Origin of the sequence: Pseudomonas sp. Pseusp11 (assembly GCF_047304405.1) — a bacterium.
GTDB lineage: Bacteria > Pseudomonadota > Gammaproteobacteria > Pseudomonadales > Pseudomonadaceae > Aquipseudomonas.
The window spans coordinates 56944-113354 of sequence record NZ_JBGLZF010000015.1 but is presented as its reverse complement, the minus strand read 5'-3'; the positions used below and the strand labels follow the sequence as shown (position 1 = coordinate 113354).

Genomic DNA, 56411 nt, shown 5'->3' with positions numbered 1-56411 from the left:
TTGTGCGAAAGGGCGCCATTGGTTTTGTAGGAACATCCATTGAAGTGAAGGCGGGCTGGTTGTGGCGAGGGAGCTTGCGCCCGCCGGGTCGCGAAGCGGCCCCAAAATCTTTGCAGTCAATGAAGATTTTGTGAGTGCTGCGCACTGGTGCGCCAGCCCGGTCAAGCGGGAGCAAGCTCCCTCGCCACAGGGGATTGAGTCGCCTGCTTACAACAGCGGCTCATCCGCCTTCTTGTGCTTCCAGCTGTCATTGCCCGGCAGCAACAGGTTCAGTGCAATCGCCACCACCGCGCACAGCGCGATGCCTTTGAGGCCGAAATCGTTCTGGCCGGTACCGGTGCCGACCAGCATGCCGCCAATCCCGAACACCAGCGTCACCGAGACAATCACCAGGTTGCGCGCTTCGCCCAGGTCGATCTTGTGGCGGATCATGGTGTTCATCCCCACCGCGGCAATCGAACCGAACAACAGGCAGAGAATCCCGCCCATCACCGGCACCGGGATGCTTTGCAGCAGCGCGCCGAACTTGCCGATGAACGCCAGGCTGATGGCGAAGATCGCCGCCCAGGTCATGATTTTCGGGTTGTAGTTCTTGGTCAGCATCACCGCGCCAGTCACTTCGGCGTAAGTGGTATTGGGTGGGCCGCCGAACAGACCGGCCGCGGTGGTGGCGATGCCGTCACCGAGCAGGGTGCGGTGCAGGCCGGGCTTTTTCAGGTAGTCGCGACCGGTCACGCTACCCACGGCAATCACGCCACCGATGTGCTCGATGGCCGGGGCCAGGGCCACCGGAACGATGAACAGAATCGCCTGCCAGTTGAATTCCGGCGCGGTGAAATGTGGAATCGCGAACCACGGTGCCACGGCAATCTTCGCGGTGTCGACCACGCCGAAATAAAACGCCATGGCAAAACCCACCAGCACACCGGAGATAATCGGCACCAGGCGGAAAATACCTCTGCCGAACACCGCGACGATCAGGGTGGTCAACAGCGCGGGCATCGAAATCATCATCGCCGTCTGGTAATGAATCAGCTCAGTGCCGTCGCCCGCCTTGCCCATCGCCATGTTGGCGGCAATCGGCGCCATGGCCAGGCCGATGGAGATGATCACCGGGCCAATCACCACCGGAGGCAGCAAACGGTCGATAAACCCGGTGCCTTTGATCTTCACCGCGAGGCCGAGGAAGGTGTAGACGAACCCGGCCGCCATCACACCGCCCATGGTCGCCGCCAGGCCAAACTGGCCCTTGGCGAGAATGATCGGGGTGATGAAAGCGAAGCTCGACGCCAGGAACACCGGCACCTGACGCCCGGTGACGATCTGGAACAGGATCGTCCCTAAACCTGCGGTGAACAGCGCCACGTTCGGGTCGAGGCCGGTAATCAGCGGCATCAACACCAGGGCGCCGAAGGCCACGAACAGCATCTGCGCGCCGGACAATACCGTGCGCCAGAGCGGATCGTTGAACTCTTGCTGCATGGTCACGCGTCCTTCTGCTTGGTGCCGAAGATCTTGTCACCGGCATCGCCCAAGCCTGGGATGATGTAACCGTGTTCGTTCAGTTTCTGGTCAATGGAAGCGGTGTAGATGGTCACGTCCGGGTGAGCCTTCTCCACAGCGGCGATACCTTCGGGAGCTGCCACCAGGACCATCGCGCGGATGTCCTTGCAGCCGGCCTTCTTCAGCAAATCGATGGTGGCGACCATCGAGCCGCCGGTGGCGAGCATCGGGTCGATGATCATCGCAAGGCGCTCGTCGATTTCCGGCACCAGTTTTTCCAGGTAGGTGTGGGCTTCGAGGGTTTCCTCGTTACGGGCCACGCCCACGGCGCTGACTTTGGCGCCCGGGATCAGGCTCAGCACGCCTTCGAGCATGCCGATACCGGCACGCAGGATCGGCACCACGGTAATTTTCTTGCCGGCGATTTTCTCCACCGACACCGTGCCGCACCAGCCTTCGATGTCGTAGCTTTCCAGCGGCAGGTCTTTGGTGGCTTCATAGGTCAGCAGGGCGCCGACTTCCTGAGCGAGCTCACGGAAATTCTTCGTGCTGATGTCGGCGCGGCGCATAAGGCCAAGTTTATGACGGATCAGCGGATGGCGGATCTCACGGATGGGCATGGGGGAAGGCTCCGGCGGCGGGCAAAAAAACCGGCCTAGATTAATCTATCCGAGGGTGTTGTCCTATAGACATACAGTACGTTAGTCCACAAACGCTTGATCTGGCCGTGCGGGATGCGTACCTTTGCCCGCTTTTCCGAATCCGTCCCTCCCCCTCAAACCCCTTGGAGAGCGCCATGTCCGCTGATCTCGAGCATATCCGTCAAATCATGCGAGAGGCTGACTGCCTGTACACCGAAGCTGAAGTCGAGGCGGCCATCGCCCGCGTCGGTGCACATATCAACGAACAACTGGCTGAAAGCAATCCGGTGGTGTTCTGTGTGATGAACGGCGGCCTGATTTTCGCCGGCAAGCTGCTTACCCATCTGCAATTCCCGCTGGAAGCGTCGTACCTGCACGCCACCCGCTATCGCAACGAAACCAGCGGCGGCGAGCTGTTCTGGAAAGCCAAGCCGGAAGTTTCGTTCATCGACCGTGACGTGCTGATCATCGACGACATCCTCGATGAAGGTCACACCCTGGGCGCGATCATCGATTTCTGCAAACACGCCGGTGCCCGCAAAGTGCACACCGCCGTGCTGATCGACAAGGACCACGACCGCAAGGCTCGCCCGGACCTGAAGGCCGATTTCGTCGGCCTGCCGTGCATTGACCGTTACATCTTCGGTTATGGCATGGACTACAAAGGCTACTGGCGTAACGCGAACGGGATTTTTGCCGTTAAAGGCCTGTAAGCAGGGTGACTGTCTGGGGGCGGTTTTAGCCGCCAGGCACGTTGATGCTTGAAGGCAGGTCTCCCACCTGAATGCGTGCGCAATTCGCTTGAACTGCGTGCTCAGTCCTGCCCGACGAGCCAGCGTTCGCTTTTGCGTCGAGCCTGTTCCAGGTTGTTCACGTAAGCCAACTGACGCTGTTCCCGATGGATGCCCGCGCGCCTGAGTTTCAGGCGCACGCGCGCAGCCGTCCCGACCAGAATCAGGCCGATGCCGTCGGTGCGGTAATCCCTGAGGATATTGTCGAAGGCTGCCAACGCCGTCATGTCCAGCATGGACACGGCACTCATCTCGACAATCACCACTTTGACCTCCGGGCTGAATTTGCGGAGCACGCCCAGGGCTTTTTCCGCCGCACCGAAAAACAACGGCCCGCGTATCGCATAGCAACGAACATGCTCCGGCAAATCCTGTAAGGCTTGATGGAACTCTCGAGGCAGTTCGGCGGTGTCCGTGAGGTCGCTCATGCGCTTGACGAACAACCCGGCGGCCAGCAACAGCCCAACGGCAACGGCCAGCACCATGTCGAACAGCACTGTCAGGCTCAGGCAGGTCAGCAAGACCAGCACATCGCTGCGTGGTGCAATGCGCAAGGTGTGCACGACATGCCGGGCCTCGCTCATGTTCCACGCCACCATCACAAGCAATGCCGCCAGCGCGGCCATTGGCAAGTAGCTGAACAGCGGGGCGAGGACGAGTATCGCCAGCAGCACCACCGCGCTGTGGATAATTGCCGCCAATGGCGAAAACGCCCCGCTGCGTACGTTGGTGGCGCTGCGGGCAATCGCCGCGGTGGCGGTAATACCGCCGAACAACGGTGCGACCAGGTTACCAATGCCCTGACCCAGGAGTTCGGCGTTGGGGTCATGTTTGCTGCCCGTCATGCCATCGGCCACCACCGCGCACAACAGCGATTCGATGGCACCAAGCATGGCAATGGCGAACGCTGGCGCCATTAATTGGCGGATCAGGTCATAAGACAAATGCAGCGGCTGACCATTGGGCCCCGGCAAATTCCACGGCCAGTCGAAGCTCGGCAGAAACGGCGGAATGCCGGGGTGGCTGACGCCGTCGACGATATAGCTGAAGCGCTCGCCCAGCGTCGCAATCGGTAACCCGCCGCTTTCCAGCGCCAGCCCCAACATTGCGCCGACGGCCAGCGCCACCAGATGCCCCGGAACCCTTGGCACAAACCGCGGCCAGACGATCAGAACCGCCAGGCACATGACACCGATGATCCCGTCCCCCAGACGGGCGCTGGGCAATGCCTGGAGCAGCGCACCTAATTGCTCGATGTAATGTTCGGCATGCCCGGTGGTACTCAGGCCCAGCAAATCCTTTAGTTGGAGTGTGGCGATGACAATGCCGATCCCGGCGGTAAAGCCCAGGGTCACCGGATAAGGAATGTACTGAATCAGCCGCCCGGCCCGAATCAGCCCCAAGGCAATCAGGATTGCCCCTGCGAGCATGGTGCAAAGCAGCAGGCCACCCAGGCCATATTGTTGGGTGATCGGCAGCAGTATCACCACGAACGCGGCTGTCGGCCCGCTGACATTGAAACGCGAGCCTCCCGTCAGGGCGATCAGCGGGGCCGCGATCAGCACCGTATACAAACCTTGCTGGGGCGCTACTCCCACCGCAATCGCCAGGGCCATGGCCAGGGGAATGGCGATAATCCCTACCGTCACCCCGGCACTGATGTCGCCGCGCAATCGTCTGAGGCTATAACCTGCACGCAGGGTTTGACGCCAGGCGGCGAATAACGGGGGGATGGAGAATGGCATAGGAACTCCACAGTAGACGGCACGCCGTCGAGATAGGGCTGAAGGCTCTTTCAGTATGCCCAGCGTTGTCTTTGAGAGTATTGATCTGGATCGGTTATTCGCCCGATTGATCATCATGCTAGAGTGCTCGGCCTCGTCCCTGGAGCCTGTCATGAGTCTTTTGATCCGTAGCTGCGCCGCCCTGATGTTGGTCTTCAGCCTACCCCTGGCCGCTGCCCCGGCACCGATGCATGTGCAGTTTTTGCCCCCGGACGACTTGACTCTGCGTGAAGCGGAACCCGAGCAGCAACAACTGTTGCAGGTCACCGAGTATTCGGTGGTCCTCGGCAGCCAGCGTCAGTCCAACCAACAACCGATCCCGGTCACCTCACCGTTGCTGATCCGCCTCAAGGGCAAACCCTTGAACAAGGGTGCGACCATCAGCCAGGTGCTGGTCAACTTCGATGGCGAAAGCAAAAGCCTGAAAAAGCCGATCTACGACAACAAAAGCAAAACGCTAACGCTCTATTACCCGTTGGCCCAGTACCGGGTGGTGATCGACTTGTTGCGCAACGAAACGGTGTATTGCCAGTTTCTGAGTTACGCCAATGGCCATATCTGGGCCGATCTGCACACCGGCAGCGTTCGTCCGCGTTGAGCCCGGCATCAAGGCAGGGGTAAACTGCCCGCCCTGTGAAATGTCTGCGAGCTGGAGTCGGCAATGCGTAAAGATAAGAAGCAAGTGATTGGTGACGAGATCGGCGATGCGCAGATCAAACTGTTCCTCGATTTCGAGCCGGTCGACGCCACTTCACCGTCGTTGCACAAACTGATCAAGGCGTACCGCGGCCTGCGCATCGATGACTTCGAGCGTTTTCTGACGTTCTTTGTCGAAGCCGGCTACGATCTGGACGGCAAGGATGAGCACGGCAATAACTTCGTGGCCCTGATCCAGGATCAGCGCAACGCGGCCGAGTACATCGAGCTGATCGAAAAAGCTCGCGGTTAAGATCAGGCACACCGGCATCTGTGGCGAGGGAGCTTGCTCCCGCTTGAGTGCGCAGCACTCACGAAATCTCCGGAGTTCCCAGAGTTTTGGGGCCGCTTCGCAGCCCAGCGGGAGCAAGCTCCCTCGCCACAGAGATTGTTTCACCGCACACAAAAAAACGCCCCGCCCTCAATGAGGACGGGGCGTTTTTTATGCGGCTGAATCAAGCGTAGCTTTGGGTTTCGCTGCTTGCTTCAACCAGTTCCAGTGCGACGTTGTTCTGCGCATTGATCTTGCGATACAGCGCAGCGTCGGTTTCCAGGACTTTCTCCCGAGCCGGGAAGATTTCCGCCAATTTGGCAGCCCACTCGCCCTTGGCCTTGTTCGGGAAGCACTTCTCGATCAACTCCAGCATGATCGACACGGTCACCGAGGCGCCTGGCGAGGCGCCGAGCAGAGCGGCAAGGGAACCGTCCTTGGCCGCGACCAGTTCGGTACCGAACTGCAGAACGCCGCCTTTCTTCGGGTCTTTCTTGATGATCTGCACCCGTTGGCCGGCCACTTCCAGGCGCCAGTCTTCGGCTTTCGCTTCAGGGTAGAAGCGACGCAGGGATTCCAGGCGCTGCTCCATCGACTGCATCACTTCGCTGACCAGATACTTGGTCAGGTCCATGTTGTTTTTGGCCACGGCCAGCATTGGACCGATGTTGCCGGCGCGGACCGACATCGGCAGGTCCATGAACGAACCGTGCTTGAGGAACTTGGTGGTGAAACCGGCATAAGGTCCGAACAGCAGGGACTTTTTGCCATCGACCACACGGGTGTCCAGGTGCGGCACGGACATTGGTGGCGAACCGACCGCGGCCTGGCTGTAGACCTTGGCCTGGTGGTGCTTGACCACTTCCGGGTTGTCGCAACGCAGCCACTGGCCGCTGATCGGGAAGCCGCCGAAGCCTTTGCTTTCTTCGATGCCCGACGCTTGCAGCAGCGGCAGTGCCGCGCCGCCGGCGCCAAGGAAGACGAATTTGGCGTCGACTTCGCGGGTATTGCCGCTGTTGACGTCCTTGATGCTGACGGTCCAGCCGCCGTTGTTACGCTTCAGGCCGGTGACGCGCTTGCAGTACTTGACCTGGGCATCGGGCGCGCTGGTCAGGTGCTTGAGCAGTTGGTTGGTCAGGGCGCCGAAGTTGACGTCGGTGCCGTTCATCACGCGGGTGGCGGCGAGGACCTCGTCAGCCGGACGGCCCGGCATCATCAGCGGCATCCACTCGGCCATCTTGGCTTTGTCTTCGGTGTATTCCATGTCCGAGAAGGCATGGTGCTTGCTCAGGGTCTTGAAGCGTTCCTTGAGGAAGGACACGCCATTCTCACCCTGCACGAAGCTCAGGTGCGGCACCGGGCTGATGAACGATTTGCACGAACCGAAGGTGCCTTTCTTGGTCAGGTAGGACCAGAACTGCTTCGACACCTCGAACTGGGTGTTGATGTGCACGGCTTTCTTGATGTCGACGGTGCCGTCAGCGGCCTGCGGCGTGTAGTTCAGCTCACACAGCCCGGCGTGACCGGTACCGGCGTTGTTCCACGGATTGGAACTCTCCGCGGCACCGGAATCCATCAGCTCGACGACTTCCAGCTTGATCGCGGGGTCGAGCTCTTTAAGCAGTACCGCAAGGGTGGCACTCATGATGCCGGCCCCAACCAGTACTACGTCGACTGCTTCGTTATGCGCCATTTAACGCGTCTCCAAAATCTGCAGCACCAAATTGTCGGCATAGCTGCCAGGAGTGACGGGGCGTGTCAGTGATGCCCCAGGTACCCATGGCCAGGATCGCCATGTCCGAATCTTCGCAATTTTTCGCAACTTCGACGGATGCATGCGGCCTGGCTTCAAGAGTCACATGAACTCATTTCGGCGCGCGGCTGGCAATTCGACTTATGGTCGAGACATCCGTTTGTGCAACCAAATCCGTAGCGGACAGGCTTCAGGCTCCGGTGTTCGAGGAGTACTCGGTCCTGTGTCGTTGGGCTGTTGTAGACGCTAATGGTGCATGTTCAGACGCAAAACTATTCATTTGCTCGCCACACTCTTGTGAAGTTGTGAAAACCCGTTTTTTTCACGCTCTTTTGAAGACGTGAACCTCAAAAAAGGGCTGTCCCAGCCTGGCACCGCGCCCGGATGGATTGCCGCCATGGGGTGCATGGGCGGCAAAAACGGGCAAACAGCTCAGTGACCGAGCGTTATGACAGCTCTGCAGATTCGCGAAAAGTGGGGGTTTTGCTTGAGAAACAGCAAGCGCGCCAGCTTCACTCGATCTGTGTGGGCGGCTCTCTGTGGGCGGTTCGGGGTGTCAATACCGAGGCATTGAACGATGCTGCGAGGCCCGATCAGGAGACGTCCTTATAATCGGGGGGAGATTGTAACGAAGAAACGCAGGGAAATGGTCGTGTTTAATGACTTTTATTAGGCGTCCGGTCAGGTGGTCAGCAGTTGCTGCGCACGTGCACGTGGTTGGTGCTGGCTGACAAGGGCGCTGGCGGGCAGGGGATGGTGCAGCCAGTTGAGGCGAATTTCTTCGATTTCGACCCAGCCATCGCCCATAGGCTGGAGGCTGCACTGCTTGAAGGCCTGGCAGTGGCCATTGCGGTCGAGCAGGGCGAAGCTGCGGTGCAGCGGGCGTGGCGCGAACAGCGAGATGAGAAAACGCATGGCAACGTACCTACTGGGATGACTGCCATAAAGGTTGCCAGCGGGCGGTGACAAAGGTGTGACAGGAACCGCGCTGCGCCGGGTTTGTCAGAGATTTCAGTAATCGTTGCGCGAAGCTAGTTCGCCGCAGTGGCGCACCGCTATACTGCGGGCATTGTTAGTTGCCTGATTCTGGAGAGAAGAGCATGTTGCAACGCCTGTTGTTCGGTTTGATCACTGTGACCAGTTTGACCCTCGTCGGCTGCGCCCACAGCCCGCAACAACTGAACCCGGAACCCAAGCTGACGGCTCAGCTGGCGCCGATCGGCCACGGTCAGCCGGTGGTGGTGCGTGTGGTGGATGGTCGTCCATCGCCAACCCTGGGGACCCGTGGCGGTCTGTACCCGGAGACCAGTGCGATCACGGTGCAGGGCGCGCAGATTCTGCCGAAGCTGCAGGCTCAGGCTGAAGCAGCCGTGCGGTTGCTGGGCTTCACGCCGACGGCCAATGCGCTGAATGCGCCGCAATTGACGGTGACCCTGGCCGAGCTGAAGTATCAGTCGCCCAAAGAAGGTTTGTATGTGACTGAAGCAACAATTGGCGCGACGTTCCGTTCCGATGTGCAGAATGCCAACCGTCGTTACAGCGGTCGCTACGGCGCGTCGCTGGATCAGCGTTTTGGCATGGCGCCGAATCAGGAAACCAATACCAAGCTGGTCAGTGATGTGTTGAGCGATGCGTTGACCCGCTTGTTCAAGGATCCGACGATTGGTCAGGTGCTTGGCGAGTAACGGTTTGCAGCTAGTCTAAAGAACCCGGTGTCAGTGATGGCGCCGGGTTTTTTTGTGCCTGCCGTTCCAGCAAGGGAAATCAAGCCGCTTGCGAATAGAAGTCCAGAACACTCACCCCGGTCAGCAAATCCGTCTCCGGCAAATCCGCATGTTGATGCCCGCCCAACGCGCAATACACCAGCCAATGCCGGTCCTGTACATTGAAGGCGAGGCTGCCGACTAAGGTTTGTTGTTCGTCGCTTTGGGCAATGAGGTAAAGACGATCCTGGTTTTCGGCGTGGAGCATGACGCGGTCCGTGTCGGTTTCGAGGGGCGACAGACTGGCGGATTCAGATGACAGCGCCGTGACACAGGACAGCTATCGGTCAAATGGTTTCGTTATTTGTCGGAAAGCCGGGGCAGGCCGGAGCGCTTTCGGTAGAATTCGCGCCGCGGTCGTCGGTTGGGCGTCTGCCACACTGGTTCTGCCTGAGGTTTGTGATGTCGCTGCAATTGATTTCGCTCTTTACCGCTCATCCCGCCAAACTGATCAACCTGCTGGCCTTGCTGTTCGCCTGCCCGGGCGGCTGGTTGCTGCACGCCACCCGTCGTCGTGAACAGCGCGCGATGGCCAGTATCGAAGCCCAGCGCCAGAGCCGACCCAGCGAAGAGCCGACGCTCGATTGGGCGACCTTGCGCATGAACCGGTTTTTCTATCGCTTCGGTTTTGCCTGCCTTGGGATGGCGCTGCTGGTGTCGTGGGTCAGTACTCGGGTCTGAAGTCCTGACACAAGACCCTGTGGCGAGGGAGCTTGCTCCCGCTCGGCTGCGCAGCAGTCGTAAAGCCTATGCTCGCAGTGTGTCTGATACAGTGGGGATGGCTGCATTTGGGGCCGCTTCGCAGCCCAGCGGGAGCAAGCTCCCTCGCCACAGTTACAGTGACTGACTGACCTGCTGCATCAAGACAAAAAAACGGCGCCCGAAGGCGCCGTTGTCGTATCCAGCCATTACCCTAAAGAGGTAACCCGGCCTTGACCCGATACTGATTACGCACCGGCATCGCATATTGCAGCACCAGGAACGGGCGATGTTCCTCAGGGCAAGCTTCCAGCCGACGCTGCCATTCTTCCTGAGCCTTGGCCAGTTCATCTGCCGCAAACAGCTCGGCCGCTTTCGGCGCCTGCAATTGCGGGTCGGCGTCTTTCCACTGCGCATACGCCAGGTAATGCACCGGGAATAACCGGTAACCGCCCAGAATCTGCCTGTCCATTTCGATCGCCAATTGCTTGGTGTCTTCGAACAGTTCGGTGATCGGCGCGGCGAAGTTCACGTGGACCCGGCCTTTGTAACCGGTGATGCCCTTGGCGATGCTCACGTCATCCTCGCCCGGCGCCTTGGTGTAGGTGCCGGTAGTGGCGCGAATGTACAGCTCGCGGGCCTTGGCCTGGTCGCAGGGGTCGTATTCGTAGCTGATCGACACCGGGGTGAGATTCAGCGAGCGGATGACTTCGCCGAACGGCTCGTCCTTGCGGCTCATGTGGAACATCTTGAGGATCGCCGACTCGGTGCGGTCGTCGCCGTCCTTGGCCCGGCCTTCAGCCTGAGCAATCCAGATCGAGGCGCAATCGTTGCGGATCGAGTGATTGATGTAGGCCGACAACAATTGATACGCCGCCATTTTCTCGCGTCGACCGGTGATCGAACGGTGCACGATGAAGCTCTTGTTCAGGCGCATCAGGTCGCTGACAAAAGGCTTCTGCAGCAGGTTATCGCCAATGGCGATGCGTGGGGTCGGCAGGCCGGCGTGGTACACGGCGTAGTTGACGAAGGCCGGGTCCATCACGATATCGCGGTGGTTGGCGATGAACAGGTAGGCGCTGCCGGACTTGAATTGCTCCACGCCGGTGTAGGTCACCCCGTCCGTGGCGCGCTCGATGGTGTGGTCGACGTAAAACTCGACTTTGTCCTGCAACGTGGCCACCGACGTGACGCCGGCGAACTCACGGCGCAGCCGATGCGCTATAAGAGGTTTGAGCATCCAGCCGAAGGCACCGGCAAAGCGCGGGAAGCGGAAGTGGGTGAGGATATCTAGAAACGCCTTGTCGCCGAGCAGCCGTGCCAGCACCGCTGGGACTTCGCTGTCGTCGTAAGGTCGGATGGCATCGAATTCGCCCATCATGCTCTCTTGTTAGAAACGGCTAGGGTAAGTAAAGGTATTGATCGAAAACCAACGGGGCACGGTCTGAAAGGTAGTCAGACAAAAATAGCCCTGCAAATAGACCGGCGATTATACGCACAAGTCACCTGGGAGACCGCGATGCTGGAAACTGCGCAGTATGAATGTCCGTATTGCGGTGAAGAAGTCGAGGCTGTTCTGGATTTGTCTGGCGGTGATCAGACCTATATCGAGGATTGTCCGGTGTGTTGTCGTCCCATTACCTTTGTCTTGCAGGTTCACGGCGAGGAATGGCACCTCGACGTCTACAGCGAAAACGAATGAAGGGGGTCACCCATGCAGCGTATCTATGAGCCGGAAAATCTGATGGAAGGCGAATTGCTGCTAAGCATGCTGGCCAGTGAAGGCATCGAGGCGCATCTGGTGGGCCGGGATTTGATCGGCGGTACCGGGGAATTGCCGATATTCGGCCTGCTGGGTGTATCGGTTGATAACGACCAGGCGCAATACGCGCGGGAACTGATCGCCGCGTACAATGCCGCGCTGCCGCTGTCCGGCGATGAACCGGACAGCTTTCCCGGCACGCTGGTCTGTTAGGCTGACGTTCGTTTGATCAAGAGTCGTATTGCCCCATGTGTGGACGTTATGCCCTGTTTCGCTGGAACCCCGCCTTCGCAGCCCTGCCCGGATTTCCCGCCGATCAGCAGGCCCAGTGGAATATTTCTCCCAACGATTCGGTGTTGATGCTGCGTGCCGGTGCAGACGGGCAGCGTGAGTTGGCCCGCGCCCGTTGGGGCCTGACGCCGCCGTGGCTGACCGACCTGTCCCGCACCCCGGCCCATGCCCGTGCCGAAACCGTTGCCGAACAGCCGATGTTTCGCGAAGCCTTGCGCCTGCGCCGTTGTCTGCTGCCGGCCAATGGTTTTTACGAGTGGCGCGGCACTACGCGCAAACGTCCGTACTGGCTGACGCCGGGGGAGGGCTCGACGCTGTACTTCGCGGCGATCTGGGAGGCGTATCCAGTACAAGAGCAGGTATGGCTGAGTACGGCGGTGATTACCCAACCTGCTTCGAGTCAGCGTCGGCCGTTGATTCTCGATGCGGCGGGGCAGGAAGCCTGGCTCAACCCCCAAACCCCGCTGCATGCCTTGCAGGCGCTGCTGGCCAGCGAACCCGCGGCGCTGCGCGAGCGGGTGCTGGCGAACATGGTGAATGATCCGAAACTCAATGGGCCGGAGTGTTTGACCCCGGGTTAAATGGGCGTTTGCGCGGACCTTCCGGCGATAGTTAAACCTTGAACTGATTGATCAACCGCCGCTGCTGTTCCGCCAACTTGGTCAAATCCGCACTCGCTGCGCTCGATTCATCCGCGCCACCAGCCACTTCATTGGCTACTTGCCCGATGTTGATCACGTTGCGGTTGATGTCGTCGGCCACCGCGCTCTGTTCCTCGGCGGCGCTGGCGATCTGGGTGTTCATGTCGTTGATCACCGACACTGCTTGGGTAATGGTTTCCAGCGCTTCGGCCGCTTTCGCCGCGTGCTGCACGCTTTCGTCGGTACGGCTCTGACTGTCTTCCATGACCCGCACCACATCGCGGGTGCCTTGTTGCAATTGCTGGATCATGGTCTGGATTTCTTCCGTGGCCTTCTGGGTTTTCTGCGCCAGGTTGCGCACTTCATCGGCCACCACCGCAAAACCCCGACCCTGTTCACCGGCGCGCGCCGCTTCGATGGCCGCATTCAAGGCCAGCAGGTTGGTCTGCTCGGCGATGCCGCGAATGGCGGTCAGGATCGCGTTGATGTTTTCGCTGTCCTTGGCCAGGGTCTGCACCACGCCGACGGCTTTGCCGATTTCGATGGCCAGCACACCAATCGAATTCGACGTATCCCGGACGATTTGCATGCCTTGCGCCGCCGCCTGATCCGCATGGCTGGCAGCTTGCGCGGCCTGGGTGGCGTTGCGCGCCACGTCCTGGGCGGTGGCGGTCATTTCGTGTACGGCGGTGGCGACCTGATCGATCTCGGCCATTTGTTTGTGCACGCCGATGTTGGTGCGAATGGCGATGTCGGCGGTATGTTCCGACGAGTCGCTGACGCTCTGCACCGATGTCACCACTTGAGTAATCATCGCCTGCAACTTGGCCAGGAAGGTGTTGAAGCCCTTGGCGATCGAGCCCAGTTCGTCGCTGCGGTCGCTGGTCAGGCGGCGGGTCAGGTCGCCTTCGCCCTGGGCGATGTCATCGAGCATGGTCACCATCTGCTTCAGCGGCCGGGCAATGCCGTGGCCCACCAGCCAGATCACCAACAAACCAATGCCGGCGATCAGCAGGCCGACCATGGCCATGCCAAAGGTGTCGGACTTGCGCTGTGCGTCCAGGTCACCCTGAAGTTTTTGCAGGTCGGCCATCACCGCGTTCAGCGGCAGTTGCAGCATCAAGGTCCAGCGGGCGTCGGTCTGGCCAATGCCGAACGGCAGGTACAACTCGATCCGGCCCTGGGCCTTGTCGACGGTGTAGGTGACTTCGCCGCGCTTGAGATTGGCCATGTTGGCAATCTGTTTGCTGTCGAGGATGTCGCTGACTTTTTCGCCGAATTTGCTCGGGTCTTTGGTGTAGGCGACGATCCGGCCATTACCGCCGATCAGGGCCATTTCCCCGGCGCCGCTGTACAGTTTCTGATTCGCCCCCAGGAGCATTTCCTGGATGAAGTTCACTGACAGGTCGGCGCCGACGATGCCCTGGAAGGCGCCGTTGAGCATGATCGGTTCAATGAAGGAAGCGAGCATGACGATTTTGTCGCCGACCTTGTAGGGTGCCGGATCGATCACGCAGGCTTTTTTGGTTTCCTTGGAGCACAGGTAGTACTCGCTGGCGCGCACACCGGTGGACAGGGTTTTCTGGTCGTCGACGTCCACCAGTTTGTCCAGGCCCAGGCTGCCGTCTTCGTTACGGAACCACCATGGCAGGAAGCGCCCGTTGCTGGCGTCGATGCCGACCACTTTGGTGTCGACGTAGGCCGCATCGTTGTGGTCGAGGGCGTTTTTTTCCCACCCAATGTAGGTGCCGAGAATTTTCGGGTTCCGGGCGACGTTTTCCTTGATCAGACTGATCAGTTGCTCACGGCTCAGGCTCAGTTGCGGCTGGCCGTCGGCGCCCGGTGTGCCGATCAATGCGTTGACCCGCACCAGACCGCCGGCAATCAGCAGCGGCGCTTCGAGTTCGCGCTGGATCTGGCTGACCTGGGTTTGCGCCAGCGACGTCAGGCGCTGTTCGATGACTTGCTCGAACTGCGCCTGAGTCCGTTGCTGGACCATGTCTTGGGTCCGGGCGCCGGAAAACAGCGCGTACAGCACCAGGGCTGCGACAACGCTGAGCACAATGGCGCCGGCCAGGGCGGCAACGGAAAACTGGATCGACTTGAATTTCATGGGTGCTCCGCACGCAAGAGGACGTCTGCAGAGCTGTATCGGCACTGGGGCGGTGGGGCATGAGCCAGGTGTAACGAATTGGCTGTTTTAGAGTGCTGGATGTCGTAAATGAATCATTGCTGGCCGTGATCAGCCGCGGCGGACGCTGTTGTGTGAATTTTTTCCTACGGTGACCGGGGCTTTGTCTGAAATGTACGTGCTACACGTCCGTTGTATCTAGCGCCGATACAAATCCCCACCTAGGATACGCGGCATGTTTCCAGGGAGCTTCTTGATGAGTAAGACATTGGTTTTGTGTGCACTGAGTGCAAGTTTGCTGCTTGCCGGTTGTCAGTCGGTCAACACCACCAGCGGTGGCGCCGTGGGCGTTGAGCGCACGCAATACATGTTCAGTATGTTGTCGACCTCCGAGGTCAACCAGATGTACGCCCAGTCTTATCAACAGACCATCGGGGAGGCGAGCACCAAAGGCGTGCTGGATAAATCCAGTAATAATGCGAAGCGAGTCCAGGCCATCTCCAATCGCCTGATTGCCCAGGCACCGGTGTTCCGTCCGGATTCGGCCCAGTGGCAATGGGAAGTGAACCTGATCAAGAGCGACGAGCTGAATGCCTCCTGCGGGCCTGGCGGCAAGATCATTTTCTACAGCGGGCTGATCGACACCCTGCAACTCACTGATGACGAAATCGCCGCCATCATTGGCCATGAAATCGCTCACGCCTTGCGCGAGCACAGTCGTGAAGCGATGTCCAGGGCTTACGGTCTCGAAATGGCCAAGCAGGGCGCCGGTGCGTTGCTCGGTCTGGGGCAGGACAGCCTGGCTCTGGCGGACACCGTGGCCAAATACGGCATGACCTTGCCCAACAGTCGCGAGAACGAAAACGAAGCTGACTTGATCGGTCTCGAACTGGCCGCCCGCGCCGGTTACAACCCGAACTCTGCGATCACCCTGTGGAACAAAATGAGCAAGGCCTCGGAAGGCGCACCGCCAGAGTTCTTGAGCACTCACCCGGCGTCGGCCAGTCGGATTGCGTCGTTGCAGGCGGCGATTCCTAAAGTCATGCCGCTGTACGAGAAAGCCAGGAAATCCTGATCGTCAAGCGCTGAGGCTTGTGGCGAGGGGGCTTGCCCCCGTTGGGCTGCGAAGCAGCCCTCTTGAACTCTCCCACCACAATGCTTCAGCTACACCGTAGTCTGCTGCTTTGCGACTGCTGCGCAGTCGAACGGGGCGATGCGGCGTTCCGACAAGCCCCCTCGCCACAATTTTCTCCCACTGGAGCCAGGGTCAAACCCAGCCACTGCTCTGCATCGCCTTGTACACCGCGACAATCGCCAAAATGAAGAACGCCGACGCTGCCAAGCGACGGATCAGGGTCAGTGGCAGTTTTTCCGCTGCAAAATTACCCGCCAGTACCACCGGCACGTTGGCAATCAACATCCCGGCGGTGGTGCCGAGGATCACCAGCCACAGATCCGGGTATTGCGCGGCGAGCATCACGGTCGCGACCTGAGTCTTGTCGCCCATCTCCGCGAGGAAGAACGCAATCAGCGTGGTCAGGAACGGTCCGAACTTGCGGGCGGTGCTGGCTTCGTCTTCGTCCATCTTGTCCGGCACCAGGGTCCACAGCGCGGTGGCGGCGAAGCTCGCGGCGAGGATCCAGTGCAGCGTCGCATTCGAGAAGAAACTGCCGAACCAGGCGCCTACCGCACCGGCCGCCGCGTGGTTGGCCAGGGTCGCGGCGACGATGCCGGCGATGATCGGCCAGGGTTTGCGAAAGCGGGCAGCGAGAATGAGCGCGAGCAGTTGCGTCTTGTCGCCGATTTCGGCCAAGGCAACGATTGCGGTGGGAACGAGTAGAGAGTCCAGCATCATCAGGGTTTTCCTAAGGGGCGGGTCGACACGGCTATGACACGTACAGCCTTCCCGCCCCGGGTAAGGTGTTCGTGTCATAGGTCTTGTCAAACCCGGCGATCCGTCTGGTGCGGACGCTTGGGTCGCATACGCCATGGTCTGAGGACCAAGTATGTTGACGTATGCCGGACGAGCATGGCGCTCGTGGGAGACTACTCCCCTAGGACGGAGCGGATTCTGCCTAGGCAAATCCGATTGGGCAAGCCCTCTTTTGCAAAAGCTTTTTTAGCCGCGCTTGGCCCGGTAGATTCGGAAACCCTGGCCTTCAGCCTTGATTGCACACACGCCCAAGTGCTCTTCGATCAGTGGCTGATACTTCAGGAAACTATTCGCTACCAAACGCAGTTCGCCGCCGTTTTTCAGATGTTTAGCCGCTTTTCGCAGCAAGTTCTCTGTGGCGAAGTAGTCGGTGTGTACGCCGACATGGAACGGTGGATTGCTCAGAATCGCACTCAAACCCATGGGCGCGGCATCGATGCCGTCACCGGTCATCACCTCCGCTTCCAAACCGTTGGCGGCCAGGGTCAGGCGACTGCTGGCGGCGGCAAACGCGTCGACATCGAGCAGAGTGACCTGGTTGTGCGGGTAACGCCGCTTGACCGCCGCCCCCAACACGCCTGCGCCGCAACCGAAGTCCAGCAGGTGGCCGCTGGGCAGTTTGTCCAGATGTTCCAGCAGCAGGGCGCTGCCACGATCCAGTCGACCGTGGCTGAACACGCCTGGCAGGCTGATGACTTTCAACGGCCCTTCGGCCAATGGCAGTTCATAGGTCTGGGCCAGGCTTTCCAGCGACTTGGCTTCTGGCGCATTGGCCACGGTGACCTGCCAGAGCTGGCAATGCCGCGCACTGTCGAGCTTGCGTGGTTTGCCGAATGGGTTCAACTGCTTGGCCGCGCCTTCGATGCCGCTGCGTTTTTCGCCGACCAGGTACAACTCACGACCGGCCAGACGAGAGGCGAGGGCGTTGAGGATATAGTCGGTCAGGTCCTTGGACTTGGGCAGAAACACCACGGCGCTGTCGAATTCGCGCTCGGGCGCATTCACGCCAAAATGGCTGCGCCCGGCGAAACGGGCGTCCAGTGCTGCTTGATCACCGGCGTGCCAGCACCAGCCGTGGGCATCGGGCAAGCGACCCAGCAAGTCGTCGGCGGGCAAACCGGCCAGCAATACCGAACCCTGGAACAACTCGGCCTGACGAAGCAGTACTTCACTGCGCGGATCCATACTCTGCTCCTTGAAAAAAAGTGCCGCAGTTTATCAACTGACGACCCGCAGCGCTTTACCGCTGAAATAAGCCTGAGCGTTTTCCGTCAACTGGCCAACGATTCGCTGCCGCGCCTCGCGGCTGCCCCAGGCGTTGTGCGGGGTGACGATCAGCCGTGGAATGTCCTGGGCCAGCAGCGGATTGCCCGCAGTCGGTGGTTCGACACTCAACACGTCGGTGGCCGCGCCGCCCAAGTGGCCGTTGCGCAGGGCGTCGGCCAATGCTTTTTCGTCGATCAAGCCGCCGCGCGCGGTGTTGACCACGAAAGCACCGGGCTTCATCGAGGCCAGTTCACGGGCACCGATGAAGTGTCGGGTGTGTTCGTTGAGCGGGCAATGCAAGGTCAGGGCGTCGATTTGCGGCAGCAGTTCGTCCAGCGGCAAGCGATCCGGGCGGGCAGGGCGGCCCGGAATCTGCCCCAACAAGACGCGCATGCCGAACGCTTCGGCCAGCCGCGCGACGGCACCGCCCAGCTCACCGTGTCCGAGCAAACCGAGGGTTTTGCCTTCGAGTTCGACGATCGGGTAATCCAGCAGGCAGAACTGTTTCGCCTGTTGCCAGCGACCTTCGGCGACGGCTTTTTGATAGTCGCCCAGGCGCGTCGCCAGGTTCAGCAACAACATGATCGTGTGCTGAGCCACTGACGGCGTGCCGTAACCCTGGCAATTGCAAACGGTGATCCCGTGGGCGCGGGCGGCGGCCAGGTCGACGTTGTTGGTGCCGGTGGCGGTAATCAGGATCAGCTTCAACTCGGGGCTGGCCGCTATGGCCGCGGCATCGATCAGGATTTTGTTGGTGATGGCGACGGTGGCGCCTTTGAGGCGTTCGATCACTTGATCAGGTGTGGTCTGGGCGAACAGCTGCAAGTCGCTGAAGCACTCGCGTAGTGGGCTGAGGTCGAGATCGCCGAGATCCAGGGACGGATGGTCAAGGAAAACGGCGCGGCGAGAGTTCGTCATCAACTGTACCTTTTGTGCATTGAACTGAAGGCGTAATCTGCCGAGCCTACCAGATGAATGTAGTGCCTGGTCTGGCACAAAACCTGTGGCGAGGGAGCTTGCTCCCGCTCGGCTGCGAAGCAGTCGCAAACCGGATAACGCGGTATGCCTGACAATACTCGGTCGCCTGGGTTAGGGCGCGCTGCGCAACCCGGCGGGAGCAAGCTCCCTCGCCACAGATATGAAACGTGGCAAATAGGTGAGGTTTGCCTCGAAGATTTTTATTGATCGACCTGCCCAAAAGGAGCCCCCATGTACTGGACAGAATTCTTGACCGTTGCGCTGATTCACCTGCTGGCTGTTGCAAGCCCCGGCCCGGATTTCGCCGTGGTGGTGCGAGAGAGCGTGACTCACGGTCGCCGTGCCGGGACCTGGACGGCGTTGGGCGTTGGCTCGGCGATTTTCCTGCACGTCGGTTATTCGCTGCTGGGGATCGGGCTGATCGTGTCTCAGTCGATCGTGCTGTTCAACGCCTTGAAATGGGCCGCTGCCGCGTACCTGCTGTACATCGGCTACAAGGCCCTGCGCGCGCAACCGGCCAAACCTGCGGCTGACGATCTGCACCAGGAAGCGGGTGAGCGCACCGCGCGGGGCGCCTTCACTGCGGGGTTCGTGACCAATGGCCTGAACCCGAAGGCCACGCTGTTTTTCCTGTCGCTGTTCACCGTGGTGATCAACCCGCACACGCCGCTGGCGGTACAGGCCGGTTACGGGATCTATCTGGCAGCGGCAACGGCGCTCTGGTTTTGCCTGGTGGCGATGTTGTTCAGTCAACAACGCGTGCGCGCCGGTTTCGCCCGCATGGGCCACTGGTTCGACCGGACGATGGGCGCGGTGCTGATCGCCATCGGCGTGAAACTCGCGTTCACCGAGATGCATTGACAGTGCTGAGCGTCTATGGGGGATTGAGTTCGCTCAATTTGTTCAGCGCGTTCAGGTATTCCCGAGGGTTTTCCCCGAGCAAACGGCGAAACATTGCGCTGAACGCCCGAGCACTGCCGTAGCCCAGATCGCGCGCCACGCTCTGCACGCTTTCCCCGGCGAGCAGACGCGGCAGTGCTTCCATCAGGCGCAGTTGCTGGCGCCAGGCATTGAAATTCATCTTCAGTTGCTGCTGGAACAGCCGCGCCAAGGTTCGAGAACTGGCGCCGACCTGCTGTGCCCAGTCTTCCAGGGTGTTGGAGTGCTCCGGTGCGCGCATCAGCGCCAGGCAGATGCCCAGCAGGCGTCGATCTTCGGGCATTGGAATGTGTAGCGGAAGGTTTTCAAGGCTAGCGATCTCTTCCAGCATCAGCTTCTGAATCAATGAGTTTTCCGCGTGTCGCGGACCTTGCACCGCGCGCAGGATCAGCTCGCGCAGCAGCGGCGTGACGGCCAGCACGCAGCACTGCTGCAGCGTTGACGGCGACAGTTCGGGGGCAATGAACAGCGAACGCATGCGCACCTCGCCCGACATGAAAATTTCATGCGCCACCAATGGTGGAATCCACACGGCTCGGGTTGGTGGAATGACCCAGGCACCTTGCGCAGTGACCACTCGCATGGTGCCGCAAACGGCGTACAGCAACTGAGCTTCGCGGTGTTGATGCAGTTCCTGGTGAGCACCATCCACGTAGTCTCGCGGATAGGCGCTGACCGGCCCGTGCAGGAAATGGCTGATTAACATGTCAGATCCAATGACTTTGTTGTCAGGATTACTCTTTTTCGCCAACTTAGCATAAGCCGCTCACTACAACGTAAGCGTGCCGCGATGAACCAGTCCAGAAATGTCCTCCGCTATATCAACGCAGCCCATGTGATCGATCACATGTTCATGCTGATTTTCCCCGCCGCCGTTCTCGGCATGGCCCAGGCCTTCGCGCAGGACTACGCCGCGCTGATCGGCCTGTCTCTCGGTGGTTTTATTGCCTTTGGCGCCTGTTCGCTGCCGGCCGGCTGGTTGGGGGATCGCTGGAGCCGACGGAAAATGATGCTGGTGTTTTTTTTCGGCATTGGCGCTTCGGCAATCTTTACCGGCGTGAGCAGTAGCGCACCGATGCTGGTACTCGGCCTGACGCTGATCGGTATTTTCGCCGCGATCTATCACCCGGTGGGCACCGCGATGTTGGTGGCTTACGCGCAGAACCGGGGCCGTGAAATCGGTATCAACGGCATGTGGGGCAACCTTGGCGTGGCGTTTTCGGCGCTGATCACCGGGTTGCTGGTGGCGCAACTCGGCTGGCGTTCGGCGTTCGTTTTGCCTGGCGTGGTGGCGATTGGGCTGGGCATCGGTTTCGCGTTTCAGGTGCGCGAAGAACCGATCCCCAAGCGTGCGCACACACCGCTCAAAGATGCGGCTGGCCAGCGGATTTCCATGGTCATGGTGTTCGGCGTACTGGCCTTGGCCACCGCGACCGGCGGTGTGGTGTTCAACGCCACGACCATGACCTATCCGAAATTGTTTCAGGAACGCCTGCACGATTTGTTTACTTCACCGCAAATCCTTGGCGTCGTGGTCAGCCTGGCGTATGCCTTCGGCGCCGTGGCGCAGTTGAGCATCGGCCGGGTCTTGCATCGTTTCAGTCTGAAATGGCCGTTCATAGTGTTGACGCTGTGCCAGGCGCCACTGTTGTTCGGGTTGGCCTATGTCGACGGCTGGGCCGTGATCGTGCTGGGTGCGGCGTTCATGTTCGTGGTGTTTGGCCAGGTCACGGTGAATGATGCGATGGTCGCCAACTTTGTCGCGCCGCAATGGCAATCCCGAGTCTTCGCGCTGCGTTACTGTTTATCGTTCGGTGCCAGTGCTACCGCGATTCCGCTGATTTCGTTCGTCGAACCGCGCCAAGGTTTTGTAGGCCTTTACCTGATATTGGCGAGTATTGCGGCGTTGACCTTCGTGGCTGCAATGGTTTTCCCCCGGACACCAGCCGAGGCTGGCGTAGGAAAAATGGCGTAACGGTTGACGAACTCTCGCAAATGCTGGCGCAAAGCTAGCATTTGTACGGCTCTGCAAATCATACCTTTGGCTGATTTGGCTGGCGTTCAAGGCCTCTAGAGTGCTTAGCTTTAGCAGCCAAGACTGTGCAGTCAAAAAGGGACTCTTATGTTGCAGACTCGCGTTATTCCTCCAGCCGAGGGCGCTTACCAGTATCCGCTGTTGATTAAGCGGCTGCTGATGTCCGGTGCCCGTTACGAAAAAACTCGGGAGATCATCTATCGCGATCAGTTGCGCTACAGCTATCCGACCCTGATCGAGCGGGTCGCACGGCTCGCCAATGTGCTGACAGAAGCCGGCGTGAAGGCCGGGGATACCGTGGCGGTAATGGACTGGGACAGCCATCGCTACCTGGAGTGCATGTTCGCTATCCCGATGATCGGCGCGGTGATCCACACCATCAACGTGCGGCTGTCGCCAGAACAGATTCTTTACACCATGAACCACGCCGAGGACCGCTTTGTGCTGGTCAACAGCGAGTTCGTCGGGTTGTACAAGGCAATTGCGGGGCACCTGACCACGGTGGAGAAAACCCTGCTGCTGACCGACTTGCCGGAAAAGACTGCCGAGTTGCCGAACCTTGTCGGCGAGTACGAGCAACTGCTGGCCGCGGCGAGCCCGCAGTACGACTTCCAGGACTTCGACGAAAACTCGGTGGCCACCACGTTCTACACCACCGGCACCACCGGTAACCCCAAAGGCGTGTATTTCACCCATCGGCAACTGGTGCTGCATACCATGGGCGTGTCGACGATCATGGGCGCCATCGACAGCGTGCGGCTGTTGGGCACCAACGACGTGTACATGCCGATCACCCCGATGTTCCATGTGCACGCCTGGGGCTTGCCGTATGTGGCGACCATGCTCGGGCTCAAGCAGGTTTATCCGGGCCGTTACGACCCCGAGTATCTGGTGGAGCTGTGGCGCAAGGAGAAGGTGAGCTTTTCCCACTGCGTGCCGACCATTCTGCAAATGGTCCTCAATGCCAAGGCGGCGCAAAACGTCGATTTCGGTGGCTGGAAAATCGTCATCGGCGGCAGTGCGCTCAACCATGCGCTGTACGACGCCGCCAAGGCCAAGGGCATCCAATTGACCGCCGCTTATGGCATGTCGGAAACCGGGCCATTGGTATCATGCGCCCACCTCAACGATGAGCTGATGGCCGGTACCGAAGACGAACGCACCACCTACCGGATCAAGGCGGGTGTGCCGGGGCCGTTGGTTGAGGCGGCAATCGTCGACACCGAGGGCAACTTCCTGCCTGCCGATGGTGAAACCCAGGGCGAACTGGTGCTGCGTGCGCCGTGGCTCACCGAGGGTTACTTCAACGAGCCGCAAAAAGGCGCCGAGCTCTGGGCCGGGGGCTGGCTGCACACCGGCGACGTGGCAACCCTGGACAGCATGGGCGTGATCGACATCCGTGACCGGATCAAGGATGTGATCAAGACCGGTGGCGAGTGGATCTCTTCCCTGGACCTGGAAGACTTGATCAGTCGCCACCCTGCGGTACGCGAGGTAGCAGTAGTGGGCATCGCCGATCCGCAGTGGGGCGAGCGCCCATTTGCGCTGCTGGTGGTTCGCGAAGGGCATCAGATCGGGGCCAGGGAACTCAAGGAGCACCTCAAGCCGTACGTTGAACAGGGGCACCTGAGCAAGTGGGCTATCCCGAGTCAGATCGCCGTTGTTACTGAAATTCCCAAGACCAGCGTCGGCAAGCTCGACAAGAAGCGTATCCGCGTCGACATCACCGAATGGCAGGCCAACAACAGCACCTTCCTCTCGACGCTTTAAGCGTCATCTGGCGTGCCCGAAAGGGCACGCCAGAGCCACCAAGCAAGCGCTTGGCTTGTGAAATCCGAATTTTCAGCCATCCTTGCCGTGCCGACATATGTCGGACTGGCGAAAGGACTGTTCCAGAGTGGCCGGCAGCGCAAATCACACTTTAGAGGGATCAAGCACTACTACCTGCTGGCTATAGTCCGCTCAAGGATTTTTAAGAACGGAGCTCACGCAATAAACGGGGCGATGCAACTTTGGAGTGACTTCGGACCGCTTGGCTTCCGGTTACCCACAGCGTTTTTAAAAGTACTAAGCCATAACAATAATGCACATGGAGTAGCGTCGATGACATCAGTAAACCAGTTCTGGCGCCGGGCGAAACTGCCCCTGGCGGTCAGTCTTGCCTCTTCGCTCGCCGGGCCCGCATTCGGCGTCAGTTTCAACGTTGGTGAAATCGAAGGTCAATTCGACTCATCCCTGTCGATCGGAGCCAGTTGGTCTACTCAGAGTCCCAACAAAAACCTGATCGGCGTCAATAACGGGGGCCATGGCCTGTCCCAGACGTCTGATGACGGTCACGCCAACTTCAAGAGTGGCGAAACCTTCTCGAAGATCTTCAAGGGCATTCATGATCTTGAATTGAAATACGGCGACACCGGTGTCTTCGTCCGAGGCAAATACTGGTACGACTTCGAACTCAAGGATGAAAGCCGTGAGTTCAAGGACATCAGCGACAGCAACCGCAAGGAAGGCGCCAAATCCTCCGGCGGCGAGATCCTCGACGCCTTCGTCTACCACAACTACTCCATTGCCGATCAGCCGGGGTCCGTGCGCCTGGGCAAGCAGGTTGTGAGCTGGGGTGAAAGTACTTTCATCGGTGGTGGCATCAACTCGATCAACCCGATCGACGTGTCCGCGTTCCGTCGCCCAGGCGCCGAGGTCAAGGAAGGTCTGATTCCGGTCAACATGTTCTACGTGTCCCAGAGCCTCACCGACACCCTGTCGGCCGAAGCCTTCTATCAACTGGAATGGGACCAGACCGTCGTCGATAACTGCGGCACCTTTTTCTCCCAGCCCGACATCATTGCCGACGGTTGCGACAACAACCTGCGCGTGCTGAACAAGCGCTCGACCATTCCGGCCGCCGCTCTGCCGACACTGACCAGGCTGGGTGTCGACGTCAACCAAGAAGGTGTGCTGGTGCGCCGTGGCGCGGATCGCGATGCTCGGGACAGTGGCCAGTGGGGCGCGTCCCTCAAATACATGTTTGAGCCGCTGGATACCGAGTTCGGCGCCTACTTCATGAACTATCACAGCCGTGCGCCGATCTTCAGCGCCACGGGTGCTCCAGCGTCGGCCTATGCACGGGCAGCGGCCTTGCCGGGGGCGCTTCGGGCTCTTGCGCCATTGGTAGTCGCGGGTAACTCGAACTACTTCGTCGAATACCCGGAAGACATCCGCCTCTACGGCTTGAGCTTCTCCACTACCTTGCCTACCGGCACGGCGTGGAGCGGTGAGCTTAGCTACCGTCCGAACGCGCCGGTGCAGCTCAACTCCACCGACATTCTGTTCGCCGGCGTGCGTCCATTGGGCGGCGCCCTGACCAATGCTTCGCTGCTTAATGGTGTCCCGGGTCAGGACTTGCACGGCTATCGCCGCAAGGAAATCACCCAGTTCCAGACCACCCTGACGCACTTCTTCGATCAGGTCATGGGCGCCAGCCGTCTGACCCTGGTGGGCGAGCTGGGCGTGACCCACGTCGGCGGCCTGGAAAGCAGCTCCGACGTCCGTTACGGTCGCGATCCGGTCTACGGGCCTGGCGAACTGCCGTCCACCGGTGGCCTCGATACCTGCTCGGCGATCCTTAATACCAGCACCATCAACGGTGCCGGCCCAGGTGCCGCTACCAATAACCGCAGCCGCAATTGCAACGACGACGGCTTCACTACGGCCACTTCGTGGGGTTATCGCGCCCGGGCCATTTGGGAATACCCCGACGTATTCGCCGGTGTGAACCTCAAGCCGAACGTGGCCTGGTCCCACGACGTGAGCGGTTACTCGCCAGGCCCTGGCGGCAACTTCGAGGAAGGTCGTAAAGCGGTAAGCCTGGGGCTCGATGCCGAATACCAGAACACCTACACCGCGAGCCTGGCGTACACCAACTTCTTTGACGGCAAGTACACCACCGTAGATGACCGCGACTTCGTTGCGCTCAGCTTCGGCGTGAACTTCTAAGCACTGCATTTTCAGGACGAACACATTTATGAAAATAACAAAGAGTCTGTTCCATGTTGGTGTTCTGGGGCTTTCGCTGCTGGCGACCGCTGTCATGGCGGCGGTCCCTGCGGCCGAAGCGGACAAGCTGGGCAAGAGCCTGACCCCGATGGGGGCCGAGATGGCAGGCAACGCCGACGGCTCGATCCCGGCCTGGAAACCGATGCCAAAAAACGCCGGTAGCGTGGACAGCAAGGGTTTTCTGTCTGATCCGTTCGTGAGTGAAAAACCGCTGTTCACCATCACCGCGCAGAACGTTGACCAGTACAAGGACAAGCTTGCGCCGGGCCAGTACGCGATGTTCAAGCGCTACCCGGAAACCTTCAAGATGCCGGTTTACCCGTCCCATCGCGGTGCCACCGTGCCGGATGACGTGTTTGCCTCCATCAAGAAGAACGCCACCAACACTAATCTGGTGTCCGGTGGCAACGGTCTGGAGAACTTCGAAACCGCGATCCCGTTCCCGATTCCGAAAAGCGGCGTTGAGGTGATCTGGAACCACATCACCCGCTATCGTGGCGGCAGCGTGACCCGTCTGGTGACCCAGGCCACGCCGCAGCCGAACGGCTCGTTCAGCATGGTGTACTTCGAAGACCAGTTCGTGTTCCGCGACAAGATGAAGGATTACGACCCGAAAAACCCGGGCAACATCCTGTTCTACTTCAAGCAGAAAGTGACCGCCCCGGCACGTCTGGCCGGTGGTGTGCTGCTGGTGCACGAAACCCTCGACCAGGTAAAAGAACCGCGTTCGGCGTGGGTCTACAACGCCGGCCAGCGTCGAGTGCGTCGTGCGCCGCAAGTGTCCTATGACGGGCCGGGCACCGCTGCCGACGGCCTGCGTACCTCCGACAACCTGGACATGTACAACGGTGCACCGGACCGTTACGACTGGAAGCTCGAAGGCAAGAAAGAGATGTACATCGCCTCCGACAGCTACAAGCTCGACGATCCGAAACTGAAGTACACCGATGTTATCAAGGCCGGTCACATCAACCAGGACCTGGCTCGCTATGAACTGCGTCGGGTCTGGCATGTGGTCGCGACCCTGAAGGAAGGTCAGCGTCACATCTACGCCAAACGTGATTTCTACATCGACGAAGACACCTGGCAGGCAGCAGTGATCGACCACTACGACGGTCGCGGTCAGCTGTGGCGCGTCGCCGAGGCTCACGCCGAGAACTACTACGACAAGCAAGTGCCGTGGTACGCCCTCGAAACCCTGTACGACCTGCAATCGGGCCGCTACCTGGCGCTGGGCATGAAGAACGAAGAGAAGTCGGCGTATAACTTCGGCTTCACCGCCAGCACCGCCGACTTCACTCCGGCCGCGTTGCGTCAGGAAGGCGTTCGCTAAAATGTTGTAACCCGAGGCCGCATCCTCGAAAAAACGCCCCGACTGGTTCGCAATACCGTTCACTTAAGAGAGTCTTGAGTCAGAGAAACCTGTGGCGAGGGAGCTTGCTCCCGCTTGAGTGCGTAGCACTCACAAAAATCGGCAATGGTTGTCAGATTTTTGGGGCCGCTACGCAGCCCAGCGCGAGCAAGCTCGCTCGCCACAAAGGTAGGCATGACTGGGAGTGCGATTAAGTGAACAGCATTGCGACTGGTTCGGGGCGTTTTTTTGGCAGTTCATAAAGATCGTTGTCCGGTGTGGTTGTCCGGTTTACCGACATTTTTGCTCGTAGTCTTTTTGTAGCCATTTGTAGCAATAACCTTCAATAGCTCTTCGTTTACCGCTAGGCTGCGGACATCTGTAACGCCGCCATCAGTATTTCAAACAAGAGCCGGCCATGACTGATCTGTCTCCACTTCCGGGCCCTGCAAGCGTTGCCGTCGCGGCACTGGACGGGCGCTTTTTCCGGCCTCCGCTGCCTGCCGGCCATGTGCTGCGGCCGCGTCTGTGCGAGCGCCTGAGTGCAGGTCTCGGTGGCAGGCTGTTGCTGGTCAGCGCGCCGGCAGGGTTCGGCAAGAGTTCATTGGCGGTGGAGTTTTGTCAGGGGTTGCCAGATCACTGGCAAAGCCTGTGGCTGGGCTTGAGTCTGCGGGACAGTGATCCCGGCCGTTTTCTTGAGCGCCTGCTCGAAGGTCTTCAGGACTACTTTCCACAACTGGGCAGCCAGGCGTTGGGGCTGCTGAAAATGCGCCAACGTCATCAACCGTTCGCTTTTGAAGAATGGCTGGACGGTTTGCTCGATGAACTGGCCGTGCACCTCTCACCCAACACGCCGCTGCTGTTGGTACTTGATGACTATCATCTGGCCCAGGGCCCGGTGCTCGATCGTTGTCTGCAGTTTTTCCTCAATCATTTACCCGATGGCCTGTTGGTCATGGTCACCAGTCGGCAGCGCCCGGACTGGCATCTGGCACGCCTGCGGCTGTCGCGGCAACTGCTCGAGTTGCATGAGCAGGATCTTCGGTTGACCCATGATGAAGCCCTGAGCCTGCTTGATCGACACAGCATTTCATTGCGTGGCGAGGCGCTGGAGAGTTTGATCCAGCGCAGCGAAGGCTGGGTGGCAGGGCTGCGCTTTTGGCTATTGGCGGCCTCCGAGGCGGGCAGTGAGGGGGCATTGCCCCAGTCGCTGTACGGCGGGGAAGGGCTGATTCGCGACTACCTGCTCGAAGAAGTCATCGATTGCCTGCCCGCCGAGGTGCAGTCATTCCTGTACGACACCGCGCCCCAGGAACGCTTTTGCAGTGAGCTGTGCGACGCTGTGCGCGAGGCTCATGACAGCGCCGAGATCCTGCGTTTCCTGCTGGCGCATCAGGTGTTTCTGGTGCCGTTGGACGAACACGGTCACTGGTATCGTTATCACCACCTTTTTTCCGATCTGCTGCGCAGCCGGCCCACCGCCCAGGCGATGGTACCGACGGCCAGTCTGCACCTGCGCGCCTGCCGCTGGTTCAACGCCCAAGGGCTGCTCGATGAGGCGGTGGAGCAGGCGTTGCGCGCCGGGCATCTGGATGTCGCGGCGAATCTGGTGCAAAACCTTTCTGAAGAGCAACTGCTGGCCGAGCAGAACGTCGGCATGCTGCTGCGCTGGAAAATGGACTTGCCCGATAGTCTGTTAATCAGCACGCCACGGTTGATCGTGCTCTACAGCTGGGCATTGGGGCTGGCCTGTCAACTGGACGCCGCCGAGGAGCTGGCCAGTCACCTGAGCCGCTTCCTGCCGGCACCGTCGGCTACTGCGCAAAAATCCATGCTGGCGCAATGGCTGGCCCTGAGCGGGATCATTGCCCGGGGGCGAGGCAATCGCGAGCTGACCATGCTCTATTGCACCGAAGCGCTGGATAGCCTGCCGGCCAAACGGTATGGGCAGCGACTGATGTGCCTGTCGACATTGTCCAATCTGGCGATTGCCGACAGCGACCTCTGGCGTGCGAGGGGGTTGAATCGTGAGTCCCTTGAGCTGGCGCAACGGGTCGGCAATCCGTTGTTTGAAGCGCTGGCCCATTACGACCGCGCCCGCGTGCTGCAAGCGCGCGGGGAGATTCTGCGTTCGCTGGACGAAGTTCGCCAGGGGCTGCAGCGCCTGCAAGGTTTATCCCCACAACGGCTTTATGCGGTGCGCGCGCGCCTGACCTTGTACGAGGGTTTTTTGCTGGCGCTGCGCTTGCAACCCCAGGCTGCGCGGGTGCGATTGCAAGCAGGGCTGGGTGAAGCCCGGGCCTGTCGCGACATCAGCGTATTGATCGGCCACTGCGTGATTGCCCGGCTGGAGGGCAACATCGGCGAATTCGCGAAGGCCTTCGCCGAACTTGCCGAGGCCGAGCGCCTGATGCACATCTGGGATGTCCCGCCGATCTACTATCTGGCGATGATTACCCAGGTCAAATGTGAACTCTGGCTGGCCCAGGGCCGCACCGATCTGGCTGAAGCCTGGCTCGCGAGATTGGGCCAGACCTACAATGGCGAACACCCGGCGGCTCCCCCGGAATTCCATCCGCAATTGCCGCTGCACATTGAGTTGCAACAGGCGGTGCTGGACATGATGAAGGGCCAGCTCATGCTCGCGGAGGGGCGCCTGGATGCGCTGCATGAACACGGTCAGCGCAGCGGCCGGCAGATGCTCAGCGTGATGGCGCTGAGTCAGAAAGTCGCACTGTTGTTGGCAAGCGGACGCGAACCCGAGGCCCGCAAGGCGCTGGCCCAGGCTTTGGAAGCGGCCGCCGGAGGCGTCCTGCAACCGTTTGACCGATTACTGGTCGAGCACCCGGACTGGCTGCGCGGGCAACTTCAACTCTGTGCGCCGACGGCCGTTGCGCAGAACCTCTTGGAAAAGCTCCCAGTCATGGCTTCCCGTTCGGTGGTGGAGTCATCGCCAGTCGCCGAACAACTCAGTACACGTGAGTTGGCCGTTCTGCGACTGATCGCACTGGGGTGTTCGAATCAGGAAATCAGCGAGCAGTTGTTCATTTCGCTGCATACCGTTAAAACCCATGCCAGCCATATCAACAGCAAGCTGGGGGTCGAGCGGCGTACGCAGGCGGTGGCGCGGGCGAAGGAGTTGGGGGTGTTGGTTTAGCATCGCAAGAACAGTCCCCCACAAAAACGAAAACGCCCCGGACGAGTCGGGGCGTTTTCATTTGTACATTCCGGCCTGCATGACAGGCTGGAATTTACTTACGTGACGAATCGTCAGGCTACCAAATCGTTAGCACCGAAGGTATTGACACCCACCAGCTGGATTTCGAAGTCCGAGCCCAGGTCGCCATTGACGTTGCCATAGAGCACATGGTCGACGAAGCGCAGTTGTCCTGCACCGGTGAAGTCATTCGCGCCGATAAAGCTGAAGCCGTTGAAACCAGCACTCAGCAAATTGGCGTCGAACTTCGTCAGATCGATTTTATCGCCTTGCAGGCTATTGAAGTCGGTGATGACATCGCGATTGGCGCCTGTGCCCATTTCGTTCACAGCACTGAACACAAACTTGTCCGCACCCGCGCCGCCGGTGAGGATGTCGGCGCCGAGGCCACCGTCCAGGACGTTGTTATTGGCATTGCCGGTGAGGGTGTTGTTCAGGTCGTTGCCCTGCGCGGTAAAGGCTCCGGTACCGAGCAATAGCACGTTCTCTACGTTGTGCAGGTTGCTCAGGTTCAGGTCGACGGTGTTGGTCTGGGCCGTGGCGTTGTAGAGAACGTAGAGCGTATCGGTGCCTTCATTGGCGTTTTCCTGGATCAGGGCCAGCTCGCCAGCCTGATCGAGACCGTAGTCGTCGTTGCCCTTACCGCCGATCAGGGTATCAAGACCCGCGCCGCCAACGAGCTGGTTGTTGCCATCGTTGCCGGTGATCACGTTGTCCAAAGCGTTGCCGATGCCATCGATGTTGGCCGCGCCGGTCAGTGCGAGGTTTTCCAGGTTGGCGCCCAGGGTGAAGGTCACCGAAGAACGCACAGTATCGATCTCGCTGGCCAGGGTGCTGGTCTCGACTACCACGTCGCGGATGTTGTCGACGATGTAGGTGTCGTTACCGGTACCTCCGGCCATGTAGTCGGCACCGATGCCGCCGTCCAGGATGTTGTCGCCGATGTAACCGTTGATCACGTTATTCAGGGCGTTGCCGGTGCCATTGAGGTTGGTACTGCCCACCAGGTTCAGGTTCTCGACGTTATTGCCCAGGGTGTAATCGATCAAGGAATAGACAGTGTCGATTTCGCTGGCCAGGGTGCTGGTCTCGACGACCACATCGCCGAGGTTGTCGACGCTGTAGCTGTCGTTGCCGGCGCCGCCGATCATCAGGTCGGCACCGAGGCTGCCATCGAGGACGTTGTCAGCACTGTTGCCGGTCAGGGTGTTGTTCAGATCATTGCCGAGTACGGTAAAAGCGCCGGCGCCGAGCAACAGCACGTTTTCGACGTTGTGCAGGTTGCTCAGGTTCAGGTCGACCGTGCTGGGCAGGCCCGTGGCTTGGACAGTGGCGGCGTAGGTGATGTAAAGGGTATCGGTGCCTTCGTTGGCATTTTCCTGGACCAGGGCCAGTTCGCCGGCCTGATCGAGGCCGTAGTCGTCGTTGCCCTTGCCACCGATCAGGGTGTCGAGACCGGCGCCGCCAACGAGCTGGTTGTTGCCATCGTTACCGGTGATCACGTTGTTTTGGGCGTTGCCGATGCCATCGATGTTGGCCGAACCGGTCAGCGTGAGGTTTTCCAGGTTGGCGCCCAGCGTGAAGGTCACCGCAGAGCGCACGGTGTCGATTTCGCTGGCCAGGGTGCTGGTCTCGCTGATTACGTCGCCGAGGTTGTCGACGACGTAGGTGTCGTTGCCGGCGCCGCCGATCATCAGGTCGGCACCTAGGCCGCCATTGAGGACGTTGTCAGCACTGTTGCCGGTCAGGGTGTTGTTCAGGTCGTTGCCCAGCGCGGTAAAGGCGCCGGTGCCGAGCAACAGCACGTTTTCGACGTTCTGCAGGTTGCTCAGGTTCAGGTCGACGACATCAGTCTGTGCCGTGGCGTTGTAGATAACGTAGAGCGTATCGGTGCCTTCGTTGGCATTTTCCTGGACGAGGGCCAGTTCGCCGGCCTGATCGAGGCCGTAGTCGTCGTTGCCCTTGCCGCCGATCAGAGTGTCGAGACCGGCACCGCCAACGAGTTGGTTGTTGCCATCGTTGCCGGTGATCACGTTGTCCGAAGCGTTGCCGATGCCATCGATGTTGGCCGCACCGGTCAGTGTGAGGTTTTCCAGGTTGGCGCCCAGGGTGAAGGTCACCGAAGAGCGCACGGTGTCGATTTCGCTGGCCAGGGTGCTGGTTTCGACAATCACGTCGCGGATGTTGTCGACGATGTAAGTGTCATTACCGGTACCGCCAGCCAGATAGTCGGCACCGATGCCACCGTCCAGAATGTTGTTGCCGGTATTGCCGATGATCACGTTGTTCAGGGCGTTGCCGGTGCCGTTGAGGTTGGCTGCGCCCAACAGTGTCAGGTTCTCGAGGTTACTGCCCAGGGTGTAATCGAGAGAGGACGAAACCGTATCGATTTCGCTGGCCAGGGCGCTGGTCTCGATGATCGCGTCGCCGAGGTTGTCGACGACGTAGGTGTCGTTGCCGGCGCCGCCGATCATCAGGTCGGCACCGAGGCCGCCATTGAGGAGGTTGTCAGCACTGTTGCCGGTCAGGGTGTTGTTCAGGTCGTTGCCCAGCGCGGTAAAAGCGCCGGTGCCGAGCAACAGCACGTTCTCGACGTTCTGCAGGTTGCTCAGGTTCAGGTCGACGACATCAGCCTGTGCCGTGGCGTTGTAGAGAACGTAGAGCGTATCGGTGCCTTCATTGATATTTTCCTGGACCAGGGCCAGCTCGCCGGCCTGATCGAGGCCGTAGTCGTCGTTGCCCTTGCCACCGATCAGGGTGTCGAGACCGGCGCCGCCAACGAGCTGGTTGTTGCCATCGTTGCCGGTGATCACGTTGTTTTGGGCGTTGCCGATGCCATCGATGTTGGCCGCGCCGGTCAGCGTGAGGTTTTCCAGGTTGTTGCCCAGCGTGTAGCTCACCGAAGAGCGCACAGTATCGATCTCGCTGGCCAGGGTGCTGGACTCGACGACCACGTCGCGGATGTTGTCGACGATGTAGGTGTCGTTACCGGTACCGCCAGCCAGGTAGTCGGCACCGATGCCGCCGTCCAGGATGTTGTTGCCGGTATTACCGATGATCACGTTATTCAGGGCGTTGCCGGTGCCGTTGAGGTTGGCTGCGCCCAACAGTGTCAGGTTCTCCAGGTTACTGCCCAGGGTGTAATCGAGGGAGGATGAAACCGTGTCGATTTCGCTGGCCAGCGTGCTGGTTTCGTTGATTACGTCACCGAGGTTGTCGACGACGTAGGTGTCGTTGCCGGCGCCGCCGATCATCAGGTCGGCACCGAGGCCGCCATTGAGGACGTTATCAGCACTGTTGCCGGTCAGGGTGTTGTTCAGGCCGTTGCCCAGCGCGGTAAAAGCGCTGGTGCCGAGCAACAGCACGTTCTCGACGTTCTGCAGGTTGCTCTGGTTCAGGTCGACCGTACTGGTCTGTGCAGTGGCGGCGTAGGTGATGTAAAGGGTATCGGTGCCTTCGTTGGCATTTTCCTGGACCAGGGCCAGCTCGCCGGCCTGATCGAGGCCGTAGTCGTCGTTGCCCTTGCCGCCGATCAGGGTGTCGAGACCGGCGCCGCCAACGAGCTGGTTGTTGCCATCGTTACCGGTGATCACGTTGTTTTGGGCATTGCCGATGCCATCGATGTTGGCCGAACCGGTCAGCGTGAGGTTTTCCAGGTTGGCGCCCAGCGTGAAGGTCACCGCAGAGCGCACGGTGTCGATTTCGCTGGCTAGGGTGCTGGTCTCGCTGATTACGTCGCCGAGGTTGTCGACGACGTAGGTGTCGTTGCCGGCGCCGCCGATCATCAGGTCGGCACCGAGGCCGCCATTGAGGACGTTGTCAGCACTGTTGCCGGTCAGGGTGTTGTTCAGGTCGTTGCCCAGCGCGGTAAAAGCGCCGGTGCCGAGCAACAGCACGTTCTCGACGTTCTGCAGGTTGCTCAGGTTCAGGTCGACGACATCAGTCTGTGCCGTGGCGTTGTAGATAACGTAGAGCGTATCGGTGCCTTCGTTGGCATTTTCCTGGACCAGGGCCAGTTCGCCGGCCTGATCGAGGCCGTAGTCGTCGTTGCCCTTGCCACCGATCAGGGTGTCGAGACCGGCGCCGCCAACGAGCTGGTTGTTGCCATCGTTGCCGGTGATCACGTTGTCTGAAGCGTTGCCGATGCCATCGATGTTGGCCGCGCCGGTCAGTGTGAGGTTTTCCAGGTTGGCGCTCAGAGTGAAGGTCGCCGAAGAGCGCACGGTGTCGATCTCGCCGACGAGGGTGCTGGTTTCAACAATCACGTCGCGGGTGTCGTCGACGATGTAGGTGTCGTTACCGGTACCGCCGGCCAGGGTGTCGGCACCGATGCCGCCGTCCAGGATGTTGTTGCCGGTATTACCGATGATTACGTTATTCAGGGCGTTGCCGTTGCCGTTGAGGTTGGCTGCGCCCAACAGTGTCAGGTTCTCCAGGTTACTGCCCAGGGTGTAATCGAGAGAGGACGAAACCGTATCGATTCCGCTGGCCAGGGCGCTGGTCTCGATGATCACGTCGCCGAGGTTGTCGACGACGTAGGTGTCGTTGCCGGCGCCGCCGATCATCAGGTCGGCACCGAGGCCGCCATTGAGGACGTTGTCAGCACTGTTGCCGGTCAGGGTGTTGTTCAGGTCGTTGCCGAGTACGGTAAAAGCGCTGGCGCCGAGCAGCAGCACGTTTTCGACGTTCTGCAGGTTGCTCAGGTTCAGGTCGACCGTGCTGGTCTGTGCCGTGGCGGCGTAGGTGATGTAAAGGGTATCGGTGCCTTCGTTGGCATTTTCCTGGACCAGGGCCAGCTCGCCGGCCTGATCGAGGCCGTAGTCGTCGTTGCCCTTGCCGCCGATCAGGGTGTCGAGACCGGCGCCACCAACGAGTTGGTTGTTGCCATCGTTGCCGGTGATCACGTTGTTTTGGGCGTTGCCGATGCCATCGATGTTGGCCGAACCGGTCAGCGTGAGGTTTTCCAGGTTGGCGCTCAGGGTGAAGGTCGCCGAAGAGCGCACAATGTCGATTTCGCTGGCCAGGGTGCTGGTTTCAACAATCACGTCGCGGATGTTGTCGACGATGTAGGTGTCATTACCGGTACCGCCAGCCAGGTAGTCGGCACCGATGCCGCCGTCCAGAATGTTGTTGCCGTTATTGCCGGTGATCACGTTGTTCAGGGCGTTGCCGGTGCCGTTGAGGTTGGCGCCGTCCAGCAGTGTCAGGTTCTCGAGGTTACTGCCCAGGGTGTAATCGATGAAGGAGTAGACCGTGTCGATCTCCGAGATCGACGTGCTCCGCTCAATGACCACATCGCCGGTGTTGTCGACGACATAGTTGTCATTACCTGCACCGCCATCCATGGTATCCGCGCCGGCCATGCCGTTGAGTAAATTACCCAGCGAGTTGCCAATCAGCGAGTCATCAAAAGCCGAGCCATAGGCGTTTTCAATCTTCGCGCCATAAGCAATCGCCAGCCCTTCATTGAAAGCATCGCCATTCGGGTCGGTGAACGCTTTGCCGATCTGGCTGAACTGACCTTCATTGAGGTTGATGCGCACTGCCGCCAACTGGTTGCTGGCGTCGATTGTGTCGTTCCCGCCGGCATCCCAGATGGTTTCGAACACCGATTGCGTGGGGGCCCACGAGTAAACGGTGTTCCCGGCCTGCCATTGGGTGTTGGCGCCATAAAGGCTTTGAATGGCGAGGATATCCAGCAGCATTGGGGTGGTGGGTTGGTACGAATAGGAGTCGTTGTAGCTCATGACCGTGAACCGCACGTCATCAAGCGATGGGTCCAGCACCAGCTTGTTGTCGGGGGTTGTGTCGAATGGATGCTTGAGACCCAGCGCATGACCGATTTCATGCACAAAGGTCAGGTAATCGAACGAGCCTTTGACGGGAGAAGGGTCATTGGTCGATGGGCCGATCCAGACGTCGCCACCCGCAGGGGTCGTGTCAGGGAAATAGGCCCAGGCGGCATACTTGCTGTCCATCCCGTAATAGCCGCCGAAGCGTAAGTCACCCACATTGACGACAGTTTCCTGAACGAGAGAGAACTGCACGTTGGCCACAGCGCTCCACCCCCCCAAGGCACTGGTGACAGCGCTTTGTTGTGCTCCAGTCAATGAGTAGCCGTTTTCATACTCATTCGATGGACTGTAGTCTCGGGCGAATAAGGAGCCCGTGCCAGCGAAGCTATAGGTCAGCATTGTTGGCGTGCCTTGCTCGTGCCAGCGCGGACCATACCAATGATCATCCGCGAGTAAGCTGTCGACGAACTTATTGCCGGTCATACTGGTAAACGAGGTAAACGAGTAGCTGAGAGGGCGTGGCATGGGACATTCCTAGATGAGGTCTGCGGCCCTTCCTGAGTGCGGCCGCTACAAAAAATACGATTTTGCATGAGAATCTATGAGTTTGATATCAAAAGGCCGCTACTTTTTATTTGGTGGCGTCAAATTGCTGACCTTGCGATCTGTATCGGCGAGTGACGTAGAATCGTGAAGCCGGAACTCCAGTGTTTGCTCAGGATTGCCCATGACCGTCATCGCTCCAACGCTCATCCGCGAAACCTTCCCCGTCGGCCCTTTGCAGTGCAACTGCACAATCATCGGCGACCCCATCACTAAAAAAGCCATCGTCGTCGACCCGGGTGGCAATCACGAGCTGATCCTGGCGCGGCTCGACGCCCTGGGCCTGAAGGTGGTCAGCATCATTCATACCCACGCACACCTCGATCACTTCCTCGCCTCCGGTCAGTTGAAGGAGAAAACCGGCGCAACCCTGCACCTGCATAAAGAAGATCAATTTCTCTGGGACAATCTGGAGATGCAGTGCCAGATGTTCGGTGTGCCTTACACCCCGGTGCCATCGCCGGATCGCTGGTTGGCCGATGATGAAGAGTTGGCGTGCGGGTGTGGCGTGGCGTTGCACACGCCGGGTCATACGCCAGGTTCCATGAGCTTTTGGTTTTCAGAGGCTAAGCTGCTGATTGCCGGTGACACGCTGTTCAAGCGTGGGGTAGGGCGCACGGATTTGTGGGGTGGTGATCAGGCAACACTCGTGCGATCGATCAAGCAGCGGTTGTATACCCTCGACGAAGAGGCAACCGTGGTGGCCGGGCATGGCCCGGACACCTGTCTGGGCGATGAAATGCGCGGTAACCCCTTTGTAAGAGCTTGAAGGGCTCTGACGGAATTTTTGTCATTGCCAGTGATCCAACGCCCGCAAAGGTTCATTGCTTAAGTCCGTTGCACCACAGAATGCAAAAAAAGTAGGAGCTCCTCCATGTTCACCTCGCGTCGTTTGATCGTTGTCGCTACTGCAGTGGCTCTGTTGTCCGGTTGTGCATCGCCGAACCCTTATGACAACCAGGGGCAGGCCGATGGCAGCTCCACGGGCATGAGCAAAACCGCCAAATACGGTGGCCTTGGCGCCCTGGCCGGTGCGCTGGCCGGTGCTGCCATCAGTCACGATAACCGTGGCAAGGGCGCGCTGATTGGCGCCGCCGTGGTGGGTGCTTCTGCCGCCGGTTACGGTTACTACGCCGACCAGCAAGAGAAAAAGCTGCGCGCCAGCATGGCCAACACCGGGGTTGAGGTGCAGCGCCAAGGCGATCAGATCAAGCTGATCATGCCGGGCAACATCACGTTCGCCACCGATTCGGCGAACATTGCCTCAAGCTTCTACCAGCCGCTGAACAACCTGGCGGGCTCGCTCAAGGAGTTCAACCAGAACCAGATCGAGATCGTCGGCTACACCGACAGCACCGGCAGCCGCCAGCACAACATGGACCTGTCCCAGCGTCGCGCCCAGAGCGTGGCGACCTACCTGACTTCCCAGGGAGTCAGCGGCGCCAACCTGTCGGCACGTGGTGCCGGGCCGGATAACCCGATTGCCAGCAACGGTGATACCAATGGCCGGGCACAGAACCGCCGCGTCGAGGTCAACCTGAAGGCGATTCCGGGCCAGCAATATGGTGGTCAGCAACAGCAAGGCACTGTCCAGCAGTACCCATGAGAGGCTGACCTCTCCCTGAAATGAAAATGCCCGATCCTTGAAGGATCGGGCATTTTTTGTGCCGCTTGTTCAGGCGATGAAAACTTCAGAATAAAAAAAGCCCTCGGACAATCACTCGTCCGAGGGCTTTTTGTGGTGCGCGAAACCTGATTACTTCTTCAGGCCGTAATGCTCATCGAGCATGCCCGGCGCGTTCGGGGCTTTGGGAGCGTAATCGCGAGGCGGTTCCTGATTGCGCGGCGGCGTCAGGCGTTCCCGTGGAGCCTGCACCGCGTCGGCGTGCAGGGCAGCCAGCAAGCGTTGGCGAGTCTGCTCGTCCAGGGCCAGACGGTTGGCGCCCTCGGCGAGATGATCCTGCACTTCCTGATAGCTCTGAGTCAGTTTCTTGACCAGGTTTGCAGTGCTGTTGAAGTGGGTGACCACCTCGTTCTGATAACTGTCGAAACGTTCCTGAATGTCATCCAGCTGACGTTGTGTGCTGCTCGGAGCGGCATTCGGCACCAGGCGAGCGATCAGGAATCCAATGGCGACACCCACAACCAGGGCAAGAGTCGGCAACAACCAAACTAAGAGCGAGTGTTCCACGAGTCCTTCCTCTATAAACGGCTTTGCTTTACGTTAACGGCTCGAACCTGCGCTGTATACCGCGATTCACTCGCAATAGATTGGCACAGACAATTTGCTAGACGAGTCGACCCGATTCGAGGTCACGGAGTTCCTTCCTTGCTTATGCGCGAAACCCCTGTAGTGATTGATGGCCCGGTCGGCCAACTGGAAGCACTGTACCTGGACAACGAGCAGCCGCGCGGCCTGGCGCTCATCTGCCATCCGAACCCGGTGCAAGGCGGCACCATGCTCAACAAAGTGGTCTCGACCCTGCAGCGCACCGCGCGCGACGCCGGACTGATCACCCTGCGCTTCAACTACCGTGGCGTCGGTGCCAGCGAAGGCTCCCACGACATGGGCAGCGGTGAAGTCGATGATGCCCAGGCTGTCGCGGAATGGTTTCGCGCCAGACACCCGGAATTGCCGCTGAGCCTGTTCGGTTTTTCTTTCGGCGGTTTTGTTGCAGCCAGTCTCGGCGGACGCCTGGAAGCCAAGGGCGAACAACTCAAGCATCTGTTCATGGTCGCGCCTGCTGTCATGCGTCTGGGCGATCAGGATCAACTGCCGCGACAAGGTACATTGACCCTGATCCAGCCGGAAACCGACGAAGTGATCGATCCGCAACTCGTTTACGATTGGTCCGAGGCACTCGATCGCCCCCATGAGCTGCTGAAAGTGGCAGAATGCGGACACTTTTTTCATGGCAAGCTGACCGATCTCAAGGATCTGATCCTGCCGCGTCTTTCGAATTGATTGCAGTCTGACAAGCGATTACCCATGACGACTCGTACCCGTATTCTCACCGGCATTACCACCACCGGCACGCCGCACCTGGGCAACTACGCCGGGGCTATCCGCCCGGCGATCCTCGCCAGCCGTGACAGCAATGCCGATTCGTTCTACTTCCTGGCCGACTACCACGCCCTGATCAAATGCGATGACCCGCTGCGCATCCAGCGCTCGCGTCTGGAAATCGCCGCGACCTGGCTGGCCGGTGGCCTGGACGTGGATCGTGTGACGTTCTATCGCCAGTCCGACATCCCGGAAATCCCGGAGCTGACCTGGCTGCTGACCTGCGTGGCTGCCAAGGGCCTGCTCAACCGCGCCCACGCCTACAAGGCGTCGGTGGACAAAAACGTTGAGACCGGCGAAGACCCGGATGCGGGCATCACCATGGGCCTCTACAGCTACCCGGTGCTGATGGCCGCGGACATCCTGATGTTCAACGCCCACAAGGTGCCGGTCGGCCGTGACCAGATCCAGCACGTGGAAATGGCCCGGGACATTGGCCAGCGCTTCAACCACTTGTTCGGCCAGGGCAAGGAGTTCTTCACCATGCCCGAAGCGCTGATCGAGGAGAGCGTCGCTACGCTGCCAGGCCTCGACGGTCGCAAAATGTCGAAGAGCTACGACAACACCATTCCGTTGTTCAGCAGCGCCAAAGAGATGAAAGACGCGATTTCGCGGATCGTGACCGACTCCCGTGCCCCGGGCGAAGCCAAAGATCCGGATAACTCGCACCTGTTCACCTTGTTCCAGGCCTTCGCTACACCGGCACAAGCCGACGAATTCCGCAGCGAATTGCTCCAGGGCCTGGGTTGGGGCGAGGCGAAGAATCGCCTGTTCCAGTTGCTGGACAACGAGTTGGGCGAGTCCCGCGAGCGTTATCACCAACTGATCGAGCGTCCGGCGGATCTGGAAGACATCCTGCAACACGGAGCGAAAAAGGCCCGTGCGGTGGCCACGCCGTTCCTCAACGAGTTGCGTGAAGCGGTCGGCCTGCGTTCTTTCGTCGCCCAGACTCAAGTTGCTGCCACCACCAAGAAGAAAGCCGCGAAAGCCGCGCGTTTTGTCAGCTTCCGTGAAGACGATGGCAGTTTCCGCTTCCGTCTGCTGGCGGCCGATGGCGAGCAACTGCTGCTGTCGCGCCACTTCGCCGATGGCAAAACCGCAGGTCAGGTGACCAAACAACTGCAATCCGGCCAGCCATTGGACGTACGCAGTGAAGACCTGAGCTTCAGCGTCTGGCTGGAAGGCGAGTGCGTGGCCGACAGCCCGGCCTTCGCCGACAGTGCTGCTCGCGATGCTGCCATCGGCGCATTGCGGGTTGCACTGACACCGGTTCAGGAATAAACAACGGTTCGGTCCGACCAAGGGCCGATTGCCATTCCCACGGGCCGTCGCTACAGTGACGGCCCGTTTTTGTTGCCTTGCTAACGAATTATGACGCCCCTAGAACGATACCAAGCTGATCTGAAACGCCCGGAATTCTTCCATGATGCTGCGCAGGAAACGGCAGTGCGTCATTTGCAGCGTCTGTACGACGATCTGGTCGCGGCCTCGCAGAACAAACCGGGCCTGCTCGGCAAACTGTTTGGCAAGAAGGACCAGGCGCCGGTCAAGGGCCTGTACTTCTGGGGTGGCGTGGGTCGCGGCAAGACTTACCTGGTCGACACCTTCTTCGAAGCGCTGCCGTTCAAGGAAAAGACCCGCACTCACTTCCACCGCTTCATGAAGCGCGTGCACGAAGAGATGAAGACGCTGGGCGGCGAGAAAAACCCGCTGACGATCATCGCCAAGCGCTTTTCCGACGAGACGCGAGTGATCTGTTTCGACGAATTCTTCGTCTCCGACATCACCGACGCCATGATCCTTGGCACGCTGATGGAAGAGCTGTTCAAGAACGGCGTGACCCTGGTCGCGACCTCGAACATCGTGCCGGACGGTCTGTACAAGGACGGCCTGCAACGTGCGCGCTTCCTGCCGGCCATTGCGCTGATCAAGCAGAACACCGAAATCGTCAACGTCGACAGCGGCGTCGATTACCGTCTGCGTCACCTCGAGCAAGCGGAGCTGTTCCACTTCCCGCTGGACGAAGCCGCCCAGGAAAGCCTGCGCAAGAGTTTCCGGGCCCTGACGCCGGAATGCACGGCTGCCGTCGAGAACGACGTGCTGATGATCGAGAACCGTGAAATCCGCGCCGTGCGCACCTGCGATGACGTGGCCTGGTTCGACTTCCGCGAACTGTGCGACGGCCCGCGCAGCCAGAACGACTACATCGAACTGGGCAAGATCTTCCATGCCGTGTTGCTCAGCGGCGTCGAGCAGATGAGCGTCACCACCGACGACATCGCCCGACGTTTTATCAACATGGTCGACGAGTTCTACGACCGCAACGTGAAGCTGATCATCTCTGCCGAAGTCGAGCTTAAAGACCTCTACACCGGCGGTCGCCTGACCTTCGAGTTCCAGCGCACGCTTAGCCGCTTGCTGGAAATGCAGTCTCACGAATTCCTGTCCCGGGCGCATAAGCCATAAGCGTCTCAAAATAGTAGGACATTCGGAAATTAAAAAAGGGCCTGCATCGCAGGCCCTTTTTTATAAGCGAAGATCCAAAGATCGCAGCCTTCGGCAGCTCCTACAGGGGCAAGGCGTACGCCATGCTACGCCGCCTGCTGAAACTGCTGCCGATACTGGTTCGGCGACAGTTCCGTGTGCTGGCGGAACAGCCGGGCGAAGAAGCTCGCATCGTCGTATCCGACTTCATAGCTGATGGTCTTGATGCTCTTGCGGCTGCCGGACAACAAGCCCTTGGCGGTCTCGATGCGCAGGCGTTGCAGGTAATGCAGCGGTTTATCGCCGGTGGCGGTCTGGAAACGTCGCATGAAGTTGCGGATGCTCATGCCGTGTTCGCGGGCCACGTCTTCGAAGCGGAATTTATCGGCGAAGTGTTCTTCGAGCCAATGCTGGATCTGCAGGATGATCACATCCTGGTGCAGTTTCTGCCCGCCGAAACCGATCCGCCCCGGCGCATAGCTGCGTTGTACTTCGTAGAGAATGTCGCGAGCCACGGCCTGGGCCACGTTGGCACCGCAAAAGCGCTCGATCAGGTAAATGTAGAGGTCGCAGGCCGAGGTGGTGCCGCCGGCGCAATACAGGTTGTCGGCGTCGGTCAGGTGTTTGTCCTGGTTGAGGTGGACCTGAGGGAAGCGCTCGGCGAAAGCATTGAAGAAGCGCCAGTACGTGGTCGCTTCCTTGCCGTTGAGCAGCCCGGCTTCGGCGAGCCAGAACACCCCCGTGGCCTCGCCACACAGCACTGCCCCGCGGGCGTGTTGTTCGCGCAGCCACGGCAGGACCTGTGGATAACGTTTGCAGAGCGTGTCGAAATCGTCCCAGAAGGCGGGAAGGATAATGACGTCGGCATTTTCCAGGCCGCCATCCACCGGCATGATCACGTCGCTGAAGCTGTTCACCGGTTTGCCGTCGGGGCTGACCAGCCGGGTTTCGAACGCCGGTGTCAGGCCGTGGCCCAGTTGTTTGCCATAGCGCAGGCTGGCCAGATGGAAGAAATCCTTGGCTTGCATGAGGGTGGAAGCGAAAACCCGGTCGATAGCCAGGATGCTGACGCGCCGCAAGGGCTTGGAGGCTTGGTTAGACATAATTCAACTTTATTCTTATAGGGGAAAGTGGTCACCAGACGGCTGGATCGTCTTATTTTTTGTCGGATGTGTCCAGTGTCCTGTATCGGAAGCGAGGCTTAGTCTCTGAAGATCAATTCCGTCTGACAATAACGACAGGTGACGCATGATCCCCAGAACCTTGTTCAGCTCCGAGCACGAACTTTTTCGCGACAGCGTGCGAACGTTCCTCGAAAAAGAGGCCGTGCCGTTCCATGGGCAATGGGAAAAACAAGGCTATATCGACCGCAATCTCTGGAACAAGGCGGGGGAGGCGGGGATGCTCTGTTCGCATCTGCCGGAAGAATACGGCGGGCTGGGGGCAGACTTTCTCTACAGCGCGGTGGTGATCGAGGAGGTCGGTCGTCTGGGGCTGACCGGGATCGGATTTTCTCTTCATTCGGACATTGTTGCGCCTTATATCCTGCATTACGGCAGTGAGGCGCTGAAACACAAATACCTGCCCAAGCTGGTGTCTGGCGAGATGGTCACTGCGATCGCCATGACCGAGCCGGGTGCTGGCTCCGACCTGCAGGGGGTGAAGACTACCGCAGTGCTGGAGGGCGACGAATACGTGATCAACGGTTCGAAGACTTTCATCACCAACGGCTTTCTGGCTGACCTGGTGATCGTCGTGGCCAAGACCGATCCGAAGGCGGGGGCGAAGGGCACCAGTCTGTTTCTGGTGGAGGCCAACACGCCGGGTTTCGCCAAGGGCAAGCGTCTGGAAAAGGTCGGCATGAAGGCTCAAGACACCTCGGAGCTGTTCTTCCAGGACGTTCGGGTGCCCAAGGAAAACCTGTTGGGCCAAGCGGGGATGGGCTTCGCTTACCTGATGCAGGAATTACCGCAGGAGCGCTTGACGGTCGCGGTGGGAGGCTTGGCGTCAGCCGAAGCGGCGTTGCAGTGGACGCTGGATTACACCCGTGAACGCAAGGCTTTCGGCAAGGCCATCGCCGACTTCCAGAACACCCGCTTCAAGCTCGCTGAAATGGCGACCGAGATCCAGATCGGCCGGGTTTTCGTCGATCGCTGCCTGGAACTGCATCTGCAAGGCAAGCTCGACGTGCCGACGGCGGCGATGGCCAAGTACTGGGGCACCGACCTGCAATGCAAGGTGCTCGACGAATGCGTGCAGTTGCATGGCGGTTACGGATTCATGTGGGAATACCCGATCGCCCGGGCATGGGCGGATGCGCGGGTGCAGCGGATTTATGCCGGGACCAATGAAATCATGAAGGAGATTATTGCGCGGTCGCTTTGAATCTCTGAAGGCTGAAAAGATCGCAGCCTGCGGCACAGCTCCTATGGGTGGATGTCAATCCATGTAGGCGCTGCCGCAGGCTGCGATCTTTTTTTAGATCACTGAAGATTACGGCGCAGGATTCGGCTGATCCTGGTGAATCGCCTCAATGCCTGCCAGCACTTCATCCGACAGCTTCAAATCGATGCTGGCAATGTTGCTGTCCAGTTGCTCAAGCGTCGTGGCGCCAATGATGTTGCTGGTTACGAATGGCTGTTGTGTGACGAACGCCAGCGCCATCTGCGCCGGGTCCAGGCCGTGTTGACGGGCCAGTGCCACGTAACGGCTGCACGCCGCTTCCGACTGCGGGTTGAAATAGCGGCTGAAGCGGCTGTAGAGGCTCAGGCGACCTTTGGGCGGACGCGCGCCACCTTCGTACTTGCCCGACAGAAAGCCGAACGCCAGTGGCGAGTAGGCCAGCAAGCCGCACTGTTCGCGGATGGCAATTTCCGCCAGGCCGACTTCGAAGCTGCGATTGAGCAGGTTGTAGGGGTTCTGGATGGATACCGCGCGGGGCCAGCCACGGGCTTCGGCGAGGGCAAGGAAGCGCATGGTGCCCCACGGGGTTTCGTTGGACAGGCCGATGTGGCGGATCTTGCCGGCCTTGACCTGCTCGTCCAGCGCTTCGAGGGTGTCCTCCAGTGGCGTCAGATTGGCTTCGATCTTGTGCTTGTAGCCGAGCTGACCGAAGAAATTGGTGCTGCGTTCCGGCCAGTGCAACTGATACAGGTCGATGTAGTCGGTTTGCAGGCGCTTGAGGCTGGCGTCCACGGCTTCGCGGATGTGTTGGCGGTTGTGCCGCAGGTTTTTGTCGCGAATGTAGTCGATGGTGTTGCCGGGGCCGGCGATCTTGCTCGCCAGGATCCAGTCGGCGCGATCGCCGCGACTTTTGAAGTAGTTGCCGATGTAGCGCTCGGTGGTGGCGTAGGTGTCGGCCTTGGGCGGCACCGGGTACATCTCGGCGGTGTCGATGAAATTGATCCCGGCGCCCTTGGCGCGTTCGATCTGGGCGAAGGCTTCAGCCTCACTGTTTTGCTCGCCCCAGGTCATGGTGCCGAGGCAGATGGCGCTCACGTTCAGATCGGTACGGCCTAGCTGGCGATAGTCCATCGGGTGCTCCTTGGGCAAAACAATCATAAAAGCAGGTTGAAATATTTTTCGCAATCTGCATAATTGCGCACCTCTTTCTGCAGTGGAAGTGATGCGCCGCCGCCGAAGAATCTTGCCGTTGAACGGACGCGCCGACCCGAGCCCCCGAAAGCGTCTGTATCCGGCTGCCTTTGACTTGTCAAAGTACGCACTATTCAGTAAGATCCGCCGTCTAATTTACAGGGCGGCCCCTGAGGCTATAAAGAATGAAAACTTTTACTGCTAAACCGGAAACAGTAAAGCGCGACTGGTTTGTCGTCGACGCTGCTGGTCAGACCCTGGGTCGTCTGGCCACTGAAATCGCGAGCCGTCTGCGTGGCAAGCACAAGGCTGAGTACACTCCTCACGTCGATACCGGCGACTACATCGTCGTAATCAACGCTGAGCAAGTACGTGTTACTGGCGCTAAAACCACTGACAAAATGTACTACTCCCACTCCGGTTTCCCGGGCGGCATCAAGTCGATCAACTTCGAAAAGCTGATCGCTAAAGCCCCTGAGCGCGTGATCGAGACCGCGGTCAAAGGCATGCTGCCTAAGAACCCGCTGGGTCGCGACATGTATCGTAAGCTGAAAGTCTATGCGGGCGCTGCTCACCCTCATACTGCTCAGCAGCCCCAAGAACTGAAGTTTTAACGGAATAGTTCATTATGTCGGCGACTCAAAATTACGGCACTGGCCGTCGCAAGACTGCAACCGCACGCGTTTTCCTGCGTCCGGGCACTGGTAACATCTCCATCAACAACCGTTCGCTGGATAATTTCTTCGGCCGCGAAACTGCCCGCATGGTAGTTCGTCAGCCGCTGGAATTGACTGAGACTGTCGAGAAGTTCGACATCTACGTCACCGTGATCGGCGGTGGTGTAAGTGGTCAAGCTGGCGCAATCCGCCACGGTATCACTCGCGCTCTGATGGATTACGACGAAACTCTGCGCTCTGCTCTGCGCAAAGCTGGCTTCGTAACCCGCGATGCTCGTGAAGTTGAACGTAAGAAAGTCGGTCTGCGTAAAGCGCGTAAGCGTCCGCAGTACTCGAAGCGTTAATTCGCTTTCACGTTCAAAAAGAACGCCCAGTTTCCTTGCGAAGCTGGGCGTTTTTTTATGGGCGCTATTTATCAACGAATTGCGCTGTGACAACTTGCCACATCCGCAGAGGCCCTATACTACAAGGCTTGGCAGTGGAGCCCTTCGGTAATTACCTTGTCAGAATTGGGGCTTTTCATTACCATTCGGCAAAATTTTTATAAGTTCAGATTTTTACTTAGTAGACGCCTGATTTAACAGGCCACAAAGCTGATGGGAGAGGACTGAATGAGCAATGACGGCGTGAATGCAGGCCGGCGTCGCTTCTTGGTAGCAGCCACATCCGTGGTGGGTGCTGCAGGAGCGGTGGGGGCTGCGGTCCCGTTCGTGGGGTCATGGTTTCCCAGTGCCAAGGCGAAAGCCGCAGGTGCACCGGTGAAAGTGAATGTCAGCAAAATCGAGCCAGGCCAGCAAATGATTGCTGAGTGGCGCGGTCAGCCGGTGTTCATCGTCCGCCGTACCGAGGAAATCCTGGGGAATCTGAAAAAGATTGAGGGCCAGCTGTCTGACCCCGCCTCCAAGAACTCGACGCAACCGACCTATGTCGACCCGCAGACGCGTTCGATCAAGCCAGAAGTCCTGCTGCTGATCGGCATCTGCACTCACCTGGGTTGCTCACCGACCTTCCGTCCGGAAGTGGCACCTGCCGATCTGGGCAAGGATTGGGTCGGGGGCTACTTCTGCCCTTGCCACGGTTCCCACTACGATTTGGCTGGCCGCGTCTACAAGTCGCAACCCGCGCCTTTGAACCTGCCAGTTCCCCCGCATTCCTATGAGACCGATGACATCATTGTCGTTGGCGTCGATACGGAGAAAGCGTGATGAGCAAGTTCATGGATTGGGTTGATGCGCGCTTCCCCGCGACCAAAATGTGGGAAGACCATCTCAGCAAGTATTACGCCCCGAAGAACTTCAACTTCTTCTATTTCTTTGGCTCCCTGGCGCTGCTCGTTCTGGTCAACCAGATCGTTACCGGTGTCTGGCTGACCATGAGCTACACCCCGTCGGCGGAAGAAGCATTCGCTTCCGTCGAATACATCATGCGCGACGTCGAGTACGGCTCGATCCTGCGTCTGCTGCACTCCACCGGCGCTTCGGCGTTCTTCATTGTGGTTTATCTGCACATGTTCCGTGGCCTGCTCTACGGTTCGTACCAGAAGCCGCGTGAGCTGGTGTGGGTGTTCGGCATGCTGATCTACCTGGCGCTGATGGCTGAAGCCTTCATGGGTTACCTGCTGCCGTGGGGCCAGATGTCCTACTGGGGCGCCCAGGTGATCATCTCTCTGTTCGGTGCGATCCCGGTCATCGGTAACGACCTGACCCAGTGGATCCGTGGTGACTACCTGATTTCCGGTATTACCCTGAACCGTTTCTTCGCCTTGCATGTGGTTGCCTTGCCGATCGTGATCCTCGGCCTGGTGGTGCTGCACATTCTGGCGTTGCACGAAGTCGGTTCGAACAACCCGGACGGCGTGGACATCAAGAAGCACAAAGACGAAAACGGCGTACCGCTGGACGGCATTGCCTTCCATCCGTACTACACCGTGAAAGATATCGTCGGCGTAGTGGTGTTCCTGTTCATCTTCTGCGCGATCGTGTTCTTCTTCCCGGAAATGGGCGGCTACTTCCTCGAGAAACCGAACTTTGAAGTGGCGAACGCTTTCAAGACCCCTGAGCACATCGCTCCGGTCTGGTACTTCACGCCGTTCTACGCGATTCTGCGGGCAGTTCCGGACAAGCTCCTGGGTGTTGTTGCCATGGGTGCTTCGATTGCCTTGCTGTTCGTCCTGCCCTGGCTTGACCGTAGCCCGGTCAAGTCCATGCGCTACAAGGGCTGGCTGAGCAAGATCTGGCTCTGGGTATTCTGCATCTCCTTCGTGATTCTTGGCTGGCTGGGCGTCATGGCGCCTACCCCGGAACGTACGTTGCTGTCGCAGGTTTGTACCTTCCTGTACTTCGCCTACTTCATTCTGATGCCGTTCTACACCAGGCTCGAGAAGACCAAACCGGTTCCGGAAAGGGTGACTGGCTGATGAAAAAACTATTTGCTGTACTGATTCTTGCTGCTCTGCCAGCACTGTCCTTCGCGGCCGAACACGGCGGCCCAGAGCTGGAAAAAGTCGACATCGACGTTTCCGACAAGGCTGCCATGCAGGATGGCGCACGTACGTTCGCCAACTATTGCATGGGCTGCCACAGTGCCAAGTTCCAGCGTTACGAGCGTGTCGCCGATGACCTGGGCATTCCTCACGAGCTGATGCTCGAGAAGCTGGTGTTCACTGGCGCCAAGATCGGCGACCACATGAGCATCGGCATGCAGCCGGCTGACGCCAAGACCTGGTTTGGTGCAGCGCCACCCGACCTGACACTGGTGGCTCGCGTTCGTGGCACCGACTGGCTCTATGGCTACCTGCGTTCGTTCTATGAAGACCCGTCGCGTCCATGGGGCGTGAACAACAAGGTGTTCCCGAACGTCGGCATGCCTAACGTTCTGGTCGGCTTGCAGGGTCGCCAGGTGGTAGGCTGTAAACAGGTTCAAATCGTCGAAGGCGGCAAGAAGCAATTCGATCCGCTGACCGGTACCGCTTTGACTCATGAAGCCTGCGATCAGCTGACTGTATTGCCGAAAACCGGTACGCTGACCGAAGAGCAGTTCGACGAGAAGGTCAAGAATCTGGTGACTTTCCTGGCCTACTCGGCCAACCCGGTGAAGCTGCAGCATCAGCGCATCGGTACCTATGTGTTGCTGTACCTGGCGTTCTTCTTCGTATTCGCTTACTTGCTCAAGCGTGAATACTGGAAAGACGTCCATTGATAACGTTGTAAGCCATTGCTGTTAATCGCGCGCGCCCAGGGGCGTCTCTGAAGGTGTAACGAGTCTGGCGAGCCAGGCGTTACGGGAGGCGCCCTCTGGGCGCGCGTGTTTTTCCGTTTCCGATAATTTCAACAAGCGAGGAGGACCGCCATGGGCGTGACCAATCGGTTGGCCTGTTACTCCGACCCCGCCGACCACTATTCCCACCGAGTGCGCATCGTACTTGCAGAGAAGGGTGTCAGCGCCGAGATCATTTACGTGGAGGCTGGTCGTCAGCCGCCTAAACTGATTGAAGTGAACCCTTACGGAAGCCTGCCCACCCTGGTCGATCGTGACCTGGCGTTGTGGGAGTCGACCGTGGTGATGGAATATCTGGATGAGCGTTACCCGCATCCGCCACTGCTGCCGGTTTATCCCGTGGCGCGTGCCAACAGTCGTCTGCTGATTCATCGCATTCAGCGTGACTGGTGTGGCCTGGTGGATCTGATTCTGGATTCGCGGACCAAGGAAGCAGCTCGCGTGGTGGCTCGTAAAGAGCTGCGCGAAAGCCTGACAGGCGTGTCGCCGCTATTCGCCGACAAGCCGTTTTTCCTCAGTGAGGAACAAAGTCTGGTGGATTGCTGCCTATTACCAATACTCTGGCGATTGCCGATTCTGGGTATAGAACTGCCGCGGCCTGCCAAGCCGCTGCTTGATTACATGGAGCGTCAGTTTGCGCGTGAGGCTTTCCAGGCGAGTCTGTCTGGTGTCGAACGCGATATGCGCTAAGGCTTAAGGAGCCGCTATGAACTCCAGTCGACCTTATCTGGTCCGCGCGCTCTATGAGTGGATTGTGGACAACGATTGCACCCCGCACATGCTGGTCAATTCCGAGTATCCGTCGGTACAGGTGCCTCAGGGTTTTGCCAGTGACGGGCAGATTGTCCTGAACGTATCCCCGGCAGCCGTGCGTCATTTGCACATGGATAACGAGGCGGTCAGTTTCGAAGGGCGCTTCGGTGGCGTGCCGCACACCCTGTATGTGCCTATCGCGTCGATCCTGGGTATTTACGCTCGGGAGAACGGCCAAGGCATGGTGTTCGATATGGAATCGCCTCTGGACGACGAGGAAGAGATCGAGCCGGATGATGATATCCCGCCACCCGACAGCGAGCCGCCGCGTCCCAGTGGTCGGCCGAGTTTGAAGGTGGTGAAGTAATAAAAAAGGCGATCCGGATGGATCGCCTTTTTTATTGCTGCAGGAGGGATGTATCAGTCGATGTACTCAAACAACTTCACAATCTTCTGCACGCCGGAAACGCCTTGCACCAGATTGGTCGCCTGCGCCGCTTCCTGCTTGGTCAGCAGGCCGAGTAGATAAACGATGCCGTTTTCGGTCACAACCTTGATGCGCGAGCCCGGGATGGAAGGATCGGTGAGCATCTGGGTTTTGATCTTGGTGGTCAGCCAGGTGTCGTTCTGGCGCGCCAGCAGCGAGGAGGGCTGCAGCACTTGCAGTTCGTTATGCACCTTCTTCACACGCTGAACGGAGGCGGCGACCTGTTCGGCCTTGGCCTTGAGGTCGGCGCGCGGGGTTTGTCCGGCCAGCAGCACCACGCCGTTGAAGCTGGTGACAACGATGTGCGAGTCGTTATCCAGGGCTGGATCGGCCTTGGCAATGTTCACGCCGACCTTGGTATCGATCAGAGAGTCGTCGATTTTGCTGCCGAAGGTGCGGGTACCACGGTCATCGTCGATCGGCGCTTCACGGCTGGCGTTAACCACCGAGGTGCAGCCGCTGATGCCGAGGCACAGGGTCAAGGCCAGAAGGCCTAGGCGATTAGGGGTCATTCTTCACTCCCGAACAGTTGGCTGTCGATCAAATCGCAAAGGCAATGGATCGCCAGCAGGTGGACTTCCTGAATACGTGCAGTGACATTGGCCGGTACGCGAATCTCGACGTCCTCCGGCAAAAGCAGTGACGCCATGCCGCCGCCATCACGACCCGTCAATGCTACGACAATCATTTCGCGATCATGTGCGGCCTGGATCGCTTGAATAATGTTCGCCGAGTTGCCGCTGGTGGAAATGGCCAGCAATACGTCACCCGGTTGACCGAGGGCGCGGATCTGTTTGGAGAAGATTTCGTTGTAGCTGTAGTCGTTGGCGATCGAGGTGATCGTCGAGCTGTCGGTGGTCAGTGCGATGGCCGGCAGGCTCGGGCGCTCGCGCTCGAAGCGGTTGAGCAGTTCGGACGAGAAGTGCTGTGCGTCACCGGCGGAACCGCCGTTGCCGCAGGACAGCATTTTGCCCTCGTTGAGCAGGGCGTTGACCATGACCTGGCTGGCTTGCTCGATGTGCGGTGCAAGTACGTCCATCGCCTGTTGCTTGGTGTCGATACTGGCCTGAAAAAGCTGGCGAATTCGCGATTGCATGTCCATCTGTGTGACCTTAATTAGCGCGGCTACTCGGCACATGAATGTGCAGCCCGCAAAGCAAAGAGCAAAAATGTTGGGTGAAGGTGTCCGGTTCGGGGCGCAAGCGATCAGCTGTCGAAGGCATTCTGCAACCAGTTCAACTGATCAAGGTTGCTGTCGATGGCAACCACGTCGAAGCGGCAAGGGGAATTGGCCCAACGCGACTCGCGCTGAAGAAAATACTGCGCGGCGAAAATCAGTTTCTGCCGTTTGCGCCCATCGATGCTATCGAGCGCGCCACCCCATTGGGTGTTCTTTCTGTAGCGGACTTCGACGAATACTACTGTATCGCCATCAAGCATGACCAGATCAAGCTCGCCGCGTTTACATAACCAGTTCTGCGCCAGCAGGCGCAGACCTTGTTGCTGAAGATGCTCGAGCGCATGGCGCTCGGCATCCTTACCGCTTTGCTGGCGTGACCTGTCGGGCATCAGCGCGAGGTGTCCGGCAGGCGTTGAACCTGACCGTTGACGAACTCTGCCCATGGCAACTGACGCACGACCCGTTGATTCTGAGTCATGCCCAGGCTGCCCGATTGACCTTCGATGCGGCTGTCCGGCAAGGCCTTGAGTTGCCCCAGGCGTGGTGCCAGGCGATAGGCGTCAACGCCCATCGCGTATAGACGACCCAGGCTGCCAGCGGCTTGTGGCCATTGTGCGGTGACCTGTTTACGCAGCGGGTCGTTGGCATCCAGCAGCCATGGAGTTTCGCAGAAGCGAATACCGTTCATGTCGTTGTACTGGTTCTGGTCGCCGCTGGCGCTGAACACGTGGGAGGTGGCGTAAACCGGCACGTCACCCGCGTACTGGAAGTTCAGGGTCGGTTTGATCTGTTGAGCCTGTTGCGGCGTCGCGGCCAGGAAGATGAACTCGATATCCTGACGACGCGAAGGCTGGGCGGCTACCTGCGAGCCAACGGTGTTTTGCAGGCTCTTGGCGCGGCCTTCGCTCTGGCGCAGCTGGAACATGTCGGCAATTTGCTGGGCCAGTTGCACCGGTTGGTCGACGCGCTCGGTCGCGACAATGCTGCCGCCGTTGGCTTGCCAATCCTGGCTGAATGCTCTGAGTACGCGGTCACCCCATTCGCCTTTCGGCACCATGATGGCGGCGCGATGCAAGCCATCGGCGCGCGCACGACGGGACACTTCGCGGGCTTCGTCTTCAGCGGCAAGGCCGAATTGGAACAGCTGGGCCGGACCTTGTTCGCCTTCGCTGTAGTTCAGCGCCAGGGTGGTGATCGGCAGTTGTGGGCGAGCGCTGAGCTGCTTGACCAGCGGTTTTTCCAGCGGGCCGATGACCAGTTGCACGCCATCGGCCTGGGCCTTGCGATAGAAATCGTCCAGCGACATCCGCGGCGGCACAGTGGTCATTATCGAGCTGTCATAAAATACGATGGCTGGCGGATTCTGCCCGGCTTGTTGCGCCTGGTAGTGAGCAGCCACGATACCTTCACGCAGTGCCTTGCTGGCAGCCGCCAGCGGGCCATCTGCTTGAGGCAGCAGCACGGCGATTTTGCTCAGGGGCTGGCTGGCCAGATCCTTGAGTTTGGTCAGTGGCAACGGCAGCTGGATGGCGGCCGGATGCTTTGGATTGTTCGCGCGCCAGTTGTCGATCGCGGCTTGCTGCTGTTCCAGGGTGCCGGCTGTTTTCACTGCTCGGGCCAGGCTCAACCAGCCGCCGAGGTCGTCGTCGGTGGTCGGCTGCAGTTGATCGGTCGGCAGTGAAGCGATCAGGGTCCAGATCGCTTCGTGGTTTTTGCTCGCAGCTTGATCGCTCAGCATGGGGGCGATGAAAATGCGCTCCCGTGCGGCGGCCAGGGTCTGGCCGTCGGCCTCAAGGGCGCGGGCATGGACGGTGCCGGTGCGAACCTGTTGTTCGGCTGGCAGTTCGCTCAGGCGTTGCAGGCTCGGATGGCTCAGGGCCGTCAGCGCCGCTTTGGGCTGATTGCGCACCATGGCCAATTCAGCCGCCAGGGTGCTGGCGAAGACCTGTTGGCCAGGCTTGAGTTGTTCCATCGGTACTTGTTGCAGGATTTGCGCGGATTGGCCGGCATTGCCCTGACGATAAGCCAGGTCTGCCGCGCTCAAGCGCAGCAAGGCTGCCTTGTCCGGCGTTTTACTTTGAGCGGCCTGTTCGAGCAGTTGCTCGATACTGGCATCCGGGGTCCGTGGTAGTTCGCCAAGGCTGGAGGAGGGCGAGCTGGCGCAAGCCGCCAGCAAGGCAGCGAGGCAGAGGGCAGAGAACAGCCGCAGGCAAGCGATCATGTAAGTGTTCCTGATACTCGATCAAATAAGCGTGGAATTGTACCCAAGCGCTGGCCGGGGCGCGATGTTACTGGCGTGAATCGATCAATTTAGCTCGTGCAAATGTTGCGGCACTGCACAAAAGGCTGGAAAACCGAGAGTTGCTTGCAGGTATCGCGAATGTCGCTACGCGCTACAATGGCGGCTTTTACCGATCATGAGGTGTGCGCTTTGACTGCTCCAGGTGCTTTGAATTCCGCTGCTGGCTCGCTTTATGTGGTGGCGACGCCCATCGGCAACCTGGACGACATCAGTGCGCGTGCGCTGAAGATCCTGCGTGAGGTTTCGTTGATTGCTGCCGAAGACACTCGCCATTCCCAGCGATTGATGCAGCACTTCGGTATCCCCACGCCGCTGGCGGCCTGCCATGAACACAACGAGAGGGATGAAGGCAGCCGCTTTATCACTCGCTTGCTCGCTGGCGACGATGTGGCATTGATCTCCGATGCCGGGACGCCGCTGATTTCCGATCCGGGTTATCACCTGGTGCGTCAGGCCCGTGCCGCAGGGATCAATGTGGTGCCGGTTCCGGGTGCCTGTGCATTGATTGCGGCACTCTCGGCGGCGGGGTTGCCATCGGACCGTTTCATCTTCGAAGGGTTTCTACCGGCCAAGGCTGTCGGCCGGCGCGCTCGCCTGGAACTGATAAAAGAAGAGCCGCGCACGCTGATTTTTTATGAAGCTCCACACCGCATCCTTGAATGCCTGCAAGACATGGAGCTGGTATTCGGCGCCGATCGTCCGGCATTGCTGGCGCGCGAGCTGACCAAGACCTTCGAAACCCTTAAAGGCTTGCCGCTGGCCGAGTTGCGCGAGTTCGTCGAATCGGACAGCAACCAGCAGCGCGGCGAGTGCGTGGTGCTGGTCGCTGGCTGGTCTGCTCCCGAGACTGAGGACGCTGTCAGCAGCGAAGCCATGCGTATTCTCAACCTGCTGCTCGAAGAGATGCCGCTCAAGCGTGCGGCGGCATTGGCGGCGCAAATTACCGGCGAGCGCAAGAATGTGCTCTATCAGGTTGCGCTGGATAAGCAGAAGGGCGAGTAAAAAAGCGACGCGCAGCGCCGGCCAGAGGCTTTTAGAGCTTGTTCTTCGGCCGCTCTGCCGTTAACCTTCGCGGCGGAGAGTCGATCGGACAGTCGCTGCCCTCTATGAAAATTAGGGGGGGGAGGAAAGTCCGGGCTCCATAGGGCGAAGTGCCAGGTAATGCCTGGGAGGCGTGAGCCTACGGAAAGTGCCACAGAAAATAACCGCCTAAGCGCTTCGGCGCCGGTAAGGGTGAAAAGGTGCGGTAAGAGCGCACCGCACGTCTGGCAACAGTTCGTGGCTAGGTAAACCCCACTTGGAGCAAGACCAAATAGGGTCCCAAGGCGTGGCCCGCGCTGGGACCGGGTAGGTTGCTAAAGATGTCCAGTGATGGCCATCGTAGACGAATGACTGTTCAAGACAGAACCCGGCTTACAGATCGACTCTCCACCTTTTTTCTTCTCTGCTTCAATCATTGGCAGCGATATGCGTAATGGCAATTTCCCTCCCTGCTGAATCAATAGCAGAAGCGCTTTTGTAATACCGAAAAAATCTTACTCTTAACAAACTACTTTAACTTCTGAACGCAGCCTTCTGTGCTGACTCAAGTTATTGAACAAATTCACCCGTCAGATTCTCGTTTCCCCTCCTTTTACGCTCCTAAATCTCCGTTCTGTAAGGCTTTTCCTTCTATCCGCGCCTTGACGGTGTGGTGGG

Annotated in this window: 50 protein-coding genes, 1 other RNA gene, 1 pseudogene and 1 riboswitch (1 of these 53 running past the window's edge); of the genes and pseudogenes, 31 read left to right on the top strand and 21 right to left on the bottom strand. The window is 59.3% G+C overall.

Annotation, left to right across the window (positions count from 1 at the left end):
• Window positions 1-30: the final stretch of a ferrochelatase gene (hemH, locus tag ACCC96_RS14640; RefSeq protein ID WP_413696182.1), read on the top strand. It extends 993 nt beyond the left edge of the window; 30 of the gene's 1023 nt are visible here — the last part of the coding sequence; its start codon lies off the left edge, out of view; the stop codon is at window positions 28-30.
• Between the two features lie 177 nt (window positions 31-207).
• On the opposite strand, the gene ACCC96_RS14635 is transcribed toward hemH, so the two are convergent.
• Together ACCC96_RS14635 and upp are read right to left on the bottom strand one after the other, a co-directional pair.
• Window positions 208-1482: a uracil-xanthine permease family protein gene (locus ACCC96_RS14635; protein WP_018929585.1), complete on the bottom strand. Its 1275-nt coding sequence runs from the start codon at window positions 1480-1482 to the stop codon at window positions 208-210.
• Between the two features lie 2 nt (window positions 1483-1484).
• A complete protein-coding gene (gene upp, locus ACCC96_RS14630) occupies window positions 1485-2123 on the bottom strand; it encodes a uracil phosphoribosyltransferase (protein ID WP_007939777.1) in 639 nt (212 codons plus the stop codon).
• Between the two features lie 176 nt (window positions 2124-2299).
• Between upp and ACCC96_RS14625 the strand changes: the two genes are divergently transcribed.
• Entirely contained in the window at window positions 2300-2857 is a 558-nt protein-coding gene (locus ACCC96_RS14625; RefSeq protein ID WP_007939779.1) for a hypoxanthine-guanine phosphoribosyltransferase, read from the top strand.
• 101 nt (window positions 2858-2958) lie between these two features.
• Here ACCC96_RS14625 and dauA read toward each other — a convergent pair whose 3' ends face one another.
• Complete coding sequence (gene dauA / locus ACCC96_RS14620; RefSeq protein ID WP_018929586.1) at window positions 2959-4680, bottom strand: C4-dicarboxylic acid transporter DauA; 1722 nt, start codon at window positions 4678-4680, stop codon at window positions 2959-2961.
• A 151-nt stretch (window positions 4681-4831) separates the two neighbouring features.
• Here dauA and ACCC96_RS14615 point away from each other — a divergent pair, with 151 nt between their 5' ends.
• Together ACCC96_RS14615 and ACCC96_RS14610 are read left to right on the top strand one after the other, a co-directional pair.
• Window positions 4832-5317, top strand: a complete 486-nt coding sequence (locus tag ACCC96_RS14615) for a hypothetical protein (protein WP_019582378.1) — start codon at window positions 4832-4834, stop codon at window positions 5315-5317.
• Between the two features lie 63 nt (window positions 5318-5380).
• Window positions 5381-5668, top strand: coding sequence for a PA4642 family protein (locus ACCC96_RS14610; RefSeq protein ID WP_019651164.1), 288 nt, complete (start codon window positions 5381-5383; stop codon window positions 5666-5668).
• Window positions 5669-5870: 202 nt separating this feature from the next.
• Here ACCC96_RS14610 and mqo read toward each other — a convergent pair whose 3' ends face one another.
• Both mqo and ACCC96_RS14600 read right to left on the bottom strand, forming a co-directional pair.
• Window positions 5871-7379, bottom strand: coding sequence for a malate dehydrogenase (quinone) (gene mqo, locus ACCC96_RS14605; protein WP_018929589.1), 1509 nt, complete (start codon window positions 7377-7379; stop codon window positions 5871-5873).
• A gap of 741 nt (window positions 7380-8120) precedes the next feature.
• Window positions 8121-8354: a hypothetical protein gene (locus ACCC96_RS14600; RefSeq protein ID WP_019651165.1), complete on the bottom strand. Its 234-nt coding sequence runs from the start codon at window positions 8352-8354 to the stop codon at window positions 8121-8123.
• Window positions 8355-8539: 185 nt separating this feature from the next.
• On the opposite strand from ACCC96_RS14600, the gene ACCC96_RS14595 reads away from it, so the two are divergent.
• A complete protein-coding gene (locus tag ACCC96_RS14595) occupies window positions 8540-9124 on the top strand; it encodes a YajG family lipoprotein (protein ID WP_007939787.1) in 585 nt (194 codons plus the stop codon).
• A gap of 79 nt (window positions 9125-9203) precedes the next feature.
• On the opposite strand, the gene ACCC96_RS14590 is transcribed toward ACCC96_RS14595, so the two are convergent.
• Window positions 9204-9410: a hypothetical protein gene (locus tag ACCC96_RS14590; RefSeq protein WP_018929592.1), complete on the bottom strand. Its 207-nt coding sequence runs from the start codon at window positions 9408-9410 to the stop codon at window positions 9204-9206.
• Window positions 9411-9604: 194 nt separating this feature from the next.
• Here ACCC96_RS14590 and ACCC96_RS14585 point away from each other — a divergent pair, with 194 nt between their 5' ends.
• A complete protein-coding gene (locus tag ACCC96_RS14585; RefSeq protein ID WP_007939791.1) occupies window positions 9605-9883 on the top strand; it encodes a hypothetical protein in 279 nt (92 codons plus the stop codon).
• A gap of 232 nt (window positions 9884-10115) precedes the next feature.
• Here the strand turns inward: ACCC96_RS14585 and ACCC96_RS14580 are convergent, their stop codons facing one another.
• A complete protein-coding gene (locus ACCC96_RS14580; RefSeq protein ID WP_413696181.1) occupies window positions 10116-11282 on the bottom strand; it encodes a 1-acyl-sn-glycerol-3-phosphate acyltransferase in 1167 nt (388 codons plus the stop codon).
• 138 nt (window positions 11283-11420) lie between these two features.
• Between ACCC96_RS14580 and ACCC96_RS14575 the strand changes: the two genes are divergently transcribed.
• From ACCC96_RS14575 to ACCC96_RS14565, 3 genes are read left to right on the top strand one after another with little or no spacing between them, the layout of a single operon-like run.
• Window positions 11421-11603: a CPXCG motif-containing cysteine-rich protein gene (locus tag ACCC96_RS14575; RefSeq protein WP_018929594.1), complete on the top strand. Its 183-nt coding sequence runs from the start codon at window positions 11421-11423 to the stop codon at window positions 11601-11603.
• A 12-nt stretch (window positions 11604-11615) separates the two neighbouring features.
• Window positions 11616-11876 carry a putative signal transducing protein gene (locus tag ACCC96_RS14570; protein ID WP_007939795.1) on the top strand — a complete coding sequence of 87 codons (261 nt, stop codon included), beginning with the start codon at window positions 11616-11618 and terminating at the stop codon, window positions 11874-11876.
• A 35-nt stretch (window positions 11877-11911) separates the two neighbouring features.
• Window positions 11912-12535, top strand: a complete 624-nt coding sequence (locus tag ACCC96_RS14565) for an SOS response-associated peptidase (protein WP_413696180.1) — start codon at window positions 11912-11914, stop codon at window positions 12533-12535.
• A gap of 31 nt (window positions 12536-12566) precedes the next feature.
• Here the strand turns inward: ACCC96_RS14565 and ACCC96_RS14560 are convergent, their stop codons facing one another.
• Window positions 12567-13310 (bottom strand): methyl-accepting chemotaxis protein, encoded by a 744-nt coding sequence (locus ACCC96_RS14560; RefSeq protein ID WP_413696193.1) that lies wholly within the window; start codon window positions 13308-13310, stop codon window positions 12567-12569.
• Between the two features lie 111 nt (window positions 13311-13421).
• A pseudogene (locus ACCC96_RS14555) lies at window positions 13422-13619 on the bottom strand (HAMP domain-containing protein); the annotation flags it as partial.
• 1363 nt (window positions 13620-14982) lie between these two features.
• Between ACCC96_RS14555 and ACCC96_RS14550 the strand changes: the two are divergent.
• A complete protein-coding gene (locus tag ACCC96_RS14550) occupies window positions 14983-15801 on the top strand; it encodes a M48 family metallopeptidase (RefSeq protein ID WP_018929596.1) in 819 nt (272 codons plus the stop codon).
• Window positions 15802-15993: 192 nt separating this feature from the next.
• On the opposite strand, the gene ACCC96_RS14545 is transcribed toward ACCC96_RS14550, so the two are convergent.
• From ACCC96_RS14545 to ACCC96_RS14535, 3 genes are all read right to left on the bottom strand, one after another.
• Window positions 15994-16578: a TMEM165/GDT1 family protein gene (locus tag ACCC96_RS14545; RefSeq protein ID WP_026286682.1), complete on the bottom strand. Its 585-nt coding sequence runs from the start codon at window positions 16576-16578 to the stop codon at window positions 15994-15996.
• A 79-nt stretch (window positions 16579-16657) separates the two neighbouring features.
• Window positions 16658-16793, bottom strand: a riboswitch (yybP-ykoY riboswitch).
• A 52-nt stretch (window positions 16794-16845) separates the two neighbouring features.
• Entirely contained in the window at window positions 16846-17844 is a 999-nt protein-coding gene (locus ACCC96_RS14540; RefSeq protein ID WP_413696179.1) for a methyltransferase, read from the bottom strand.
• A gap of 33 nt (window positions 17845-17877) precedes the next feature.
• Window positions 17878-18843, bottom strand: a complete 966-nt coding sequence (locus ACCC96_RS14535) for a 2-hydroxyacid dehydrogenase (protein ID WP_413696178.1) — start codon at window positions 18841-18843, stop codon at window positions 17878-17880.
• 291 nt (window positions 18844-19134) lie between these two features.
• Between ACCC96_RS14535 and ACCC96_RS14530 the strand changes: the two genes are divergently transcribed.
• The gene (locus ACCC96_RS14530; protein ID WP_019582369.1) at window positions 19135-19764 is read left to right on the top strand and encodes a LysE family translocator; all 630 of its coding nucleotides are present in this window, start codon (window positions 19135-19137) and stop codon (window positions 19762-19764) included.
• A 13-nt stretch (window positions 19765-19777) separates the two neighbouring features.
• Here ACCC96_RS14530 and ACCC96_RS14525 read toward each other — a convergent pair whose 3' ends face one another.
• Complete coding sequence (locus tag ACCC96_RS14525; RefSeq protein ID WP_413696177.1) at window positions 19778-20548, bottom strand: AraC family transcriptional regulator; 771 nt, start codon at window positions 20546-20548, stop codon at window positions 19778-19780.
• 84 nt (window positions 20549-20632) lie between these two features.
• On the opposite strand from ACCC96_RS14525, the gene ACCC96_RS14520 reads away from it, so the two are divergent.
• The 5 genes from ACCC96_RS14520 to ACCC96_RS14500 all read left to right on the top strand — a co-directional run bounded on the left by ACCC96_RS14520 (window position 20633) and on the right by ACCC96_RS14500 (window position 30438).
• Window positions 20633-21817, top strand: coding sequence for an MFS transporter (locus ACCC96_RS14520; RefSeq protein ID WP_413696176.1), 1185 nt, complete (start codon window positions 20633-20635; stop codon window positions 21815-21817).
• A gap of 147 nt (window positions 21818-21964) precedes the next feature.
• On the top strand, window positions 21965-23647 hold the full coding sequence (locus ACCC96_RS14515) for a fatty acid--CoA ligase (protein WP_019651171.1): 1683 nt from the start codon (window positions 21965-21967) through the stop codon (window positions 23645-23647).
• A gap of 333 nt (window positions 23648-23980) precedes the next feature.
• A complete protein-coding gene (locus tag ACCC96_RS14510; RefSeq protein ID WP_019651172.1) occupies window positions 23981-25870 on the top strand; it encodes a DUF1302 domain-containing protein in 1890 nt (629 codons plus the stop codon).
• A gap of 28 nt (window positions 25871-25898) precedes the next feature.
• Window positions 25899-27263 (top strand): DUF1329 domain-containing protein, encoded by a 1365-nt coding sequence (locus ACCC96_RS14505; protein WP_413696175.1) that lies wholly within the window; start codon window positions 25899-25901, stop codon window positions 27261-27263.
• 436 nt (window positions 27264-27699) lie between these two features.
• The gene (locus ACCC96_RS14500; protein ID WP_413696174.1) at window positions 27700-30438 is read left to right on the top strand and encodes a LuxR C-terminal-related transcriptional regulator; all 2739 of its coding nucleotides are present in this window, start codon (window positions 27700-27702) and stop codon (window positions 30436-30438) included.
• A 113-nt stretch (window positions 30439-30551) separates the two neighbouring features.
• Here ACCC96_RS14500 and ACCC96_RS14495 read toward each other — a convergent pair whose 3' ends face one another.
• The gene (locus ACCC96_RS14495) at window positions 30552-36818 is read right to left on the bottom strand and encodes a calcium-binding protein (protein WP_413696173.1); all 6267 of its coding nucleotides are present in this window, start codon (window positions 36816-36818) and stop codon (window positions 30552-30554) included.
• 202 nt (window positions 36819-37020) lie between these two features.
• Here ACCC96_RS14495 and ACCC96_RS14490 point away from each other — a divergent pair, with 202 nt between their 5' ends.
• Both ACCC96_RS14490 and ACCC96_RS14485 read left to right on the top strand, forming a co-directional pair.
• Window positions 37021-37665, top strand: a complete 645-nt coding sequence (locus ACCC96_RS14490) for an MBL fold metallo-hydrolase (RefSeq protein ID WP_258672387.1) — start codon at window positions 37021-37023, stop codon at window positions 37663-37665.
• A gap of 105 nt (window positions 37666-37770) precedes the next feature.
• Complete coding sequence (locus ACCC96_RS14485) at window positions 37771-38502, top strand: OmpA family lipoprotein (protein WP_007939811.1); 732 nt, start codon at window positions 37771-37773, stop codon at window positions 38500-38502.
• Window positions 38503-38652: 150 nt separating this feature from the next.
• On the opposite strand, the gene ACCC96_RS14480 is transcribed toward ACCC96_RS14485, so the two are convergent.
• A complete protein-coding gene (locus ACCC96_RS14480; RefSeq protein ID WP_258672388.1) occupies window positions 38653-39087 on the bottom strand; it encodes a YhcB family protein in 435 nt (144 codons plus the stop codon).
• A 144-nt stretch (window positions 39088-39231) separates the two neighbouring features.
• Between ACCC96_RS14480 and ACCC96_RS14475 the strand changes: the two genes are divergently transcribed.
• The 3 genes from ACCC96_RS14475 to zapE all read left to right on the top strand — a co-directional run bounded on the left by ACCC96_RS14475 (window position 39232) and on the right by zapE (window position 42426).
• Window positions 39232-39861, top strand: coding sequence for an alpha/beta hydrolase (locus tag ACCC96_RS14475; protein WP_413696172.1), 630 nt, complete (start codon window positions 39232-39234; stop codon window positions 39859-39861).
• 24 nt (window positions 39862-39885) lie between these two features.
• Window positions 39886-41241 (top strand): tryptophan--tRNA ligase, encoded by a 1356-nt coding sequence (locus ACCC96_RS14470; RefSeq protein ID WP_413696171.1) that lies wholly within the window; start codon window positions 39886-39888, stop codon window positions 41239-41241.
• Window positions 41242-41331: 90 nt separating this feature from the next.
• Entirely contained in the window at window positions 41332-42426 is a 1095-nt protein-coding gene (gene zapE, locus ACCC96_RS14465; RefSeq protein WP_019582361.1) for a cell division protein ZapE, read from the top strand.
• Between the two features lie 125 nt (window positions 42427-42551).
• Here the strand turns inward: zapE and ACCC96_RS14460 are convergent, their stop codons facing one another.
• Window positions 42552-43448, bottom strand: coding sequence for a GlxA family transcriptional regulator (locus tag ACCC96_RS14460; protein WP_172901249.1), 897 nt, complete (start codon window positions 43446-43448; stop codon window positions 42552-42554).
• A gap of 244 nt (window positions 43449-43692) precedes the next feature.
• On the opposite strand from ACCC96_RS14460, the gene ACCC96_RS14455 reads away from it, so the two are divergent.
• On the top strand, window positions 43693-44829 hold the full coding sequence (locus ACCC96_RS14455; protein ID WP_007939822.1) for an acyl-CoA dehydrogenase family protein: 1137 nt from the start codon (window positions 43693-43695) through the stop codon (window positions 44827-44829).
• A gap of 108 nt (window positions 44830-44937) precedes the next feature.
• Here ACCC96_RS14455 and ACCC96_RS14450 read toward each other — a convergent pair whose 3' ends face one another.
• On the bottom strand, window positions 44938-45978 hold the full coding sequence (locus tag ACCC96_RS14450) for an NADP(H)-dependent aldo-keto reductase (protein ID WP_019651810.1): 1041 nt from the start codon (window positions 45976-45978) through the stop codon (window positions 44938-44940).
• Window positions 45979-46223: 245 nt separating this feature from the next.
• On the opposite strand from ACCC96_RS14450, the gene rplM reads away from it, so the two are divergent.
• The 7 genes from rplM (at window position 46224) to ACCC96_RS14415 (ending at window position 51111) form a co-directional block, all read left to right on the top strand.
• A complete protein-coding gene (gene rplM, locus ACCC96_RS14445) occupies window positions 46224-46652 on the top strand; it encodes a 50S ribosomal protein L13 (RefSeq protein ID WP_007939824.1) in 429 nt (142 codons plus the stop codon).
• A gap of 14 nt (window positions 46653-46666) precedes the next feature.
• A complete protein-coding gene (gene rpsI / locus ACCC96_RS14440) occupies window positions 46667-47059 on the top strand; it encodes a 30S ribosomal protein S9 (protein WP_003228056.1) in 393 nt (130 codons plus the stop codon).
• Window positions 47060-47326: 267 nt separating this feature from the next.
• On the top strand, window positions 47327-47920 hold the full coding sequence (gene petA, locus ACCC96_RS14435; protein ID WP_007939825.1) for a ubiquinol-cytochrome c reductase iron-sulfur subunit: 594 nt from the start codon (window positions 47327-47329) through the stop codon (window positions 47918-47920).
• Entirely contained in the window at window positions 47920-49131 is a 1212-nt protein-coding gene (locus tag ACCC96_RS14430) for a cytochrome b (RefSeq protein WP_018930119.1), read from the top strand. Before petA ends, ACCC96_RS14430 begins: the two co-directional genes overlap by 1 nt.
• Window positions 49131-49913 (top strand): cytochrome c1, encoded by a 783-nt coding sequence (locus ACCC96_RS14425; RefSeq protein WP_258672392.1) that lies wholly within the window; start codon window positions 49131-49133, stop codon window positions 49911-49913. The genes ACCC96_RS14430 and ACCC96_RS14425 overlap by 1 nt, the downstream gene beginning before the upstream one ends.
• Window positions 49914-50063: 150 nt before the next feature.
• On the top strand, window positions 50064-50681 hold the full coding sequence (locus ACCC96_RS14420; RefSeq protein WP_007939828.1) for a glutathione S-transferase N-terminal domain-containing protein: 618 nt from the start codon (window positions 50064-50066) through the stop codon (window positions 50679-50681).
• Between the two features lie 16 nt (window positions 50682-50697).
• Entirely contained in the window at window positions 50698-51111 is a 414-nt protein-coding gene (locus ACCC96_RS14415; protein WP_007939829.1) for a ClpXP protease specificity-enhancing factor, read from the top strand.
• A gap of 53 nt (window positions 51112-51164) precedes the next feature.
• Here ACCC96_RS14415 and ACCC96_RS14410 read toward each other — a convergent pair whose 3' ends face one another.
• From ACCC96_RS14410 to ACCC96_RS14395, 4 genes are all read right to left on the bottom strand, one after another.
• Window positions 51165-51743: a BON domain-containing protein gene (locus tag ACCC96_RS14410; protein WP_413696170.1), complete on the bottom strand. Its 579-nt coding sequence runs from the start codon at window positions 51741-51743 to the stop codon at window positions 51165-51167.
• Window positions 51740-52333 (bottom strand): phosphoheptose isomerase, encoded by a 594-nt coding sequence (locus ACCC96_RS14405; protein ID WP_007904374.1) that lies wholly within the window; start codon window positions 52331-52333, stop codon window positions 51740-51742. The genes ACCC96_RS14410 and ACCC96_RS14405 overlap by 4 nt, the downstream gene beginning before the upstream one ends.
• 104 nt (window positions 52334-52437) lie before the next feature.
• Complete coding sequence (locus ACCC96_RS14400; protein WP_007904371.1) at window positions 52438-52800, bottom strand: YraN family protein; 363 nt, start codon at window positions 52798-52800, stop codon at window positions 52438-52440.
• Window positions 52800-54632, bottom strand: coding sequence for a penicillin-binding protein activator (locus tag ACCC96_RS14395; protein ID WP_413696169.1), 1833 nt, complete (start codon window positions 54630-54632; stop codon window positions 52800-52802). The genes ACCC96_RS14400 and ACCC96_RS14395 overlap by 1 nt, the downstream gene beginning before the upstream one ends.
• Before the next feature lie 177 nt (window positions 54633-54809).
• Here ACCC96_RS14395 and rsmI point away from each other — a divergent pair, with 177 nt between their 5' ends.
• Window positions 54810-55715, top strand: a complete 906-nt coding sequence (gene rsmI / locus ACCC96_RS14390; RefSeq protein WP_018930125.1) for a 16S rRNA (cytidine(1402)-2'-O)-methyltransferase — start codon at window positions 54810-54812, stop codon at window positions 55713-55715.
• A 76-nt stretch (window positions 55716-55791) separates the two neighbouring features.
• An RNA gene (gene rnpB, locus ACCC96_RS14385) (RNase P RNA component class A) lies at window positions 55792-56145 on the top strand.
• The last annotated feature ends 266 nt before the right edge of the window (window positions 56146-56411 follow it).

What these genes read in the sequence shown, in the direction of transcription:
- ACCC96_RS14635 (WP_018929585.1), bottom strand. Translation starts at nt 1,482, where the DNA reads ATGCAGCAAGAGTTCAACGATCCGCTCTGGCGCACGGTATTGTCCGGC.
- upp (WP_007939777.1), bottom strand. Translation starts at nt 2,123, where the DNA reads ATGCCCATCCGTGAGATCCGCCATCCGCTGATCCGTCATAAACTTGGC.
- ACCC96_RS14625 (WP_007939779.1), top strand. Translation starts at nt 2,300, where the DNA reads ATGTCCGCTGATCTCGAGCATATCCGTCAAATCATGCGAGAGGCTGAC.
- dauA (WP_018929586.1), bottom strand. Translation starts at nt 4,680, where the DNA reads ATGCCATTCTCCATCCCCCCGTTATTCGCCGCCTGGCGTCAAACCCTG.
- ACCC96_RS14615 (WP_019582378.1), top strand. Translation starts at nt 4,832, where the DNA reads ATGAGTCTTTTGATCCGTAGCTGCGCCGCCCTGATGTTGGTCTTCAGC.
- ACCC96_RS14610 (WP_019651164.1), top strand. Translation starts at nt 5,381, where the DNA reads ATGCGTAAAGATAAGAAGCAAGTGATTGGTGACGAGATCGGCGATGCG.
- mqo (WP_018929589.1), bottom strand. Translation starts at nt 7,379, where the DNA reads ATGGCGCATAACGAAGCAGTCGACGTAGTACTGGTTGGGGCCGGCATC.
- ACCC96_RS14600 (WP_019651165.1), bottom strand. Translation starts at nt 8,354, where the DNA reads ATGCGTTTTCTCATCTCGCTGTTCGCGCCACGCCCGCTGCACCGCAGC.
- ACCC96_RS14595 (WP_007939787.1), top strand. Translation starts at nt 8,540, where the DNA reads ATGTTGCAACGCCTGTTGTTCGGTTTGATCACTGTGACCAGTTTGACC.
- ACCC96_RS14590 (WP_018929592.1), bottom strand. Translation starts at nt 9,410, where the DNA reads ATGCTCCACGCCGAAAACCAGGATCGTCTTTACCTCATTGCCCAAAGC.
- ACCC96_RS14585 (WP_007939791.1), top strand. Translation starts at nt 9,605, where the DNA reads ATGTCGCTGCAATTGATTTCGCTCTTTACCGCTCATCCCGCCAAACTG.
- ACCC96_RS14580 (WP_413696181.1), bottom strand. Translation starts at nt 11,282, where the DNA reads ATGATGGGCGAATTCGATGCCATCCGACCTTACGACGACAGCGAAGTC.
- ACCC96_RS14575 (WP_018929594.1), top strand. Translation starts at nt 11,421, where the DNA reads ATGCTGGAAACTGCGCAGTATGAATGTCCGTATTGCGGTGAAGAAGTC.
- ACCC96_RS14570 (WP_007939795.1), top strand. Translation starts at nt 11,616, where the DNA reads ATGCAGCGTATCTATGAGCCGGAAAATCTGATGGAAGGCGAATTGCTG.
- ACCC96_RS14565 (WP_413696180.1), top strand. Translation starts at nt 11,912, where the DNA reads ATGTGTGGACGTTATGCCCTGTTTCGCTGGAACCCCGCCTTCGCAGCC.
- ACCC96_RS14560 (WP_413696193.1), bottom strand. Translation starts at nt 13,310, where the DNA reads ATGGCCGAGATCGATCAGGTCGCCACCGCCGTACACGAAATGACCGCC.
- ACCC96_RS14550 (WP_018929596.1), top strand. Translation starts at nt 14,983, where the DNA reads ATGAGTAAGACATTGGTTTTGTGTGCACTGAGTGCAAGTTTGCTGCTT.
- ACCC96_RS14545 (WP_026286682.1), bottom strand. Translation starts at nt 16,578, where the DNA reads ATGCTGGACTCTCTACTCGTTCCCACCGCAATCGTTGCCTTGGCCGAA.
- ACCC96_RS14540 (WP_413696179.1), bottom strand. Translation starts at nt 17,844, where the DNA reads ATGGATCCGCGCAGTGAAGTACTGCTTCGTCAGGCCGAGTTGTTCCAG.
- ACCC96_RS14535 (WP_413696178.1), bottom strand. Translation starts at nt 18,843, where the DNA reads ATGACGAACTCTCGCCGCGCCGTTTTCCTTGACCATCCGTCCCTGGAT.
- ACCC96_RS14530 (WP_019582369.1), top strand. Translation starts at nt 19,135, where the DNA reads ATGTACTGGACAGAATTCTTGACCGTTGCGCTGATTCACCTGCTGGCT.
- ACCC96_RS14525 (WP_413696177.1), bottom strand. Translation starts at nt 20,548, where the DNA reads ATGTTAATCAGCCATTTCCTGCACGGGCCGGTCAGCGCCTATCCGCGA.
- ACCC96_RS14520 (WP_413696176.1), top strand. Translation starts at nt 20,633, where the DNA reads ATGAACCAGTCCAGAAATGTCCTCCGCTATATCAACGCAGCCCATGTG.
- ACCC96_RS14515 (WP_019651171.1), top strand. Translation starts at nt 21,965, where the DNA reads ATGTTGCAGACTCGCGTTATTCCTCCAGCCGAGGGCGCTTACCAGTAT.
- ACCC96_RS14510 (WP_019651172.1), top strand. Translation starts at nt 23,981, where the DNA reads ATGACATCAGTAAACCAGTTCTGGCGCCGGGCGAAACTGCCCCTGGCG.
- ACCC96_RS14505 (WP_413696175.1), top strand. Translation starts at nt 25,899, where the DNA reads ATGAAAATAACAAAGAGTCTGTTCCATGTTGGTGTTCTGGGGCTTTCG.
- ACCC96_RS14500 (WP_413696174.1), top strand. Translation starts at nt 27,700, where the DNA reads ATGACTGATCTGTCTCCACTTCCGGGCCCTGCAAGCGTTGCCGTCGCG.
- ACCC96_RS14495 (WP_413696173.1), bottom strand. Translation starts at nt 36,818, where the DNA reads ATGCCACGCCCTCTCAGCTACTCGTTTACCTCGTTTACCAGTATGACC.
- ACCC96_RS14490 (WP_258672387.1), top strand. Translation starts at nt 37,021, where the DNA reads ATGACCGTCATCGCTCCAACGCTCATCCGCGAAACCTTCCCCGTCGGC.
- ACCC96_RS14485 (WP_007939811.1), top strand. Translation starts at nt 37,771, where the DNA reads ATGTTCACCTCGCGTCGTTTGATCGTTGTCGCTACTGCAGTGGCTCTG.
- ACCC96_RS14475 (WP_413696172.1), top strand. Translation starts at nt 39,232, where the DNA reads ATGCGCGAAACCCCTGTAGTGATTGATGGCCCGGTCGGCCAACTGGAA.
- ACCC96_RS14470 (WP_413696171.1), top strand. Translation starts at nt 39,886, where the DNA reads ATGACGACTCGTACCCGTATTCTCACCGGCATTACCACCACCGGCACG.
- zapE (WP_019582361.1), top strand. Translation starts at nt 41,332, where the DNA reads ATGACGCCCCTAGAACGATACCAAGCTGATCTGAAACGCCCGGAATTC.
- ACCC96_RS14455 (WP_007939822.1), top strand. Translation starts at nt 43,693, where the DNA reads ATGATCCCCAGAACCTTGTTCAGCTCCGAGCACGAACTTTTTCGCGAC.
- ACCC96_RS14450 (WP_019651810.1), bottom strand. Translation starts at nt 45,978, where the DNA reads ATGGACTATCGCCAGCTAGGCCGTACCGATCTGAACGTGAGCGCCATC.
- rplM (WP_007939824.1), top strand. Translation starts at nt 46,224, where the DNA reads ATGAAAACTTTTACTGCTAAACCGGAAACAGTAAAGCGCGACTGGTTT.
- rpsI (WP_003228056.1), top strand. Translation starts at nt 46,667, where the DNA reads ATGTCGGCGACTCAAAATTACGGCACTGGCCGTCGCAAGACTGCAACC.
- petA (WP_007939825.1), top strand. Translation starts at nt 47,327, where the DNA reads ATGAGCAATGACGGCGTGAATGCAGGCCGGCGTCGCTTCTTGGTAGCA.
- ACCC96_RS14430 (WP_018930119.1), top strand. Translation starts at nt 47,920, where the DNA reads ATGAGCAAGTTCATGGATTGGGTTGATGCGCGCTTCCCCGCGACCAAA.
- ACCC96_RS14425 (WP_258672392.1), top strand. Translation starts at nt 49,131, where the DNA reads ATGAAAAAACTATTTGCTGTACTGATTCTTGCTGCTCTGCCAGCACTG.
- ACCC96_RS14420 (WP_007939828.1), top strand. Translation starts at nt 50,064, where the DNA reads ATGGGCGTGACCAATCGGTTGGCCTGTTACTCCGACCCCGCCGACCAC.
- ACCC96_RS14415 (WP_007939829.1), top strand. Translation starts at nt 50,698, where the DNA reads ATGAACTCCAGTCGACCTTATCTGGTCCGCGCGCTCTATGAGTGGATT.
- ACCC96_RS14410 (WP_413696170.1), bottom strand. Translation starts at nt 51,743, where the DNA reads ATGACCCCTAATCGCCTAGGCCTTCTGGCCTTGACCCTGTGCCTCGGC.
- ACCC96_RS14405 (WP_007904374.1), bottom strand. Translation starts at nt 52,333, where the DNA reads ATGGACATGCAATCGCGAATTCGCCAGCTTTTTCAGGCCAGTATCGAC.
- ACCC96_RS14400 (WP_007904371.1), bottom strand. Translation starts at nt 52,800, where the DNA reads ATGCCCGACAGGTCACGCCAGCAAAGCGGTAAGGATGCCGAGCGCCAT.
- ACCC96_RS14395 (WP_413696169.1), bottom strand. Translation starts at nt 54,632, where the DNA reads ATGATCGCTTGCCTGCGGCTGTTCTCTGCCCTCTGCCTCGCTGCCTTG.
- rsmI (WP_018930125.1), top strand. Translation starts at nt 54,810, where the DNA reads ATGGCGGCTTTTACCGATCATGAGGTGTGCGCTTTGACTGCTCCAGGT.